This is a genomic window from Candidatus Methylomirabilota bacterium, assembly GCA_027293415.1.
GTDB lineage: Bacteria > Methylomirabilota > Methylomirabilia > Methylomirabilales > CSP1-5 > CSP1-5.
In genome coordinates this window covers 1-55,465 of the sequence record JAPUFX010000066.1, presented here as the reverse complement: position 1 = coordinate 55,465, position 55,465 = coordinate 1, and the positions used below count along the sequence as shown (strand labels likewise).

The 55,465-nt window shown below is 59.6% G+C and carries 67 protein-coding genes, 6 tRNA genes and 1 pseudogene (1 of these 74 cut by a window edge); 2 read left to right on the top strand and 72 right to left on the bottom strand.

What is annotated here, in order from left to right:
* From nusA to fusA (O6929_05150), 3 genes are all read right to left on the bottom strand, one after another.
* Positions 1-1,391: the 5' portion of a transcription termination factor NusA gene (nusA, locus tag O6929_05160; GenBank protein ID MCZ6479781.1), read on the bottom strand. It extends 16 nt beyond the left edge of the window; 1,391 of the gene's 1,407 nt are visible here — the first part of the coding sequence; its start codon is at positions 1,389-1,391; the stop codon falls past the left edge of the window.
* Between the two features lie 84 nt (positions 1,392-1,475).
* Positions 1,476-1,943 carry a ribosome maturation factor RimP gene (locus O6929_05155; GenBank protein MCZ6479780.1) on the bottom strand — a complete coding sequence of 156 codons (468 nt, stop codon included), beginning with the start codon at positions 1,941-1,943 and terminating at the stop codon, positions 1,476-1,478.
* Positions 1,944-2,038: 95 nt separating this feature from the next.
* Complete coding sequence (fusA, locus tag O6929_05150; GenBank protein ID MCZ6479779.1) at positions 2,039-4,126, bottom strand: elongation factor G; 2,088 nt, start codon at positions 4,124-4,126, stop codon at positions 2,039-2,041.
* Positions 4,127-4,353: 227 nt separating this feature from the next.
* On the opposite strand from fusA (O6929_05150), the gene O6929_05145 reads away from it, so the two are divergent.
* Positions 4,354-4,548: a hypothetical protein gene (locus O6929_05145; GenBank protein MCZ6479778.1), complete on the top strand. Its 195-nt coding sequence runs from the start codon at positions 4,354-4,356 to the stop codon at positions 4,546-4,548.
* The gene (locus tag O6929_05140) at positions 4,549-4,818 is read left to right on the top strand and encodes an OsmC family protein (protein MCZ6479777.1); all 270 of its coding nucleotides are present in this window, start codon (positions 4,549-4,551) and stop codon (positions 4,816-4,818) included.
* A gap of 147 nt (positions 4,819-4,965) precedes the next feature.
* Here O6929_05140 and rplQ read toward each other — a convergent pair.
* The 69 genes and pseudogenes from rplQ to yihA all read right to left on the bottom strand — a co-directional run bounded on the left by rplQ (position 4,966) and on the right by yihA (position 55,269).
* Positions 4,966-5,313, bottom strand: a pseudogene (gene rplQ, locus O6929_05135) (50S ribosomal protein L17).
* A gap of 33 nt (positions 5,314-5,346) precedes the next feature.
* Positions 5,347-6,336, bottom strand: coding sequence for a DNA-directed RNA polymerase subunit alpha (locus O6929_05130; GenBank protein MCZ6479776.1), 990 nt, complete (start codon positions 6,334-6,336; stop codon positions 5,347-5,349).
* A 53-nt stretch (positions 6,337-6,389) separates the two neighbouring features.
* Positions 6,390-7,019, bottom strand: coding sequence for a 30S ribosomal protein S4 (rpsD, locus tag O6929_05125; protein ID MCZ6479775.1), 630 nt, complete (start codon positions 7,017-7,019; stop codon positions 6,390-6,392).
* 18 nt (positions 7,020-7,037) lie between these two features.
* Positions 7,038-7,442: a 30S ribosomal protein S11 gene (rpsK, locus tag O6929_05120; GenBank protein MCZ6479774.1), complete on the bottom strand. Its 405-nt coding sequence runs from the start codon at positions 7,440-7,442 to the stop codon at positions 7,038-7,040.
* A 10-nt stretch (positions 7,443-7,452) separates the two neighbouring features.
* Complete coding sequence (gene rpsM / locus O6929_05115; GenBank protein MCZ6479773.1) at positions 7,453-7,824, bottom strand: 30S ribosomal protein S13; 372 nt, start codon at positions 7,822-7,824, stop codon at positions 7,453-7,455.
* A gap of 64 nt (positions 7,825-7,888) precedes the next feature.
* Entirely contained in the window at positions 7,889-8,002 is a 114-nt protein-coding gene (gene rpmJ / locus O6929_05110) for a 50S ribosomal protein L36 (GenBank protein MCZ6479772.1), read from the bottom strand.
* 83 nt (positions 8,003-8,085) lie between these two features.
* The gene (infA, locus tag O6929_05105; protein MCZ6479771.1) at positions 8,086-8,286 is read right to left on the bottom strand and encodes a translation initiation factor IF-1; all 201 of its coding nucleotides are present in this window, start codon (positions 8,284-8,286) and stop codon (positions 8,086-8,088) included.
* Between the two features lie 100 nt (positions 8,287-8,386).
* Positions 8,387-9,148 carry a type I methionyl aminopeptidase gene (gene map / locus O6929_05100; protein ID MCZ6479770.1) on the bottom strand — a complete coding sequence of 254 codons (762 nt, stop codon included), beginning with the start codon at positions 9,146-9,148 and terminating at the stop codon, positions 8,387-8,389.
* A gap of 28 nt (positions 9,149-9,176) precedes the next feature.
* A complete protein-coding gene (locus O6929_05095; protein MCZ6479769.1) occupies positions 9,177-9,821 on the bottom strand; it encodes an adenylate kinase in 645 nt (214 codons plus the stop codon).
* 43 nt (positions 9,822-9,864) lie between these two features.
* On the bottom strand, positions 9,865-11,172 hold the full coding sequence (gene secY, locus O6929_05090; GenBank protein MCZ6479768.1) for a preprotein translocase subunit SecY: 1,308 nt from the start codon (positions 11,170-11,172) through the stop codon (positions 9,865-9,867).
* Entirely contained in the window at positions 11,169-11,618 is a 450-nt protein-coding gene (gene rplO, locus O6929_05085; GenBank protein ID MCZ6479767.1) for a 50S ribosomal protein L15, read from the bottom strand. Before rplO ends, secY begins: the two co-directional genes overlap by 4 nt.
* Positions 11,599-12,138: a 30S ribosomal protein S5 gene (rpsE, locus tag O6929_05080; protein MCZ6479766.1), complete on the bottom strand. Its 540-nt coding sequence runs from the start codon at positions 12,136-12,138 to the stop codon at positions 11,599-11,601. The genes rplO and rpsE overlap by 20 nt, the downstream gene beginning before the upstream one ends.
* Before the next feature lie 12 nt (positions 12,139-12,150).
* The gene (rplR, locus tag O6929_05075; protein MCZ6479765.1) at positions 12,151-12,525 is read right to left on the bottom strand and encodes a 50S ribosomal protein L18; all 375 of its coding nucleotides are present in this window, start codon (positions 12,523-12,525) and stop codon (positions 12,151-12,153) included.
* A gap of 8 nt (positions 12,526-12,533) precedes the next feature.
* On the bottom strand, positions 12,534-13,073 hold the full coding sequence (rplF, locus tag O6929_05070; GenBank protein ID MCZ6479764.1) for a 50S ribosomal protein L6: 540 nt from the start codon (positions 13,071-13,073) through the stop codon (positions 12,534-12,536).
* 90 nt (positions 13,074-13,163) lie between these two features.
* The gene (gene rpsH, locus O6929_05065; protein ID MCZ6479763.1) at positions 13,164-13,559 is read right to left on the bottom strand and encodes a 30S ribosomal protein S8; all 396 of its coding nucleotides are present in this window, start codon (positions 13,557-13,559) and stop codon (positions 13,164-13,166) included.
* A gap of 105 nt (positions 13,560-13,664) precedes the next feature.
* Entirely contained in the window at positions 13,665-13,850 is a 186-nt protein-coding gene (locus O6929_05060; protein MCZ6479762.1) for a type Z 30S ribosomal protein S14, read from the bottom strand.
* 12 nt (positions 13,851-13,862) lie between these two features.
* Entirely contained in the window at positions 13,863-14,477 is a 615-nt protein-coding gene (gene rplE / locus O6929_05055) for a 50S ribosomal protein L5 (GenBank protein ID MCZ6479761.1), read from the bottom strand.
* Between the two features lie 10 nt (positions 14,478-14,487).
* Positions 14,488-14,817, bottom strand: a complete 330-nt coding sequence (gene rplX, locus O6929_05050; protein ID MCZ6479760.1) for a 50S ribosomal protein L24 — start codon at positions 14,815-14,817, stop codon at positions 14,488-14,490.
* A gap of 48 nt (positions 14,818-14,865) precedes the next feature.
* On the bottom strand, positions 14,866-15,234 hold the full coding sequence (rplN, locus tag O6929_05045) for a 50S ribosomal protein L14 (GenBank protein MCZ6479759.1): 369 nt from the start codon (positions 15,232-15,234) through the stop codon (positions 14,866-14,868).
* A 52-nt stretch (positions 15,235-15,286) separates the two neighbouring features.
* The gene (gene rpsQ, locus O6929_05040) at positions 15,287-15,547 is read right to left on the bottom strand and encodes a 30S ribosomal protein S17 (GenBank protein MCZ6479758.1); all 261 of its coding nucleotides are present in this window, start codon (positions 15,545-15,547) and stop codon (positions 15,287-15,289) included.
* Between the two features lies 1 nt (position 15,548).
* Positions 15,549-15,767 (bottom strand): 50S ribosomal protein L29, encoded by a 219-nt coding sequence (gene rpmC, locus O6929_05035; GenBank protein ID MCZ6479757.1) that lies wholly within the window; start codon positions 15,765-15,767, stop codon positions 15,549-15,551.
* Positions 15,764-16,189, bottom strand: coding sequence for a 50S ribosomal protein L16 (rplP, locus tag O6929_05030; GenBank protein ID MCZ6479756.1), 426 nt, complete (start codon positions 16,187-16,189; stop codon positions 15,764-15,766). Before rplP ends, rpmC begins: the two co-directional genes overlap by 4 nt.
* 9 nt (positions 16,190-16,198) lie before the next feature.
* Complete coding sequence (gene rpsC, locus O6929_05025; GenBank protein MCZ6479755.1) at positions 16,199-16,912, bottom strand: 30S ribosomal protein S3; 714 nt, start codon at positions 16,910-16,912, stop codon at positions 16,199-16,201.
* Between the two features lie 14 nt (positions 16,913-16,926).
* The gene (gene rplV, locus O6929_05020) at positions 16,927-17,271 is read right to left on the bottom strand and encodes a 50S ribosomal protein L22 (protein MCZ6479754.1); all 345 of its coding nucleotides are present in this window, start codon (positions 17,269-17,271) and stop codon (positions 16,927-16,929) included.
* A 77-nt stretch (positions 17,272-17,348) separates the two neighbouring features.
* Positions 17,349-17,633, bottom strand: coding sequence for a 30S ribosomal protein S19 (gene rpsS, locus O6929_05015; protein MCZ6479753.1), 285 nt, complete (start codon positions 17,631-17,633; stop codon positions 17,349-17,351).
* Positions 17,634-17,655: 22 nt separating this feature from the next.
* A complete protein-coding gene (gene rplB / locus O6929_05010) occupies positions 17,656-18,495 on the bottom strand; it encodes a 50S ribosomal protein L2 (protein MCZ6479752.1) in 840 nt (279 codons plus the stop codon).
* A 90-nt stretch (positions 18,496-18,585) separates the two neighbouring features.
* Positions 18,586-18,873, bottom strand: a complete 288-nt coding sequence (rplW, locus tag O6929_05005; protein MCZ6479751.1) for a 50S ribosomal protein L23 — start codon at positions 18,871-18,873, stop codon at positions 18,586-18,588.
* Positions 18,870-19,499 carry a 50S ribosomal protein L4 gene (gene rplD, locus O6929_05000; GenBank protein MCZ6479750.1) on the bottom strand — a complete coding sequence of 210 codons (630 nt, stop codon included), beginning with the start codon at positions 19,497-19,499 and terminating at the stop codon, positions 18,870-18,872. The genes rplW and rplD overlap by 4 nt, the downstream gene beginning before the upstream one ends.
* Before the next feature lie 40 nt (positions 19,500-19,539).
* Positions 19,540-20,223, bottom strand: coding sequence for a 50S ribosomal protein L3 (rplC, locus tag O6929_04995; GenBank protein ID MCZ6479749.1), 684 nt, complete (start codon positions 20,221-20,223; stop codon positions 19,540-19,542).
* A gap of 103 nt (positions 20,224-20,326) precedes the next feature.
* The gene (gene rpsJ, locus O6929_04990; GenBank protein MCZ6479748.1) at positions 20,327-20,635 is read right to left on the bottom strand and encodes a 30S ribosomal protein S10; all 309 of its coding nucleotides are present in this window, start codon (positions 20,633-20,635) and stop codon (positions 20,327-20,329) included.
* A 111-nt stretch (positions 20,636-20,746) separates the two neighbouring features.
* The gene (fusA, locus tag O6929_04985; GenBank protein MCZ6479747.1) at positions 20,747-22,825 is read right to left on the bottom strand and encodes an elongation factor G; all 2,079 of its coding nucleotides are present in this window, start codon (positions 22,823-22,825) and stop codon (positions 20,747-20,749) included.
* Between the two features lie 69 nt (positions 22,826-22,894).
* Positions 22,895-23,365, bottom strand: a complete 471-nt coding sequence (rpsG, locus tag O6929_04980; protein ID MCZ6479746.1) for a 30S ribosomal protein S7 — start codon at positions 23,363-23,365, stop codon at positions 22,895-22,897.
* A gap of 88 nt (positions 23,366-23,453) precedes the next feature.
* Positions 23,454-23,831, bottom strand: coding sequence for a 30S ribosomal protein S12 (rpsL, locus tag O6929_04975; GenBank protein MCZ6479745.1), 378 nt, complete (start codon positions 23,829-23,831; stop codon positions 23,454-23,456).
* 39 nt (positions 23,832-23,870) lie between these two features.
* Positions 23,871-27,998, bottom strand: coding sequence for a DNA-directed RNA polymerase subunit beta' (gene rpoC, locus O6929_04970; GenBank protein ID MCZ6479744.1), 4,128 nt, complete (start codon positions 27,996-27,998; stop codon positions 23,871-23,873).
* Between the two features lie 112 nt (positions 27,999-28,110).
* Positions 28,111-32,067: a DNA-directed RNA polymerase subunit beta gene (gene rpoB / locus O6929_04965; protein ID MCZ6479743.1), complete on the bottom strand. Its 3,957-nt coding sequence runs from the start codon at positions 32,065-32,067 to the stop codon at positions 28,111-28,113.
* Between the two features lie 101 nt (positions 32,068-32,168).
* Complete coding sequence (rplL, locus tag O6929_04960; protein MCZ6479742.1) at positions 32,169-32,567, bottom strand: 50S ribosomal protein L7/L12; 399 nt, start codon at positions 32,565-32,567, stop codon at positions 32,169-32,171.
* Between the two features lie 49 nt (positions 32,568-32,616).
* Positions 32,617-33,159 (bottom strand): 50S ribosomal protein L10, encoded by a 543-nt coding sequence (gene rplJ, locus O6929_04955; GenBank protein MCZ6479741.1) that lies wholly within the window; start codon positions 33,157-33,159, stop codon positions 32,617-32,619.
* Positions 33,160-33,210: 51 nt separating this feature from the next.
* The gene (rplA, locus tag O6929_04950) at positions 33,211-33,921 is read right to left on the bottom strand and encodes a 50S ribosomal protein L1 (protein ID MCZ6479740.1); all 711 of its coding nucleotides are present in this window, start codon (positions 33,919-33,921) and stop codon (positions 33,211-33,213) included.
* Between the two features lie 190 nt (positions 33,922-34,111).
* Positions 34,112-34,537 carry a 50S ribosomal protein L11 gene (gene rplK, locus O6929_04945; GenBank protein MCZ6479739.1) on the bottom strand — a complete coding sequence of 142 codons (426 nt, stop codon included), beginning with the start codon at positions 34,535-34,537 and terminating at the stop codon, positions 34,112-34,114.
* Positions 34,538-34,632: 95 nt separating this feature from the next.
* Positions 34,633-35,187 carry a transcription termination/antitermination protein NusG gene (nusG, locus tag O6929_04940; GenBank protein ID MCZ6479738.1) on the bottom strand — a complete coding sequence of 185 codons (555 nt, stop codon included), beginning with the start codon at positions 35,185-35,187 and terminating at the stop codon, positions 34,633-34,635.
* 1 nt (position 35,188) lies between these two features.
* On the bottom strand, positions 35,189-35,383 hold the full coding sequence (secE, locus tag O6929_04935; protein ID MCZ6479737.1) for a preprotein translocase subunit SecE: 195 nt from the start codon (positions 35,381-35,383) through the stop codon (positions 35,189-35,191).
* A gap of 97 nt (positions 35,384-35,480) precedes the next feature.
* A tRNA-Trp gene (locus O6929_04930) sits at positions 35,481-35,556 on the bottom strand.
* A gap of 170 nt (positions 35,557-35,726) precedes the next feature.
* Positions 35,727-35,876 (bottom strand): 50S ribosomal protein L33, encoded by a 150-nt coding sequence (gene rpmG / locus O6929_04925; GenBank protein ID MCZ6479736.1) that lies wholly within the window; start codon positions 35,874-35,876, stop codon positions 35,727-35,729.
* 89 nt (positions 35,877-35,965) lie between these two features.
* Entirely contained in the window at positions 35,966-37,147 is a 1,182-nt protein-coding gene (gene tuf / locus O6929_04920) for an elongation factor Tu (GenBank protein MCZ6479735.1), read from the bottom strand.
* 52 nt (positions 37,148-37,199) lie between these two features.
* Positions 37,200-37,275 (bottom strand) — tRNA-Thr (locus O6929_04915).
* A gap of 94 nt (positions 37,276-37,369) precedes the next feature.
* Positions 37,370-38,629 (bottom strand): tetratricopeptide repeat protein, encoded by a 1,260-nt coding sequence (locus O6929_04910; protein MCZ6479734.1) that lies wholly within the window; start codon positions 38,627-38,629, stop codon positions 37,370-37,372.
* Between the two features lie 74 nt (positions 38,630-38,703).
* Positions 38,704-38,778, bottom strand: a tRNA-Gly gene (locus O6929_04905).
* A 114-nt stretch (positions 38,779-38,892) separates the two neighbouring features.
* Positions 38,893-38,978 (bottom strand) — tRNA-Tyr (locus O6929_04900).
* A gap of 80 nt (positions 38,979-39,058) precedes the next feature.
* Positions 39,059-39,134, bottom strand: a tRNA-Thr gene (locus tag O6929_04895).
* Between the two features lie 132 nt (positions 39,135-39,266).
* The gene (gene rlmB, locus O6929_04890; GenBank protein MCZ6479733.1) at positions 39,267-40,046 is read right to left on the bottom strand and encodes a 23S rRNA (guanosine(2251)-2'-O)-methyltransferase RlmB; all 780 of its coding nucleotides are present in this window, start codon (positions 40,044-40,046) and stop codon (positions 39,267-39,269) included.
* Positions 40,021-41,508 (bottom strand): cysteine--tRNA ligase, encoded by a 1,488-nt coding sequence (gene cysS / locus O6929_04885; protein ID MCZ6479732.1) that lies wholly within the window; start codon positions 41,506-41,508, stop codon positions 40,021-40,023. Before cysS ends, rlmB begins: the two co-directional genes overlap by 26 nt.
* Positions 41,509-41,530: 22 nt before the next feature.
* Positions 41,531-42,007, bottom strand: coding sequence for a 2-C-methyl-D-erythritol 2,4-cyclodiphosphate synthase (ispF, locus tag O6929_04880; GenBank protein ID MCZ6479731.1), 477 nt, complete (start codon positions 42,005-42,007; stop codon positions 41,531-41,533).
* Positions 41,953-42,699 carry a 2-C-methyl-D-erythritol 4-phosphate cytidylyltransferase gene (ispD, locus tag O6929_04875; protein MCZ6479730.1) on the bottom strand — a complete coding sequence of 249 codons (747 nt, stop codon included), beginning with the start codon at positions 42,697-42,699 and terminating at the stop codon, positions 41,953-41,955. The genes ispF and ispD overlap by 55 nt, the downstream gene beginning before the upstream one ends.
* 79 nt (positions 42,700-42,778) lie before the next feature.
* On the bottom strand, positions 42,779-43,795 hold the full coding sequence (locus O6929_04870) for a PIN domain-containing protein (GenBank protein ID MCZ6479729.1): 1,017 nt from the start codon (positions 43,793-43,795) through the stop codon (positions 42,779-42,781).
* A 39-nt stretch (positions 43,796-43,834) separates the two neighbouring features.
* Positions 43,835-44,326 carry a CarD family transcriptional regulator gene (locus O6929_04865; protein ID MCZ6479728.1) on the bottom strand — a complete coding sequence of 164 codons (492 nt, stop codon included), beginning with the start codon at positions 44,324-44,326 and terminating at the stop codon, positions 43,835-43,837.
* A 63-nt stretch (positions 44,327-44,389) separates the two neighbouring features.
* Entirely contained in the window at positions 44,390-45,751 is a 1,362-nt protein-coding gene (gene radA, locus O6929_04860; GenBank protein ID MCZ6479727.1) for a DNA repair protein RadA, read from the bottom strand.
* Positions 45,752-45,804: 53 nt separating this feature from the next.
* On the bottom strand, positions 45,805-47,184 hold the full coding sequence (dnaB, locus tag O6929_04855; GenBank protein MCZ6479726.1) for a replicative DNA helicase: 1,380 nt from the start codon (positions 47,182-47,184) through the stop codon (positions 45,805-45,807).
* Positions 47,185-47,198: 14 nt separating this feature from the next.
* Positions 47,199-47,642: a 50S ribosomal protein L9 gene (gene rplI, locus O6929_04850; protein MCZ6479725.1), complete on the bottom strand. Its 444-nt coding sequence runs from the start codon at positions 47,640-47,642 to the stop codon at positions 47,199-47,201.
* Between the two features lie 10 nt (positions 47,643-47,652).
* Positions 47,653-47,895, bottom strand: coding sequence for a 30S ribosomal protein S18 (gene rpsR / locus O6929_04845; GenBank protein ID MCZ6479724.1), 243 nt, complete (start codon positions 47,893-47,895; stop codon positions 47,653-47,655).
* A 44-nt stretch (positions 47,896-47,939) separates the two neighbouring features.
* On the bottom strand, positions 47,940-48,326 hold the full coding sequence (locus O6929_04840; protein ID MCZ6479723.1) for a single-stranded DNA-binding protein: 387 nt from the start codon (positions 48,324-48,326) through the stop codon (positions 47,940-47,942).
* Positions 48,327-48,329: 3 nt separating this feature from the next.
* Positions 48,330-48,686, bottom strand: coding sequence for a 30S ribosomal protein S6 (gene rpsF / locus O6929_04835; GenBank protein MCZ6479722.1), 357 nt, complete (start codon positions 48,684-48,686; stop codon positions 48,330-48,332).
* A gap of 4 nt (positions 48,687-48,690) precedes the next feature.
* Positions 48,691-49,281, bottom strand: a complete 591-nt coding sequence (pth, locus tag O6929_04830) for an aminoacyl-tRNA hydrolase (protein ID MCZ6479721.1) — start codon at positions 49,279-49,281, stop codon at positions 48,691-48,693.
* Positions 49,282-49,290: 9 nt separating this feature from the next.
* Positions 49,291-49,980: a 50S ribosomal protein L25 gene (locus O6929_04825; protein MCZ6479720.1), complete on the bottom strand. Its 690-nt coding sequence runs from the start codon at positions 49,978-49,980 to the stop codon at positions 49,291-49,293.
* Positions 49,981-50,054: 74 nt separating this feature from the next.
* Positions 50,055-50,993, bottom strand: a complete 939-nt coding sequence (locus O6929_04820) for a ribose-phosphate pyrophosphokinase (protein ID MCZ6479719.1) — start codon at positions 50,991-50,993, stop codon at positions 50,055-50,057.
* A gap of 23 nt (positions 50,994-51,016) precedes the next feature.
* Positions 51,017-51,090, bottom strand: a tRNA-Gln gene (locus O6929_04815).
* Between the two features lie 85 nt (positions 51,091-51,175).
* Positions 51,176-52,075 (bottom strand): 4-(cytidine 5'-diphospho)-2-C-methyl-D-erythritol kinase, encoded by a 900-nt coding sequence (gene ispE, locus O6929_04810; protein ID MCZ6479718.1) that lies wholly within the window; start codon positions 52,073-52,075, stop codon positions 51,176-51,178.
* 7 nt (positions 52,076-52,082) lie between these two features.
* Positions 52,083-52,847: a hypothetical protein gene (locus O6929_04805; GenBank protein ID MCZ6479717.1), complete on the bottom strand. Its 765-nt coding sequence runs from the start codon at positions 52,845-52,847 to the stop codon at positions 52,083-52,085.
* A gap of 17 nt (positions 52,848-52,864) precedes the next feature.
* Complete coding sequence (locus O6929_04800) at positions 52,865-54,652, bottom strand: tetratricopeptide repeat protein (protein ID MCZ6479716.1); 1,788 nt, start codon at positions 54,650-54,652, stop codon at positions 52,865-52,867.
* A complete protein-coding gene (gene yihA, locus O6929_04795) occupies positions 54,649-55,269 on the bottom strand; it encodes a ribosome biogenesis GTP-binding protein YihA/YsxC (protein ID MCZ6479715.1) in 621 nt (206 codons plus the stop codon). Before yihA ends, O6929_04800 begins: the two co-directional genes overlap by 4 nt.
* Between the last annotated feature and the right edge of the window lie 196 nt (positions 55,270-55,465).

Sequence of the window (55,465 nt, the reverse complement as noted above, 5' to 3'; positions counted from 1 at the left end):
TCGACGGCCTGCTGCTGCTGGAGGATTTCCTCCTCCACGACGACCTTCTCCTCCTCGGTGGCTTCCCCTTCCCCGACGGTTTCCTCCTCAGGTAGGACTCCCTCGGTGATCGCGGCTGGCTCCTTCGCCGGCGCGGGACGGGACAAGAGTTCTTGAATGGCCGTGACGATCATGTCGGCCGTCCGAGGCCCGATGCCTTTGACGGCCATCAGGTCCTCCGCGGACGCCTGCACCAGTCGATCGAGCGTCTCAAAGCCGGCCTCAACCAATCGCCCCGCGATGCTGGGGCCAACCCCGGGGACTCTTGCCAGCTCATCAAGGGTGGCCCGAGCTTGCCTCGCTTTTTGCTCTGTCTCTCGAGCAAGCTCAGCACGACTCTTGATGTCCACCCTCCACCCCACCAGCTTGGCTGCCAGGCGGGCATTCTGCCCGCGTCTTCCGATGGCTAGGGACAGCTGCTCGTCCGCCACCAGCACATGCAGCGCGCGGCTTGACTCATCCGCCGTGACGGACTCCACCTGAGCGGGGGCCAGTGCATTCCGCACGAAATTCGCCGGACTTTCTTGCCAGGGGATGATATCGATCTTCTCGCCTCCCAACTCCCGGACGATCGCCTGGACTCGGGAACCCCGGTAGCCTACGCAAGCCCCCACCGGGTCGACGTTGCTGTCACGGGAGATGACGGCGATCTTAGCCCGCTCCCCCGGTTCCCGAGCCACCCCCTTGATCTCTACAATCCCTTCCTCGACCTCCGGAACCTCGATCTCGAAGAGCCTCAACAACATCCCCGGATGGCTGCGCGACAGGAGCACGGTAGCCCCCCGTGTTCCCTTCTTGACCTCTACGATGTAGGCTCGGATCCGGTCACCAGGGCGATAATCCTCTCGTGAAAGCTGCTCCCGAGGAGGAAGAATTGCTTCCGCCTTACCCACATTAACGATCACATTACTCTTTACCACCCGCTGGACGATTCCGGTAATCAGTTCTCCTTCGCGGTTCTTGAAGCTCTGGTAGATGCTGTCTCGTTCCGCCTCTCGGACCCGCTGAATGATCACCTGCTTTGCGGTTTGGGCGGCGATCCGGCCAAAGCCGGGAGGTTCGACCTCAGTCCGGAACTCACCCCCGAGTTCAAGATCTGGCTGATGCCGACGGGCCTCTTCAAGCGTCATCTCGGTCCGTGGATTCGTCACCTCTTCCACGATCTTCTTTACCTTGTACAGAATAAACCGCCCGGAGGCCTGATCAAAGTCAACCCGGTACTCCGACAAAGTCCCCAAGGTTTTCCGAGACGCGGACAAGATCGCCGCCCCAACGGCATCGATGAGCACCTCTCGTTCGATCCCTTTCTCTCGTCCGATCTGCTCGATAACCTGGATTAGATCTAGCGCCATTCGTCTCCCTCTCACGAAAGGTCCAACGTCTATGTTACATGGTGCCGTACCGTTGGACCTTGGACGTTGGACCTTAGACTGACACTATAGTTCGACCTCAAGCCGGGCCTTCACAATCGCCTCTAAGGGTAGAAGAAGCGTCGGTCCCTCGGCCTGTCGCAAGATCACCATGCCCTCCCGGTATCCCTCTAATCGGCCACGGAACCGTCGCTGCCCGCCGATAGGAGCCGCGGTCTCGAGCCGGGCCAACCGGCCAGCAAATCGCATGAAATCCTGCGGCGTCTTGAGAACGCGGTTCAATCCGGCTGAGGAAACTTCCAAGCTATAAGGATGCTCGATGAGCCCTTCCACGTCCAAGAGGTCAGAGAGCTGCGCACTGACCTCGCTGCAGTTCTCCAGTGTGACCCCCTCCGGCCGGTCCAGGTACAGTCGAAGCACCCAACCCCGTGCTTCCCGACGAAATTCCACGTCCACCAGCGTCATCCCCTGGCTTTCTATCAGGGGAAGGGCAACGGTTCGGACTCGCTCTACAACCAGATCGACCGTAGACATCTTTCCCGTCCCCAGAAAATAAGAAAGTGGGCTATTGCCCACTTTTCTCCCCCTGAATATAGTACAGCATCCAACCAGAGGCAAGGGGAATTTCGTTAGGCCCCTTTTTCTTCCTGCTTGGCCTCGGCCACCAGCTTTTCCTGGATGTGGGCCGGAACTTCCTCGTAATGCGAAAACTCCATGGTGTAGTCTCCCCGATCTGCGGTCAGGGAACGCAGCTGGGGGGCATACTCCAGCATTTCCGCGAGAGGGACGAGCGTCTTGATGACCTGGCCCTTGCTCCTGCCCTCTACCCCCATGACCCGCCCCCGCCGAGAATTGAGATCGCCGATCACATCCCCGATCGCATCGTCGGGGGCGCTCACCTCGACCGCCATAATCGGTTCGAGAAGGATGGGGGTGGCCTGTTGAACCCCCTTCTTCAAGGCCATGGAGCCGGCGATCTTAAAGGCCATCTCCGAAGAGTCCACTGAATGGAACGATCCATCATAGAGGCTCACCTTGACGCCGGTCACGGGATAGCCGGCCAAGACCCCTCGTTCCATCGCCTCCACGACCCCCTTCTCCACGGCCGGGATGTATTGTCTGGGGATCACCCCGCCGACGATCTGATTGGCAAATTCGTATTTCTCACCCCGCGGCATGGGCTCGAGCTTGATCCAGCAGTCGCCGTATTGTCCACGGCCCCCCGTTTGTTTTTTGTATTTCCCCTGCACGGAGGCGGTCCCCCGGATCGTCTCCTTGTACGGTACACGAGGGGTCTTCATGGCGACGTCTACGCCGAACCTCCGCTTGAGTCGTTCCACCGCCACCTCCAAGTGGACCTTCCCCATTCCGGAGATAATGGTCTCCTTGGTCTGCTGGTCCCGGCTCACCTTAAGGCTAGGGTCCTCTTCCAGGAGGCGGCTTAAGGCCCCAGACAGTTTTTCCTCATCTCCTTTGGACTTGGGAGCGATGGCGTAAGAAATCAGGGGTGTGGGCACAGGGAGGGGGTCGAGCAGGATGGAAGATTTTTCGTCGGCAAGCGTATCCCCTGTACTAGTCTCCTTCAGCTTTACCACAGCTCCGATGTCTCCCGGGCCCACTTCGTCGACGGGGACCTGGTGCTTTCCCCGAAGGAGCGATACCTGTCCGATCCGCTCTCTCGTCTCTTTGACGGCGTTATACACACTACTATCGGTACTCAGTCGGCCGGCATACACCCGGAAAACGCTGATCTTGCCGGCGTAAGGATCCCCAATGGTCTTAAAGATCAACGCCGTGAGCGGTGCATCTGGCCGCGCCTCCCGTGAAACCCGTTCCTTTGACTTCGTGTCTTTTCCCTCCACCAGCGGCCGATCCAAGGGAGAGGGGCAGATATCGATTAAGACATCGAGTAGAGGCTGGATGCCGATGTTCTTTAACGCCGACCCGCAAAGGACGGGGAAGAGTTTCCTGGCGGCGATAGCCCGTCGGATGCCGGTCCGCAGCTCTTCGGGGCTCAGCGTGCCACTCTCGAGATAGCGCTCAAGCAAGCTATCTTCCGACTCCGCCACCGCCTCAACGAGCGTATGCTGGAGCTCTCCCGCCCGGTCCTTGAGCTCGGCCGGTATCTCCTCCTCCTTGAACTTTCCCGATCCGTCGGTCTGGAAGGTGTACGCCTTCATCGCCAACAGATCCACCACCCCGCGGAAGCCAGCCTCGGCCCCTATGGGGATTTGCAAGGGGATGGCTGCGGGATGCAAGCCTTTTCGAATATCCTCGACCGTACGAAAAAGATCCGCCCGTTCCCGATCCATTTTGTTCGCAAAGAAGACACCCGGCAGGCCATACTCCTCCGCATATCCCCAGACCTTTTCTGTCTGGACCTTGATCCCGTCCACCGCACTGACCAGGATGAGGGCGATATCCGCCACGCGCAGGCACATCCGGGTGTCGGGAAGAAAGTTGGAGAAGCCGGGGGTATCGATGAGATTCACCTTGACCCCCTTCCACTCACAGAAGGCGACGGCCGAGCTGATACTGATCCCCCGCTTGATCTCACCCTCGTCAAAGTCGGTCGCGGTATTCCCTTCTTCTACTCGTCCAAGGCGGGTCAGCGCCCCGGTGTCAAAGAGGATTGCCTCCGTCAAGGAGGTCTTTCCCTCCTGTCCATGGGCAACGATCCCCACATTCCGGATCTGCGTGATTTCGTAAGCCTTCATGGAATCCCCCCCCATGATCAGCATCACCTGATGATGCAGGCAGGAAATCCCCGGGCTTCTAGGTAGCACACAGCCTGTCGTGGTGTAAAGGGAAAAATTAAAACCATGTTTGCCTTGACGCGGGTGACTCCTGCCTGGTACCTTGTCCACGCCCAACACGGTGGTAGAAATCCACCAGCAAAGCACCCCGCAGATCGTTTGACCCCCGCTGAAGACAGGAGGAGACCATGGGAGAACTGATCCACACCTCGAAGACCAAGATCTTCAAAGACAAAGGGCCGGTCCGGCGAGCCTACATCGAGTCATTCACGGAGCCGGTGCACTACGGGATCCACGGCGGGATCAAGAAATTTTACGGGGTGGAGCCGGAAGAGGATTTGCCGACCACGCTCGATCACGTGATTTCTGCTGTGGCGGGCTGAATGACGGGCACGCTAGCCGTGGCGCTAGCGGCGCGGAAGATTCCGACGCACCCGGATAAACTCTGGTCAGAGGTCGAGGGCTCTATTGAAAACGTCGATGGGCACCCGCTGATCACCAAGATCAGCGTGCGCTATCACGTGAAGGTTCCTCAGGGAAAACGTTCGGACGCTGAGCGGGCGATCGAAATCCATGAGAAGGGGTGTCCTGCCTCGCAGAGCGTACGGCGGGGGATCGCCATCGAGTACACTGGCACAATAGAGGAGGAGTAGCACAGGCCGGGCAAAAGAAAAGCCCTGAAACCGTAGTTGTTCCAGGGCTACTCGTGGCGAAAGGGGTTAGGGGGAAGCGGCTTGTTTCTCTTTCTTTTTCTCCTTCTTCCCGCGCTTGGCCGCCACCTCAGGGCTCACCTCAGCGCCCACCAGTTCGACCGCAGCCAGGGGGGCCCCATCCCCCACCCGATACTCGAGCTTGGTAATTCGGGTGTAGCCCCCGTTGCGCCCCCGGTACCGCTCGCCGATGGTCTCAAAGAGCTTCTTCAACACCCGCTCATTCTGGATTACGTCTGCCGCTTGTCGGCGGGCGTGCAGATCATTTCGTTTGGCCAGCGTGATCATCCGCTCCGCGATCTTGCGAAGCTCCTTGGCCTTAGCGACAGTCGTGATGATCTTCTCATAGAGAAGCAGAGAAGTCGTCAGGTTGCGCAGCAAGGCCTCTCGATGAGCCGAAGTCCGTCCGAGCTTCCTTCGAAGTTTCCGATGCCGCATCCGTTATCCCCTCAACCTTCGTCGGTCCTCCTCTTAGGCTGACCAGGGACCGCCGGGAATGTTGTCAAGGTTCATCCCGAAATGGAGGTCCATTCCGGATAAGATCTCTTTGATCTCGTTCAAGGATTTCCGCCCGAAGTTCTTGGTCTTGAGCATCTCGGCCTCGCTCTTTTGAACCAGCTGCCAGATATATTGAATATCGGAATTCTTGAGACAGTTGGCCGAGCGGACAGAGAGTTCCAACTCATCCACGCTTCGGGCCAGATATTCAACGAGGCGCTCTTTCTCCGCATCCGCCACCCGCTCCGGCTCCTCATCTCTCTCATCAAAGGTGCTGAAGATGTTGAGATGATCTTTGAGGATCCGGGCCGCAGAGACCACCGCCTCTTTCGGCAGTATACTTCCATCGGTCCAGACCTCGAGGGTCAGCTTGTTATAATCGGTGGCGTGACCCACCCGCGTATCTTCCACCTGGTAGTTGACCCGAACGATGGGAGAGAAGACTGAATCGACGGCGATAACATCCACAGGTTGATTCTCCCGCTTGTTCCGCTCTGCAGAAGCGTAACCCCGCCCCCTGCCCACCTCAATCTCCATCTGCAACTGCCCATCTTTGTCGAGAGTTGCAATATAAAAGTTGGGGTCCACAATCTCCACCTCGGCATCGGACACAATCTGGGAAGCCCGGACCTCTCCCGGGCCGGTGGCCTTCAGGTGTAGAGTCTTCGGCCCCTCCACTGCCATCTTGACGCGGAGGCCTTTGATATTCAGGATAAGATCGGTTACGTCTTCCTTCACACCAGGGATGGTGGAAAACTCATGGTGGACACTCGCGATCCGGACCGTGGTCACCGCCCCCCCCTCGATGGAGGAGAGGAGGATCCGGCGCAGGGAGTTCCCCAAGGTCTGGCCGAATCCCCGTTCCAATGGCTCGGCAATGAACTTCCCGTAAGTACTCGTCAAGGTCTCGAGCTCACACTCTAGCCCCTTCGGCTTGTGAAAACCTTTTACTTTTTGCAGCATCAACGACAACCTCCGTGTCCCCGCCCCAAGGGGGACTTGTGCGCTACGCGGCGCTATTTAGAATACAGGGCCACCACCAACTGCTCTTGGACCGGAATGACGATATCTTCCCGAGCAGGGAGGGCCCGGACCACACCCCGCATGGCCTGGGGATCCAACTCAAGCCAGGAGGGAAGTTCCCGCTTCTTGACCCCCTCCAAGGCCGCCTTGATCGCCAGCATTTCACGACTTTTGTCCGAGACCTGCACGTGGTCTCCAGGCCGAACCAGATAGGAAGGAATGTCTACCCTCCGGCCATTCACCAAGAGGTGACCATGTCTGACGATCTGGCGAGCCTCAACCCGAGACGAGGCAAAGCCTACACGGTAGACCACATTATCCAGCCGCCGCTCCAACAAGCGGAGAAGATTCTCCCCGGTCATTCCTTTCTGTCGCTCGGCCATATGGAAATAGTTGCGGAATTGCCGCTCCAAGATGCTGTAAACCCGCTTCATCTTTTGCTTTTCGCGCAGCTGAAGCCCATAGTCAGTTACCTTCTTCACACGCCGTTGTCCGTGCTCGCCCGGGGGGTAGTTGCGCTTCTCAATGGCACACTTGGGACTGAAGCACCGGTCCCCTTTCAGGAACAGTTTCAATCCTTCCCGTCGACACAGTTTACAAACAGAACCGGTATATCGTGCCACAGTTGAGACTCCTTCCCGTCATACCCTCCGACGCTTCGGCGGGCGGCAGCCATTGTGCGGAACGGGCGTCGCATCTTTGATCGTCGTAATCTCGAGTCCCGCTGCCTGCAGTGCTCGGATCGCCGCCTCCCGACCAGCCCCCGGGCCCTTCACATAGACCCTCACCTCTCTCATCCCATGCGACATGGCTTTCTGAGCCGCATTCTCCGCGGCAGTCTGAGCAGCAAAAGGAGTACTCTTTCGTGACCCCTTGAAGCCCACACTGCCGGCACTGGCCCAGGTCACCACATTCCCCTGCGGGTCGGTAATGGTCACGATGGTATTATTGAAGGTGGCCTGGACATGGGCGACTCCTTGTGTGATGTTCTTGGCCTCCCTCTTGGGAACGGCCCGGGCCCCTCCCCGTCGTCGCGTTGCCGCCATGGTTTCCCTCCTACCTCTTCCGCCGGGCACCTACCGTGCGGCGAGGGCCTTTCCGGGTCCGGGCATTCGTATGAGTCCGCTGGCCCCGGACCGGAAGCCCCCGTCGATGTCTGAGACCCCGGTAGCTGCCGATGTCCATAAGTCGCTTGATGTTCATGCCCACATCTCGACGGAGGTCTCCCTCGACCTTAAACTGTTCCTCGATCACCCGCCGAATGCGATTCACCTCATCTTCGGTCAAGTTCTTCACGCGCACATCAGTGCTGACATTGGCCTCACTCAGGATCCTGCGAGAAGACGAGCGACCGATCCCAAAGATGTAAGTGAGAGCCACCTCCAGCCGTTTCTCGCGCGGAAGATCCACGCCTGCGATTCGCGCCATTTGTCCTCCTCGTCATCCGTTGATCGACGACCCGGTTACGACGGTCATCGGTCTTCTGTCTGCGCTAGCCCTGTCGCTGTTTGTGTCGAGGGTTTTCGCAGACGATCCGGACAACCCCTTTCCGCTTGATTACCTTGCACTTCTCACAGATTCGTTTTACCGACGCCCGCACCTTCACTTCAGCCTCCTGCTGTCAACCATCAGCTGTCAGCAATTACTATCGCGGGTCAAAGCTGACTGCGGACTGCTGACAGCCGACAACTACTTATGGCGATAAATGATGCGACCTCGGCTCAGATCGTAGGGACTGAGCTCCACAATAACTTTATCCCCCGGGAGGATCCGGATAAAATGCATCCGCATCTTCCCCGATATGTGGGCCAGCACTTTGTGGCCCGTCTCGAACTCCACCCGAAACATGGCGTTCGGCAAGGGCTCGACCACGGTCCCTTCGACCTCGATCGCCTCTTCCTTCTTTTGGGTTTGTCCAGCGGACTTCTTTTTGCGCTGTCCAGCGGACCTCTTTCTGCGCTGTCCAGCGGACCTCTTGCGCATCGACCTCCTACCAAGTTTCTCCCGTTTCGGAACGGGTGAGAATTTCGGGGCCCTTTTCGGTGATGACAATCGTGTGCTCAAAGTGGGCAGACAGCGAACCATCCTGGGTCACCGCGGTCCATCGATCCTCGAGGATGGTCACCTCGTGGGTCCCGGCATTCACCATGGGTTCAATGGCCAGAACCATTCCAGGCTTCAGGAGTGGCCCACGACCCGGGGGGCCAAAGTTGGGGATTTGAGGCTCTTCGTGTAGGGCCCGCCCAATTCCATGCCCAACGAAGATCCGAACCACCGAGAAGCCATCAGCCTCCACGTGAGTCTGAATCGCATGGGAGATATCTGTCAGGTGCTGACCAGACACCGCTGCCGCGATCCCGCGGTGCAGTGCCTCGCGGGTGACCTCGAGGAGTCGCCTCGCTTCTGGAGAAATTTCCCCGACAGGAACGGTCAGCGCCGCATCTCCATAATACCCTTCCACAATCGCCCCAAGGTCTAAACTCACGATCTCTCCTTCCTGAAGCCTGCGCTCGGAGGGAAGACCGTGCACTACCTCTTCGTTTACCGAGGTGCACACGGTACACGGATAACCCCGGTATCCCTTGAAGGCAGCTTGCGCTCCCCGTTCGAGGAGAAAGGCCTCGGCAAAACGATCGAGTTCTGCCGTCTTCACCCCGGGTTGGCTCTCCTCCCGGAGGGCCAACAACGCCTCGGCAACGAGCCGGCTGGCCTGACCTATACGATCCACCTCCCACAGTGCTTTGTACTCTATGGGACTGCGGAGCGGCAGTTTGACCGTCTCACCCTTCAAGGACCCTCGATATCCGTGCAAAGATGTCTCCCGTGTCTCCCAGCCCCTTGACCGTCTTCAACCGTCCCTGCCTCTGATAATACCCGATCAGCGGCTCGGTCTGCTCGCGATAGACCTGGAGGCGCCGACGGACCGTCTCTTCCTGATCATCGTCCCGTTGGATGAGATTCCCGCTGCACTTGTCACAAATGCCGCCAACCCGAGGAGGATGAAATTCCACATGAAAGGGTTCTCCACAGGCCTGGCACGTTCGCCGTCCGGCGAGGCGGCGGATCAATTCCTCTTCTGTTACGTCGAGGCTCACTACGGTGGGGAGTGACGTCCCCAACTCTTTCAGCATGCGCGTCAGCGCCTCCGCTTGCGCCACGGTCCGGGGAAAACCGTCGAGAAGATACCCTGCCTGACAGTCAGACTCGGTCAGGCGGTCGCGGACGATACCGATCACGACCTCGTCCGGGACCAACGCCCCCCGGTCCATGTACGTCTTGGCCTCTTTCCCGAGAGGAGTCCCCGCAGTCACAGCGGCCCGCAGGATATCCCCGGTGGAGATCTGGGGAACCCCATATTGCTCGGTCAGCATCTTGGCTTGGGTCCCCTTGCCCGCCCCGGGAGGGCCGAGGAGGATGACTTGCATGCCTAAACTCTTAGCATATCGAAAAAACCACCGCCTTCAAGTTTCAGAAGGTTCGCCCCTTCATCTTTCCCTTCTTGAGGAACCCTTCATAGTGGCGCATCACGAGATGGGCCTCGATCTGCTGCGCGGTATCCAAAGCGACGCCGACCACGATGAGCAGGGAGGTCCCGCCGAAGAAGAAGGGGACATTCGCCCACATGATCAGGACTTCCGGAAAAATGGAGATCAGCGCCAGGTAGATGGCCCCGACGAAGGTGACCCGGTCGAGCACCTTTTCAACATACTCCGCCGTCCTCGCGCCCGGGCGGATACCTGGGACGAAGCCCCCGTATTTTTTCAAGTTTTCCGCGACATCGGCGGGGTTAAAGATGATAGCGGTATAGAAGTAGGTGAAGAAAATGATACTCCCGCCGTAGAGCGCAAAGTAACTGATCGACCCCGGCGAGAGTACCTGCGCCACCGACTGCATCCAGGGATGCGCGATAAACTGGGCCACCGTCGCCGGCAACACGATGATTGAAGCGGCGAAAATGACAGGGATCACGCCGGCCGTGTTCACCCGTAAGGGGATATGTGTTGCCTGTCCTCCGTATACCCTCCTGCCAACGACCCGTTTGGCATACTGGACTGGAATAGGCCGCTGGCCTAACGTCATAATGACCACCCCGGCCACCACTACGACCATAACGACTATGATAAAGAGGAAAACGTAGGCCTTCATCTCACCGGTCCGGATGAGTTGGAAGGAAAGGTAAATTGCCGAGGGAAGGTTCACGATGATTCCGGCAAAGATGAGAAGTGAGATCCCATTGCCGATCCCCCGCTCTGAAATCTGCTCTCCCAACCACATCAGAAGGATGCTGCCGGCGGTCAGGGTCAGGGTGGTCATGATGCGAAAGCCCCAGCCGGGATTGGGCACGACCAGCGCCCCCGATTCCGCGGTGATCCCCTCCAGCCCGATGGCAATGCCCATCCCCTGGATCACGGCGATGAGGACCGTCCCGTACCGGGTATACATGGTAATCTTTTTCCGCCCCTCGGCCCCCTCTTTTTGGAGCCGCTCGATATACGGAACGACCACCGCCAAGAGCTGAAGAATGATCGAGGCATCGATATAGGGCATGATCCCGAGGGCGAAGATACTGGCGCGCCGTAATGCCCCACCGGAGAAGAGATCGAAGAAGCCAAAGAGCGTGCCGCCAGCCCTGGCGAAGATATCACCCAATGCCGCCGCATCGATACCAGGGGTAGGGATGTGCGCCCCGATGCGGTAGACGATAAGGATCAGGCCGGTGAAGAGGAGGCGCTTCCTGAGTTCGGGGACTTTGAAGATATTGGCGAAGTCGCTCATGGCTCCTCGATTACCTTGACCGCCCCTCCTGCGGCGTCGATCTTACGGAGGGCAGCCTCAGAAAAGCGGTGCGCCTCCACCGTGACGGGATGCGAAAGATTTCCATCTCCCAGAACCTTGACCCCGTCCTTTACCCCCTTGATGAGACCTCGTTCCAGGAGGAGAAGAGGAGTGACCGTCGTCCCGGCTTCGATCCGATCCAGATCCCGGAGATTGACGATGGCAAACTCCTTTCGAAAGCGATTCCGAAAGCCCCGCTTTGGAAGGCGCCGGGTGAGCGGCATCTGGCCTCCTTCAAACCAGGGTGGGATACTCACCCCCGACCGGGCCTTCTGCCCCTTGTCCCCCCGGCCCGAAGTCTGCCCGTGTCCTGATCCCGGGCCCCGCCCCACCCGCTTTCGCTTCTTTCGCGAGCCAGGAGCCGGGCTAAGCTCGTGAAGTCTCATCGGACACTCCCAGTCCCTCCTCAGCCTCTTCCCCTTTCTTTCCCCGGAGCAAGCCGATCTCATCGGGAGAACGAAGAGCCTGGAGACCGGCCATGGTCGCCTTGGCCACATTGTGGGGATTGGCGCTGCCTAAAGACTTCGCCCGAATGTTCTGAACACCAGCCGCCTCGAAGACCGCTCGCGCGGCACCACCCGCCACAATCCCGGTCCCCTCCGAGGCCGGCTTCATCAGGACGAGCCCTGCCCCGTACTTCCCGAGGATCCTGTGAGGAATTGTCCGCCCCTTGAGTCGAACCTTGATCAGGCGTTTCTTGGCTGCCTCGATCCCCTTCCGAATCGCTTCCGGAACTTCGTGGGCCTTTCCCAGTCCGAGCCCTACGTGCCCCGCCTGGTCCCCTACCGTGACCAAGGCGCTGAAGCTGAAGCGGCGGCCACCCTTGACCACCTTTCCCACGCGGTTAATGTGGATGACGCGTTCGACCAGGTTCAAGGCTTGGCTATTGATTTGTTCGGTCGCCACAAACCTCCTCCATCAGAAGGTCAATCCCTTTTCCCGGGCCCCGGTCGCCAAGGCCTTGACCCGTCCATGGAATTTGTACCCGCCCCGGTCGAAGACCACTCGCCGGATCTCGTGCTTGAGGGCCTTGTCCGCCAGGATCTCCCCTACGACCTTGGCGGCATCGGCCTTTGTCCGATTTCCCCCCTTGCCCTTGAATTCCGGTGAGACGGTGGAAGCGGCCGCTAGCGTCCGCCCCTCCAAATCGTTGATGATCTGTGCGTAGATATGGCGGCGAGACTTGAAAATCGACAGGCGAGGCTGATCAGGCACGCCAACGACCCTTTTCCGCACTCGCCGATGCCGTCTCCGCCGGGCAAGCCGCTTCTTCGTCCAATCAATCGTGCTCACAACTCCCTCTACTTCGCCCCGGCCTTTCCGGCTTTGCGACGGATCCGCTCACCCACATACTTGACCCCCTTCCCCTTATACGGTTCCGGGGGCCGCAAGCCCCGGATCTTGGCGGCGACTTCCCCCACACGTTGCTTGTCAATCCCGGAGACCGTGATCAGCGTCGTGCCCTCCACGGTTGCCTTGATATCGGGAGGCACCATGTATACCACGGGGTTCGTATACCCGAGGCTCAACGTAAGCGTCTGACCCTGGACCTGAGCGCGATAACCGACGCCGGCCAGCTCCAGCTTCTTCTCAAATCCTTGGGTCACCCCTCGGATCATATTCGCGATCAGCGCCCGCGTAAGCCCGTGGAGGGCCCGGTGGGGTTTTTGATCAGTCGAACGGTCGCAGAGAACTTTTCCATCTTCTACACGGACACGGATGACCGGGTGCACATCTAGCACGAGCTGCCCATTTGGCCCCTGCACTTCAACGGAACCGTTGAGCACGGAGACCTGAACATCACTCGGGATGGAAATGGGCAGCCGGCCAACCCGCGACATCGTAATCACCCTAAAGGGTCCGAAGTCCAAAGTCACAGGACCTTTCCCATTACCGACGTTGGACCTTGGACTGTGGACGTCGGACTGTCGTTACCAGACGTGGCAGAGAACCTCGCCTCCTACTCCTTGGTTCCGCGCCTCCCGATCGGTCATGATCCCCTTGGAGGTAGAGATGATCGCAATCCCCATGCCGCTCAGGACTCGGGGAATCTTGCGGGACCGGGCGTAGACCCGGAGCCCCGGCTTACTGGTCCGGGTAATCCCGCGGAGGACCCGCTCGTTGCCGGAACCGTACTTCAGATAGACCCGAAGAATATCTTGTATGTCTTGATCGATGACCTTATAGCCTTTGACGAAACCCTCTTTCTTCAGGATCCGCGCAATCTCCACCTTGAGCCGCGACAACGGGATATCCACTTTCTCGTGCCCTGCCGCGTTTGCGTTCCGCAGGCGAGTAAGCATATCGGCAATCGGATCGGTCAACATTGAGCTACTCCGTTCAGGGTTTACGGTGCATGATTCAGGGACTTGTACAAGGTCATCGTGCTCACCCGACCCTGAACTGTGAACCATGAACTCTGAACTGGCAAGTTACCAACTGGCCTTGACAACACCGGGAACCTCTCCCCGGAGGGCCAAGTGCCGGAAGCAGACCCGGCACATGGCGAACCGTCTGAGATAGCCCCGGGGGCGGCCACAGATCCGACACCGGTGATACTGCCGCACCCGAAACTTTGGCGCCCGCTGCGCCTTCACCACGAGGGCTTTTTTTGCCACACTCCCCCTCCCTCAGGACCGAAAAGGAAATCCAAGTTGCTCCAGCAGGGCGCGGGCCTCCTCATCGTTTTGGGCAGTGGTGTGGATGCAGACATCCATCCCCCGGACCATATCGACCTTGTCGTACTTAATCTCGGGGAAGATGACCTGCTCTTTGACTCCCAACGCATAATTGCCGCGTCCGTCAAATGAATGAGGGGAGACGCCCCGAAAGTCCCGGATCCTCGGCAGAGCAATATTCAGAAACCGGTCCAAGAACTCGTACATCCGATCCCCCCGGAGAGTCACCTTACAGCCGATGGGCATCCCGGTTCGGAGCTTGAAGCCCGCCTCTGATTTCTTGGCCCGGGTCACCACGGGCCGCTGCCCGGTGATGGTCGCCAGCTCCCCGACGGCACTATCAATGACCTTGATATTCCCCACCGCTTCGCCCAGCCCCATGTTGATGATCACCTTCACAGGGCGGGGAACTTGAAAGAGGTTCTTGAATCCGAACCGCTTCATGAGGGCGGGAACCATCTCTCGATGATACCGCTCTCGAAGCCGGGACGGAGACTTGGGGGCAGCCGGAGACTTTGCCTCAGGTTTCGGCGCCTTTTCGCCCTTCTTTTTCGCCGTTTCCGCCATCGCCTTCTCCCTAATCCACGGCCTCGCCACACTGTTTACAGACCCGAACCTTTTTCCCATCGGCGAGGAAGCTGTGCCCGGTTCGAACTGGTCGGTCACAATGGGAACAGATGACCATGACGTTGGAGACGTGAAGGGGAGACTCCTTCTCGATAATCCCTCCCTGCTGGCTCACCCCTCCGGGACGGGTGTGTCGCTTCACGACATTGATCCGTTCGACCACCACCGTTCCAGCTTTCGGATTGACTCTCAAAACTTTCCCCCTCTTCCCCCTATCCTTTCCAGCCATGACCATGATCAGATCATTCTTCCGAATCGGAAGCACCGTCCGCACCGCCATGTTGTCCCCTGACCTTTTCCTGTTCCCAGCCGTTAAATCTGAGCCCCCTCAGACCACCTCTGGGGCCAACGAGATGATTTTCATAAACTGCTTCTCTCGAAGCTCGCGAGCGACGGGGCCGAAGATCCGGGTCCCAAGGGGATTGTTTTGCTCGTTGATCAGGACCGCCGCATTCCGGTCGAACTTAATGTGAGACCCGTCGGTACGCCTGACTTCCTTCGCCGTCCGGACCACCACCGCCCGGACCACATCTCCCTTCTTCACCGATCCCTCAGGGAGGGCCTCCTTGACGTTCGCCACGATGACATCCCCGATTCGCCCATACCGTTTCGCGGAACCTCCGAGGACCTTGATGACGGAGATCCGCTTGGCCCCCGAGTTGTCTGCCACATCCAGAATTGTCCTGAGCCCAACCATGATCGATTCCTGCCGTCGCGCCTCTCAGTGCGCGATGCGCACCACACATATCTCATACGGCCTTTTGGACGACCTCGATGATACGCCATCGTTTGTCTCGGCTCAGGGGACGGGTCTCCATGATCCTGACCTTGTCCCCAACCCGGCATTTCTGCTCTTCGTCGTGGGCCTTCAGCTTGGTCCGACGGCGCAACAGCTTGTTATACTTGGGGTGCCGGAAAGACCGCTCAACAGACACCACCACCGTTTTCTGCATCCGGTCGCTGACCACGGTCCCCGTGAACACCTTCCGCCGGCTGCGCTGCTGCATCATTCTACCCCGACTCCTCGGGACCCCGGTCCTGGCCCCGTTCCCGCTCTCGCAGGAGGGTCTCGATCCGAGCAACATCTCGTCGGAGCTGGCGAAGGCGTATGGGATTCTCCAACTGCGCCACGGCCTTCCGCATCCTCAGACGGAAGAGATCCTCTCTGACATCACCCCGCTTTTGGTGGAGTTCCTCAGTGGTCATCTCCCGGAGATCCCTGACTTTCATTCGCCCAGTGTCCCCTTGGACCGCGTGACGAACTTCGTGGCAATAGGTAACTTGTGAGCCGCCAGACGCAGCGCCTCCCGAGCCTCGGCTTCACTAACCCCCTTCATCTCGTAAAGAATCCGACCTGGCTTCACGACCGCAACCCAGCCCTCCACTGCACCCTTCCCCTTTCCCATCCGAGTCTCCGCCGGCTTGGCCGTGAGCGGTTTGTCTGGGAAGATCCGAATCCACAACTTGCCGCCTCTTTTCACATACCTGGTAATGGACCGCCGGGCTGCCTCAATCTGGCGGTTGGTCACCCAGGCTGGCTCCAGGGCCTTCAGGCCGTACTCACCAAAGGCAAGCGCGGTGCCCCCTTTCGCTTTCCCTTTTGTCCGCCCTCGCTGCTGTTTCCGATACTTGGTCCGCTTGGGCATCAACATCGACGGCTCCTACTTCTCAGCGACACCCTTTCTTCGGCGCCGCTGCCTCTCCTCACGGACGTCTGGGACCGTGGGCCTTTCCCCTTCCGCCACGGCCTCGGGTATGACCTCCCCGTGAAAGATCCATGTCTTGACTCCAATCCTTCCATAGCTCGTCCTCGCCTCGGCAAAGCCGTAATCGATGTCGGCCCGAAGGGTATGGAGGGGAACCCGCCCCTCCCGGTACCATTCGGTCCGGGCAATCTCCGCCCCCCCCAGCCGCCCCGAGACCATGATCTTCACCCCCTGCGCCCCCAACCGGATGGCGGACTGGACCGCCCTTTTCATGGCTCGACGGAAGGCCACCCGCCTCTCCAGCTGGGCCGCCGTGGCCTCCGCTACCAACTGCGCGTTGGTCTCCGCCTTCCGGACTTCGGTGATGTCGAGTTGAAGCTCCTTATCGGTCATGGCCGCAAGCTCTTGGCGAATCTTGTCGACCTCGGAACCTTTTCTGCCGATGATGATGCCGGGGCGCGCGGCTCGAACGATGATGCGGAGCTGATTTGCTTTGCGCTCAAACTCGATGCGGGAGACGCCGGCGTGGTACAGTCTCTCCTTGAGGTGCCGACGGATCTTGAGGTCTTCGTGGAGCTGATCTGCATACGCCCTGGTCGCGAACCACCGCGATTTCCAGGTCTTGATGTACCCCAATCGAAATCCCTCGGGATGGACTTTTTGTCCCATGTCTCGCCCCCAATCTATGAAGCCGGACGTTCCTCTAGCACAATGGTAATATGACTGGTCCGTTTTTGTATCGGAGTTGCCCTTCCCATCGCCCTGGGTACCCACCGCTTCCCCCGAGGGCCCTCGTCAACCGTGGCGGCCTTTACAAACAGGCGCTCCACATCCCGCACGCCATGGTTATGTTGCGCATTGGCCATGGCGGACCTCAACAGCTTCTCGACGATTCGGGCCGCCCGCTTCGGGGTATAGCGGACAATGGTCAGGGCCTGCCCCACATCCTGACCCCGGATGAGATCGACGACCAGTCGAGCCTTCCGGGGTGGCACTCTCACAAATTTGAGGACCGCCCGCGTCTCCATGCTCGCTCCCGCCGTCCGTTGTCCACCCCGCGACACATCTCAGCCATATTCGCCTCGCCGGTGAAGGCCTTCCCTCCTCACTTTAAGGCGGTCGTCTTGGCCGTGCGCCCGCTGTGTGCTCGGAAGGTCCGGGTGGGGGAGAACTCACCCAGCTTGTGGCCTACCATGTTCTCGGTCACATAGATTGGAATGAACTTCTTCCCGTTATGCACCGCCAGCGTATGGCCCACGAACTCCGGGGTGATAGTCGATCGGCGGGACCAGGTCTTGATGACACGGTGGTCCCGCGTCCGATTCATGTCTTCAATCTTTTTCAGCAGCTTGGGATCGATGTACGGTCCCTTCTTTAACGATCGCCCCATCGAAACTACCTCCGGCGGTGAATCACTTCCGCTTACGGCGAGTACGCCGAGTGACAATCTCGCGGTCAGACCATTTTCTCTTCTGGCGTGTTTTGTAGCCCTTGGTCGGCTTTCCCCAAGGGGTGCATGGATGTCGGCCCCCTGCACTCTTGCCCTCACCCCCTCCTAACGGGTGATCGTGCGGGTTCATCGCCACCCCCCGCACCGATGGCCGGATGCCGAGCCAACGAGCGCGCCCCGCCTTACCCAAGGTGACATTCTCGTGCTCGATGTTGCCCACCTGGCCGAGGGTGGCTAGGCAATCCACGTGAACCTTCCGGACCTCCCCCGACGGGAGCTTGAGGAGGGCTCGATTTTCCTCCCTCGCCATCAGTTGCGCCGAGGCTCCCGCGCTCCGACAGAGTTGTCCCCCTTTGCCCTGCGAAAGCTCGATATTGTGAACCACCGACCCGAGTGGAATGACCCTGAGCGGCAGGGCATTCCCCACGCTGATCTCAGCTTGGGGGCCGGACATGACCTGCGCGCCGACCTCGAGTCCACCGGGAGCCAAGATGTAACGCTTCTCACCATCCGCGTAATGCAAAAGAGCAATTCGCGCTGAGCGATTCGGGTCGTACTCGACGCTGGCGACCTTCGCCGGAATACCAACCTTATCTCGCCTGAAATCGACAAGACGGTACCTTCGCTTATGCCCTCCCCCCTGGTGGCGTACCGTCATCCGGCCCTGGTCATTGCGCCCACCCCTCCTGCGGAGGGAAGCCACGAGACCCTTGACTGGCCGCTTCCTCGTGAGCTCATCAAATGTGGCCACCGACTGGAATCGACGGCCGGATGAAGTCGGCTTGTAATTTTTAATTCCCATATCTTCCGCTCTTCAGCTGCCAGCTGTCAGCCATCAGCAGTCAACATTTCCTTGAGAAGAGCTAGATAGCAGACAGCAGATTGCCAGTTGCTAAACGCCTTCAAAGAGCTCGATGCTGTGCCCCTCGCTGAGGGTTACAATGGCTTTCTTCCAATCTGAGGTGCGTCCCACAAATCGCCCGAGGCGTTTCACTCTCCCTCGCATGGCCACGGTATGGACGGCGGCAACCTTTACGTTAAAGAGGGCCTCCACCGCCTGTCTGATCTGGACCTTGTTGGCCCGCCGATCCACCTCAAAGAGGTACTTGTTATGCTCTTTCAGGGCCGTCCCCTTCTCGGTCACAACAGGTCGACGGACGATCTGGTGCGGCTCCCTCATGGAGTCAGGGCCTCCTCGACCTTGACGAGCGCCTCGCGGGTGAACAGGATAGCGTCAGCGTTCAACACATCGGAGACGTTCACTCCCTGGGCAAGGAGAACCTTGACCCGCGGGAGGTTCCGGGCAGACTTCTCCACTGCCTCCTCCCTCTGAGAAGTCACCACCAATACCTTGCCGGTAATGCCGAGACCCTTTAGCAGACTCTGGAAGGTCTTCGTACTAGGCCGATCCATGGTTAAGTCTTCTAGGATCCGAACCTCTCGCGCCGCGATCTTGGTGGAGAGAGCGGTGCGCAGGGCGTCCCGTCTGAGTGCCTTCGGGAAGCGAAAACTCCAATCCCTTGGTTTCGGGCCATGGCTGATACCCCCGTGTCGCCACAGGGGTGAACGGTTGCTCCCCGCTCGCGCTCGACCGGTCCCCTTCTGACGCCATGGCTTCCTCCCACCTCCCGAGACCTCGGAACGCCCTTTCGTCGAGGCAGTTCCCCGCCGCTGTCTTGCCCGCTGCCACCGGACGGCCTCGTGAAGGAGGTGCCCTTTGACCGGAACTCCAAACACGGCCTCAGACAGGACGACCTCGTCCACCTTCTCGTTTTGTGGGTTTACCACGTCAAGAACCCGAGTCATCGTTACTCTCTCAGCGCTGAGGCATCCACGTCCCGCCGGGTTATGCTTTCGACCCGGCAGTTCTCTCCGGGGGCGTCGTCGGTTCGCTGCCAAGGGCCGCCTTGCCCGTCTTGCGAACAGTAAGTAGACCGCCCTGAGGTCCGGGGAGCGCTCCACGAATTAGCAGGAGGTTTCGATCAGAATCCCGCCGGACCACATGGAGTCCCCGGATCGTCACCCGCTCTCCCCCCATGCGCCCGGGCATATGGTGGCCCTTAAACACTCGCGAGGGATAGGAAGAAGCACCGATCGACCCCACCGCCCTGTGGAACATGGATCCGTGACTCTTCGCGCCACCCCGGTAGCCCCAGCGTTTCACGCCGCCCTGGAAACCCCGCCCCTTCGACGTCCCGGTCACCACGACCTCTTCCCCTTCTGCAAAGAGGCCGACCGTCAGGGTCTGGCCCACCTGATACTCGGCTGCCGAATGAAGTCGCATCTCCTGAAGATGCCGCAAGGGGGGTACCTTGCCTTTACCGAAGTGACCGCTCATCGGTTTGCGGACGCGCTTTGGCTTTTCCGGAAGGTAGCCGAGCTGGACCGCCTCGTAGCCATCCTTTTCCAGACCCTTCTTTTGGACGACGGTACAGGGGCCGGCCTCCACCACGGTGACGGGAACGGCCCGTCCCCCTTGATCAAAGATCTGGGTCATCCCTACTTTCCTACCGAGCAATCCAATACCCATCTGCATGACGAAATGTCCAACGTCTGTCTGATGCCCAATGTCCAACGTCCAAAGTCACCAGGTGTTTTGCTCTTTTTCGACCTTGGACTTTGGACTGTGGACACTAGAGTTTGATTTCAACATCAACCCCCGCCGGCAAGTCCAACCGCATGAGGGCATCCACCGTCTGAGGCGTGGGCCGCAGGATATCCAAAAGGCGGACATGAATGCGGATCTCAAACTGTTCCCGCGACTTCTTATCCACGTGCGGGGAGCGGAGGACCGTGTACCGGCTGATCTTCGTCGGAAGGGGAATAGGTCCCGAAACCCCTGCCCCTGTTCGCTCGGCCGTGCTTACGATCTCCTTCGCGGACTGATCCAAAATCCGGTGGTCGTAAGCCTTCAGCCGTATCCGAATCCGTTCCGCTTCCATCCCTGGGCTCTCCGTCCTCCGCCGTCAGCTACAAGCAGTCAACTTCATGGGCTGGGCTGCTGAAATCGCAATGGAAATTACTGTGGTCGCCATCTGAGAAAAAGGGGGCGTTCAACTGGCCACCCGCCCCATGATCTCCTCGGCAAGACTTCCAGGGAGCGGCTCGTAGCGAGCGAACTGCATGGTGTAGGTTGCCCGGCCCTGGGTTGCCGACCTCATATCGGTTGCGTAACCAAACATGGTAGCCAGGGGAACCTCCGCCCGCACAACCCGAGCCGCCGGCCGCGTCTCGATCCCCACAACCCGACCCCGCCGAGAGTTCAAATCCCTGATCACCTCGCCGAGAAACTCCTCCGGCACCACAACGTCCACCTGCACCACCGGCTCGAGGAGGATCGGGTGGCCCTGCTTTACCGCGTCCTTGAAAGCCATGGAGCCGGCAATCTTGAACGCCAGATCGGAGGAGTCTACCTCATGGTAGGATCCGTCGGTCAGCGTCACCGTGATGTCGACCACCGGATAGCCGGCCAGCATCCCGCTCTCGGCTGCCTCCCGGACCCCCTTCTCTACTGCCGGGATGAACTCCCGGGGGATCGCCCCTCCCACAATCTTCTTCTCAAACCGAAAGCCACTCCCAGCCTGCTGGGGCTCCACGTGAAGGTAGACATGGGCGTACTGCCCCCGGCCTCCGGTCTGCCGGACGAACTTCTTTTCCACCTCGACTGGACGCGTGATGGTCTCGCGGTAAGCCACCTGAGGCCGCCCGACGTTGGCTTCCACCTTGAACTCCCGGAGGAGGCGATCCACGATGATCTCGAGGTGAAGTTCTCCCATGCCAGAAATGATGGTCTGGCCGGTCTCCTCGTCCCCCCGGGTCTGGAACGTGGGATCCTCATTGGCCAAGGCCTGAAGTGCGAGGGAAAGTCTTTCGGCCCCCTCTTTGGTCTTGGGCTCGATGGCCACCGAAAGGACCGGCGTCGGAAACTCAATGGCCTCAAGCAAGATCTGGTGACCTTCATTGCACAGGGTATCACCCGTCTTGGCACTTTTCAGGCCGACGGCAGCGGCGATGTTCCCCGCCTGAACGCTCTTCACCTCTTCGCGCTTGTTGGCGTGCATTCGGAGGAGGCGGCCGATCCGTTCTCGAACCCGCCTGGTGGGATTATAGACGGAGGTGCCGGACTCCATGGTTCCGGAATACACCCGAAAATAACAGAGCTGACCGACGTAGGGGTCAGCCACGAGCTTGAAGGCCAAAGCGGCCAGTGGTTCCTCATCGACCGGCGATCGTTTCTCTTCCTCACCCGTCTTGGGATTCACCCCGGTGACCGGAGGGAGATCCACGGGCGAGGGTAGATAATCCACAACCGCGTCCAGCAAGGGTTGAACTCCCTTATTTCTGAAAGAGGCCCCACAGATGACCGGTGTGATTTTCAGGGCCAATGTTGCCTTACGGATCGCCGCCCGAATTTCCTGTTCCGAGATCTCCCGCCCCTCGACATACTTGCGAAGCAAGGACTCGTCCTGTTCCGCGACCGCCTCCAGGAGCTTTTCGCGGTACTGCAGGGCCTGATCCGTACACTCCGAAGGAATCTCTCTCATCTGAAACTCGGCCCCTAAGGACTCCTCCTCCCAGACGATGGCTTGCATCCGGATCAAATCGATGACGCCAGCATAGCTCGCCTCCTGTCCTAGTGGGAGCTGCATCGGCACTGGATGCGCCCCGAGCCGCTCGGCGATGGACCCCACCGACATGAAGAAGTCAGCCCCAACCCGGTCCATTTTGTTGACGAACGCGACGCGAGGCACGTGATACTTGTCCGCCTGCCGCCAGACCGTCTCTGACTGCGGTTCCACCCCAGCAACCGCATCGAAGATCATCACAGCCCCGTCCAGGACCCGGAGCGACCGCTCGACCTCTACAGTGAAGTCGACGTGCCCTGGGGTATCGATAATATTGATTTGATAATCGCGCCAGAAGCAGGTGGTGGAGGCGGACGTGATAGTGATCCCTCGCTCTTTCTCCTGCTCCATCCAATCCATCTCTGCGGATCCGCTATCCACCTCGCCCATTCGGTGCGTCCTCCCGGTATAGTAAAGGACGCGTTCGGTGGTGGTCGTCTTCCCCGCATCGATGTGGGCCATAATCCCGATATTTCGAATGCGATCCTTGGCTACCTTAACCGTCACCCTGTCTCACTCCCTCTGCTTACACATCGAAGGCCCCTCTCCCAATGCTCAGACGGGATGGGGGCCTTTTTACCACCGGTAGTGCGCAAAGGCCTTGTTGGCCTCCGCCATCCGATGCGTGTCTTCCTTTTTCTTGACTGCCGCCCCTCGATTGTTGGCCGCCTCGATCAACTCAGCAGCCAACCGTTCCTCCATCGTCTTCTCCGACCGCTGTCGAGTATACGTGAGAAGCCAGCGGAAGGCTAACGAAACCCGACGCTCCGCACGGACCTCCACCGGAACCTGGTAGGTTGCTCCCCCTACCCTTCGGGACTTGACCTCCAGGACCGGTCTCACATTATCCACCGCTTGCCGAAAGACCGCCAAGGGGTCTGTCTTCATTCTCCCCTCAATGATCCCCATGGACCGGTAGAAAATTTGCTCCGACAGCGATTTCTTCCCTCCCCACATCATACAGTTGACAAACTTCGCAACCAGCCGGTTGTGATACACCGGATCGGGCAGGATCTCTCGCTTTTCCGCGACACGTCGCCTGGGCATTCACTCACCTTCAATTCACCAATTGCCGCCAAAAACGAAAAGCGGCACCGAGGGGTCGAGGAGAGGAGCCTCTCAGTGCCGCATCCGATCAACTCGACTTGGGCCTTTTTGCCCCGTAAAGGGACCGCCCTTGCCGGCGATCCTGGACCCCGGCGGTGTCCTGGGTCCCACGGATCACATGATACCGGACGCCAGGTAGGTCTTTCACCCGTCCTCCGCGGATCAGAACGATGGAGTGTTCCTGCAGGTTATGTCCAATCCCCGGAATGTAAGTGGTTACCTCAATCCCATTGGTCAAGCGTACCCGAGCCACCTTTCGGAGGGCCGAGTTCGGCTTCTTGGGGGTACTCGTGTAGACACGGATGCAGACCCCCCGTTTCTGAGGCGAGCCCTGGAGGGCGGGGGCCTTTTCCTTCTTCCGTATCGGCTCTCGTCCCTTGCGAACTAGCTGGTTAATCGTCGGCACTGCCAAACCTCGACTAAATTCTCCCTAAACCTCCACAAATTAAACGTCATCTCTCCCATTGTCAAGCGATTTTTCCGCATCGATCTTCATGAGTTCCGTCGCCGCGATCACTCCGCCGGAAGGATGCTGACCTTCCTCGACCTCTGTTGAAGTCTCCGGAGCACTAACGGTCGTTTCACGGTACCACGACATCCCCGTGCCCGCTGGAATCAGGCGGCCCATGATGACGTTTTCCTTGAGGCCGCGCAGCTCGTCCCAGGCGCCATTGATGGCGGCTTCGGTGAGGATCTTGGTGGTCTCCTGGAAAGATGCAGCGGACATGAAACTATCCGTGGACAGGGAAGCCTTGGTGATGCCCAAGAGGAGCGGTTTGGCGGTGGCGGGGGCTCCCCCGGCAGCCAAGACCCTCTGGTTTTCTTCAAGGAATAGGTGCTTGTCCACGTGTTCTCCCACGAGGAAGTTGGTGTCACCAACCGTCTCGATGCGCACCCGCTTCAGCATCTGGCGCACGATGACCTCAATGTGCTTATCGTTAATGTTGACCCCCTGAAGGCGATACACCTCCTGAACCTCGTTGACCAGGTAGCGCTGCAGCTCCTGATCTCCGAGGACGTCCAAGATATCGTGGGGATTGATGGGTCCATCCATCAGAGCCTCCCCAGCCTTGATCTCATCCCCCTCGAGCACGTTGATATGCTTACCCCGAGGGATGAGATACTCCCGGGTCTCACCGCCCTCGGTGTGGATGACGATCTTCCGCATCCCTTTCGCCATGCCGGCAAAGCCCACCCGGCCGTCGACCTCCGAGATAACGGCCGCCTCGCGGGGCCGCCGGGCCTCAAAGAGCTCCGCGACCCGTGGGAGACCCCCGGTAATGTCCTTGGTCTTGGCCGTCTCCCGAGGGATCTTGACGACGGCATCGCCAGCGGAGATCGCTTGAGCATCTTGCACCATGAGGTGGGCGCCGACCGGCAGGAGCGTCCGGAAGAGCGTGGCCCCTTTCTTGTCTTTCACCGAGACCCGGGGCTGGAGGTCTTCCTTGCCGTGCTCCACAATCACCCGTTGAGCCAGCCCGGTGACCTCATCCACCTCTTCGTTCATCGTCACCCCCTCGATGACATCCTTGACCACCACCCGGCCAGAGGCCTCCGAGAGAATCACCGAGGCGAAGGGATCCCATTCTGCCAACGTCGTGCCCGAGGCCACCTGTTTGCCGTCCTGCACCTTCAATCGGGCCCCGTAGACGACCTGATAGACCTCCTTTTTGCGCCCCTTTTCGTCCACGATAGACATGGAGCCATTCCTGTTCATGACGACCAGATCCCCGGCAGCGTTTCGGACCGTCCGGACAGTGTGAAACTGTACAGTCCCCGCAAACTTATTTTCCAGGGTGGTCTGCTCCGCCAGACGGGTTGCGGTACCGCCGATGTGGAACGTCCGCATGGTGAGCTGCGTCCCCGGCTCGCCAATAGACTGGGCGGCCAACACCCCCACGGCCTCTCCGAGCTCGACCAACCGACCGGTTGCCAGGTTCCGGCCATAGCACATGATACACGTCCCTCGCCTGGCCTCACACGTGAGGACCGATCGAATCTTCACTCTGTCGATGCCGGCCTCTTCGATCCGAGCCGCCAGCGGTTCCGTCATCTCCAAATTGGCCTCGAGGATGGTCTCACCGGTGAACGGATCGGTCACATCATCCAGCGCAACCCGACCCAGGATCCGATCCCGGAGCGGCTGGATGATCTCTCCTGCCTCCACCAGGGCGGTCACCCAGATTCCGTTGGGGCTGCCACAATCCCGCACGTTGACGAGAACATCCTGGGCCACATCCACCAACCGCCGCGTGAGATAGCCAGAGTCGGCGGTCTTGAGCGCCGTATCGGCCAACCCTTTCCGGGCCCCGTGGGTCGAGATGAAGTACTGGAGCACCGTCAGGCCCTCCCGGAAGTTACTCGTGATCGGGGTCTCGATGATCTCCCCTGAGGGCTTCGCCATGAGGCCCCGCATCCCGGCCAGTTGCCGAATCTGCTGCTTGCTCCCCCGTGCGCCGGAATCGGCCATCATGAAGACCGGGTTGAACTCTCCATCCTTCATCCCTTCGATCTCCCGGAAGAGCTCCTCGGAGACCCGCTCTGACACCTGGGTCCAGATGTCGATAATCTTGTTGTAGCGTTCCCCTTTGGTGATCAGACCGTCCAGGTACTCCTGCTCGATCTTGATAACCTCCTTCCGGGCCATCTCGATGATCTCCTCTTTCCGCGAGGGGATGTGCAGATCATCGATCCCAATAGAGATGCCGGCTAACGTGGCATACCGGAAGCCCAGGTCCTTCAGGTTATCCAAGAGCTCCACCGTCTCGGCGTTGCCCAGGATGTAAAAACACTGCGAGATCAACCGGGCGAGTTCTCGCTTACTCATCTCCTGGTTGATAAACCGGAGCTGCCGGGGGAGGATCTCGTTGAAGAGAACACACCCCACCGTGGTATCGATCATCTCCCCATCCCACCGCAGCTTGACCCGGGCATGGAGCCCCACCTCCTCAGCATCGTAGACAGCGCGGGCCTCCTCCATCGAGCCAAAGACTTTCCCTTCCCCCTTTTCATCGTTCCGGGCTTTGGTGAGATAGTAGAGGCCGAGCACGATATCCTGGGTCGGCGCGGCCAACGGGGTGCCATTGGCCGGAGAAAAGATATTGTGAGGCGCCCATATCAGGACCCGAGCCTCCAATTGTGCCTCGAACGACAGCGGCACATGGACCGCCATCTGGTCTCCGTCGAAGTCGGCGTTGAAGGCGGCGCAGACGAGGGGATGGATCTTGATGGCCTCTCCCTCCACCAGCATGGGCTCGAAGGCCTGGATCCCTAGGCGATGCAGTGTCGGGGCCCGGTTCAGCAGGACGGGATGCTCGCGGATCACCTCCTCCAGGGCGTCCCACACTTCTGGACGACCCTTCTCGACCAGCTTCTTGACGCTCTTGATAGTGGTGACGGTTTCATGCTGTTGGAGCAGCTTCCGAAAAACAAACGGCTTGAACAGCTCCAGGGCCATCTTCTTTGGCAAACCGCACTGGTGGAGTTTGAGTTCCGGCCCCACCACGATGACCGAGCGGCCGGAATAATCCACACGCTTCCCCAAGAGGTTCTGGCGAAACCGGCCCTGCTTCCCCTTCAGCATATCGGAGAGGGACTTGAGCGGACGATTGTTCTGACCCTTCAAGGCCCGCCCTCGCCTCCCGTTGTCGAAAAGGGCGTCCACTGCCTCTTGGAGCATCCGCTTTTCATTGCGGATGATGATATCGGGGGCCCGAAGCTCCATGAGTCGCTTCAACCGATTATTCCGGTTGATGACCCGACGGTAGAGGTCGTTCAGATCGGATGTGGCAAAACGGCCCCCATCCAGCGGAACCAAAGGCCTGAGTTCCGGAGGGAGCACTGGGATCACCTCGAGGATCATCCACTCGGCCTTGTTCCCCGATGTCAGGAAGGCATCCATGATCCGGAGACGCTTCACGATTTTCTTCCGGGCCTGCTGGGAGGTCTCCTGCTGCATCTTGGCCCGCAACTCCTCTGCCAGCTTCCGAATGTCCAACCGCCTCATGATGGTCCGAATGGCCTCGGCCCCCAATCCCACCTTAAAACCATCCCCGTACTCTTCCTGGAGCTTCCGATACCGGTCCTCGTTCAGGAGTTCATTGAGCTTGAGGGGGGTGTTCCCCGGATCCATAACCACATACTCCTCGAAGTAGAGGACCTTCTCCAGATCTCGAAGGGACATGTTCAGGAGATAGCCGATCCGTGAGGGAATCGATTTAAAGAACCAAATATGGACGACGGGGGAGGCCAGCTCGATATGTCCCAGGCGCTGGCGCCGCACCTTGGACCGGATGACCTCTACCCCGCACTTATCACAGACGACGTTTCGATGCTTGATCCCCTTAAACTTGCCACAGTTACACTCCCAGTCCTTGGTGGGGCCGAAGATCTTGGCGCAGAAGAGCCCGTCCCGCTCCGGCTTGAAAGTCCGGTAGTTGATCGTCTCCGGCTTCTTTACCTCGCCATGGGACCAGGAACGGATCTTCTCTGGCGAAGCCAGCCCAATCCGGATGCCCTTGAAACTCGTAGGGTCGATGGGCTTTTCGTCGAAAAACCCGAAAAACTTATCCACTCGCTTCTCCTCCCTTTATCGTGCGTAGCACTTACGGATCAGGCGTCGGGAACCGAGCAGGAGCAGCCGAGCCCTGACCTGATCCTGTGCGACCCCACTTAAAGCCCCCCGTTCAACTCTTGTCCGTGACCAGATCCACATCCAGGCAAAGGCTCTGCAGTTCCTTGACCAAGACATTAAAGGACTCTGGCAGTCCTGGTTCCAATGTGCAGTCCCCCTTGACGATCGATTCGTACATCTTCGTCCGCCCCACCACGTCATCGGACTTGACGGTCAAGACTTCTTGCAGCGTATGGGCCGCCCCATACGCCTCCAGCGCCCAGACCTCCATTTCCCCAAAGCGCTGACCGCCGAACTGCGCCTTGCCTCCCAACGGCTGCTGAGTGACGAGGGAATAGGGACCGATGGAACGGGCATGGATCTTATCCTCCACCAAATGGGCCAGCTTCATCAGGTACAAGTATCCAGCGGTGACCGGTTGATGAAACGGTTTGCCCGTCCGCCCATCGTAAAGGACGGTCTTCCCAGATTCGGGCAGGCCCGCTTTCTTCAAAAGGTCCTTAATCTGCTTCTCCGACGGGCCGTCGAAGACGGGGGAGTCCACAGTGAGGCCCAGCGCTTTCGCGGCCCAGCCCACGTGGGTCTCCAGGATCTGCCCAACGTTCATGCGGGAAGGCACGCCTAACGGATTGAGGACCACCTCTATCGGGGTCCCGTCGGGGAGATAGGGCATGTCCTCTTCGGGGAGAATTTTGGAGATGACCCCTTTATTGCCATGACGGCCGGCCATCTTGTCCCCGACCGAGAGCTTCCGTTTCATCGCCACATAAATCTTCACCATTTTGAAGACGCCCGGGGCGAGTTCATCCCCCTTCCGGAGACGGGCAATCCGATTATCCAACAGGGTCTGCAGCACGTGAATCTGATTATCGGCCGTGGTAACCACCTGCTCCACCTCTCGGGCCATCTCTTCGGGTAAGACATTGGCGATTTCCTGGAGTTCCCACACACCAAAGCTATCGAGCAGTTCTGCTGTCAGCTTCTTGCGCTTCGGAACTAGAACCTTCCGGCTTCCTCTCGCCTTCACATCCTTCCCCACGATCCGGCCGGTGAGGAGACCCCGAACCTGCCGGTCGCGCTCGTTACCGATAATGGTGATCTCGTCGTCGAAGTCTTTCTGCAGTCGGCCGATCTCCTCATCTTCGATCGACTTGGCGCGCTCGTCCTTGTCCACCCCCTTTCGACAGAAGACTTTCACCTCCACCACGGTGCCATGGATCCCCGGTGGGACATAGAGCGAGGCGTCCCGGACATCCTCAGCCTTTTCACCGAAGATGGCGCGAAGCAGGCGCTCTTCCGGCGTTAGCATCGTCTCCCCCTTCGGGGTGACCTTCCCTATCAGGATATCTCCAGGCCTCACCTCGGCCCCGATCCGGACGATTCCACTCTCGTCCAGATCTTTCAACGCCTCCTCGCCGACATTGGGGATATCCCGGGTAATGTCCTCCTTCCCCAGCTTCGTATCCCTGGCCTCGATTTCAAACTCTTCGATATGGATGGAGGTGTACCGGTCATCTTTTAGCAAGCGCTCGCTGATCAGGATGGCGTCCTCGAAGTTATAGCCACCCCAGGGCATGAAGGCAACCAGCACATTCTGCCCCAACGCGAGCTCACCGTTCTGGGTCGCGGGACCGTCCGCAATGACCTGCCCCTTCTTCACCCGTTGGCCCACCTTCACGACAGGATTCTGGTTGATACAGGTATTCTGATTGCTCCGCTCGAACTTCAGCAGGGCGTAGATGTCGATATTGGAAACCACAAGCTTTTCCTGCCGATCCCCGTCTACGCGGATGATAACCCGATTCGCCGAGACGGATTCCACCACCCCTGACCGCCGGGCCATCACCACCGCTCCTGAGTCCTGCGCCGCCACCGACTCCATCCCCGTGCCTACGATCGGAGCGGTGGGCCGGAGGAGGGGGACCGCCTGCCGCTGCATATTTGCCCCCATGAGGGCCCGATTGGCATCGTCATGCTCGAGGAAGGGGATGAGGGCGCTAGAGACCCCCACCAACTGCTTGGGGGAAACGTCCATGAAGGCAACCTTCTCGCGTGGAGCCATGATGAAGTTGCCACCGATACGAGCCTGCACTCGTTCATTCGTTAACCGGCCGCGGGCATCGGTTTGGGCATTGGCCTGGGCGATGATGGACCGCTCATCGACATCGGCCGTCAGATACTCGATCTCGTCCGTGACCCGGCCATCGCGGACTTTCCGGTACGGCGTTTCGATGAAGCCGAATTCATTGACCCGGCCATACGTGGAGAGGGAGGAAATCAACCCGACGTTCGGCCCCTCCGGGGTTTCGATAGGACACATCCGTCCGTAATGGGTGGGATGGACGTCTCGTACCTCGAACCCGGCCCGCTCCCGGGAGAGCCCACCCGGCCCGAGGGCGGACAGCCGCCGCTTGTGCGTGAGCTCGGCTAACGGATTGGTCTGGTCCATAAACTGGGAGAGCTGCGAGGAACCGAAAAACTCCTTCAGGGCAGCCGAGACCGGCTTGGCATTTACCAGATCGTGGGGCATGAGCGTTTCTACGTCTTGGGTGCTCATGCGTTCCCGCACTGCTCGCTCCATCCGCGAAAGGCCAATGCGGAACTGTTCCTCCAAGAGTTCCCCCGCTGACCGGACACGGCGGTTGCCCAAATGGTCGATGTCGTCCACATGGCCCTCACCGTGCCTCAAGTTGAGCAAGTACTGGACCACCGCGACGATATCCCCTTTCTGGAGGACCCGGACGTCGAGCGGCGTCTCCATGCCAAGCTTGCTATTCAGTTTAAATCGCCCCACCTTCGAGAGATCGTATCGGCGTGGGTTGAAAAACATATTGTGAAGCAACGTCCGGGCACTCTCCAGCGTTGGTGGATCGCCCGGACGCATCCGCCGGTAGATCTCCACCAGGGCGTCTTCCGCCGACCTCGTGGGGTCCCGGAGGATCGTCTCGCGCATCTCAAAGACCTCGCGCTCACCGCCGCCGCGAAGGAGATGAATCTTCCGCACCCCTCGGTCAGCAAATTTGCCCAATGTCTTTTCGTCGATCTTGTCCTTGGCCTCCGCGAGTACCTCTCCTGTCTGCTGATCGACGACATCAACGGCCAAGATCCGACCGACGAGATCCTCCCGGTAGATCGGGACCTCTTTCACCCGGGCCGTCTGAAGCTCCTTGAGGGCCGCCGCGCTGATCCGTTTCCCCCGGTGTAAGACGACCTCTTTCCCCTTGGGATCTGTGAGATCTTTGGCGGTCCGCCACCCAGGGCTTAGTCCCTCCAAGACCTGGTTGCGGCTCCCGTCGAAGCGAACCGTATCCCGTTCATAGAAGAGGGAGAAGATCTCTTCGTTCGATCCATAACCGATAGCCCGGAGGAGAATAGTGACGAAAAACTTCCGCCGCCGATCTACCCGGACATGGAGGATGTCATTGGCATCGAACTCGAATTCGAGCCACGAGCCCCGGTACGGGATCAGCCGCGCGTGATGGAGGATCTTCCCACTACTATGCGTCTTACCCGCGTCGTGATCGAAGAAGGCTCCGGGAGATCGGTGCAGCTGGCTCACCACCACGCGCTCTGTCCCGTTGATGGTGAAGGTGCCATGCTGGCTCATCAGGGGCATTTCCCCCAGGTAGACCTCCTGCTCCTTGACATCCCGGATTCCACGGGACCCGTTACCCGATTTTTCCCAGACGACCAAGCGCAGGGTAACTTTCAGGGGGACCGAAAAGGTCATCCCCTTTTCCCGACACTCCTCCGGCGTGTACTTCGGTTCCCCGAAATCGTATTTGACGAACTCAAGGGAAGCCGAATCGTCGTAATCGCTGATGGGAAAAACGCTGCGAAAGACCCCTTGAAGTCCGGTCTCGTCCCGCCGCTCTGACGGTTCCTCCATCTGCAGAAACTGCAGAAAGGAGCGGCGTTGAATATCGATCAGATTGGGAATGGCAATAATCTCTGGAAACTTGGCGAAGCTGGTCCGCTGCTCAACCCCCTTGGTCTTTGCAACCGCCATGCTATATCCACCTCATTAGTGTGAAAGGTCCCACGACTGTCCCCAGACGAGAACATTGTTCGCCGGGGATCGGCTCCACGGGAAATTTGGGATGCCCAACGCTACTTGACCTCGATTGTGGCACCCGCCCCTTCCAACTTGGCCTTGATCTCTTCTGCTTCCTGCTTCGAGACGCCCTCCCTCACCGGCTTGGGGGCACCATCGACCAAGTCCTTGGCCTCCTTCAAACCCAGGTTAGTGATGGCCCGAACCTCCTTGATCACCTGGATCTTCTTCTCGCCGATACTGGCCAGGATAACCGCAAACTCGGTTTGCTCCTCAGCAGGCGCTACCGCGCCGGGAGCAGCAGCCCCCGGGGCCATCGCCGCCGGCGCAGCCACAGCGGCGGCAGATATGCCGTACTTCTCCTCGAGGGCCTTGACCGCCTCATGAAGATCCCGGATCGTCCACGTGTCGATGGATTCAAGAAAATCTTGGACCGTTACTTTTCCCTGTGCCATAAGTCCCTCCTGTCGGCGTTTCCCACGGATCGTTCCATGTTGCTCTGATTCATCCTTCGATCCCCTCTCTTTTCTGCCGGACCTGATCCAAGCCGACCACAAGCCCCCGGAGAGAGCCGGACAGCACGGTGACGAGACCGCTGAGCGGGGCCGCCATGACCCCCAAGAGACGGGCCAGCATCACCTCGCGAGGTGGAAGCTCTGTCATGGCCAGAACCTCTTCCCGTGGTAGGAGCTGGCCATCCACGACTCCCACCTTTACTTGAAGGACCGGAGCCTTCTTGGAAAAGGCAGTCAGGATTTTGGCCGTCGCCACCAGATCCCCTGAGCCGAAGGCCACGGCTGTCGGTCCCTTCAAGTACCGCTCAAGCTCTTCGATCCCCAACTCTTGAGCGGCGAGTTGAGCCAGGCTATTCTTCACGACTCGGTATTCAGCAGAGGCCTCACGCAGCGCACGCCGGAGCGCCGTGATTTCGGCGACCGTCAGGCCCCGATAATCGGTCAGGACCATACTCTTAGCGTCCCGAAACCTCTCCTTCAGTCGCTCGACTTCTTCTACCCGTGCCTGGCGCCTTGCTGATACCCGAACCATCACTTCTCTCCCTACTCGTTCGAGGCCTCCGCGGCTCTCCGCTGCGACCGCCTACTTGGCTCCCCCGGAAATGGTGCCTACGTCGACCTGAACCGACGGCCCCATCGTCGAAGAGATGGAAATTGCTTTGAGGAACTTCCCCTTGCTCGTCGGGGGCTTTGCCCGGACCAGGGCCTCGAGGAGGACGGCGGCGTTCTCCGTCAGTTGATCCTCCGAGAAAGAGACCTTCCCAAAAGGGGCATGGATAATGCCGGCCTTATCCACCCGGTACTCGATTTTGCCCGCCTTAAACTCCTTGACCGCTCGGCCGACATCAAAGGTGACCGTCCCTGTTTTGGGGTTGGGCATGAGCCCCCGGGGACCCAGGATCTTTCCCAACTTCCCCACTTGGCCCATGACATCAGGCGTGGCAATGGCCCGGTCAAATTCCAACCACCCCTGCTGAATCCTCTCCATCAGATCCTCGCAACCCACGAGGTCGGCCCCTGCCTCCTGCGCCTCTTTTTCCTTTTCTCCCTTGGCAAAGACCAGAACCCGGACTGATTTGCCGGTCCCGTGCGGAAGGACTACCGTCCCCCGGATCATCTGATCGGCCTTCCGCGGGTCCACGCCGAGACGCACCGCTACCTCCATGGTCTCGTTGAACTTGGCCGAGTCCACCGCTTTGAGCACAGAGATGGCTGTCTTGAGGTCGACGGGCTGCGGCGCCCGTTCCGCCACCGTCGTCACCGCCTTGGCAAATCGCTTCGAGTGCTGCGCCACCCCTTTCCTCCAGCAAAGCTGCCAGCTATCAGTAGTCCGTAATAAACTGCTGGGATGCTAGAACGCTCGTAAGCTGGAAAGCACGAACCCAAACAAGGAATTCGGCATCCACCCGTTCTCGTGTTCTAGCGTCCCAGCCTCCTGGCCTTCCAGCTGTTCTCTGCGGACAGTGGACAGCTGATAGCTGTATTCATGGAACGACTTCGATTCCCATGCTCCGGGCCGTTCCCTCCACGATCCGGACAGCCGCATCGAGGGAATTAGCATTGAGGTCCGGGAGCTTGGTCTTGGCAATCTCTTGTGCCTGGGCCCGAGTCACCTTTCCTACCTTGACCCGGTTCGGCTCCTTAGAGGCCTGCGCGATCCCCGCAGCTTGCTTCAGCAGGATAGAGGTGGGCGGGGTCTTGGTGATAAAGGTAAAAGAACGATCGGCATAGACGGTGATCACCGCCGGGATGATCAGCCCCTCTTGCTGTTGGGTCTTTGCGTTAAAGGCCTTGCAGAACTCCATGATGTTCACACCGTGCTGCCCGAGGGCCGGACCTACCGGCGGAGAAGGATTCGCCTTGCCTGCCGGGACTTGCAGCTTCACCATTGCCACGACTTTCTTCGCCATTGTCGCCCTGCTCCAGCCATCAGCAGTCCGCTGTCAGCACTGAATTTCCTCTTGATCTTGCTGGTCGCTGACGGCTGATTGCTGACTGCTTTTCTTTATACTTTCTCCACTTGCAAAAACTCTAAATCCACCGGCGTGGGTCGACCAAAGATGCTTACCATAACTTTGAGCCGTCCCTTCTCGGGTCTAATCTCGTCAACGATGCCGGTGAAGTTGGTAAAGGGACCATCAATGACCCGGACCGCCTCGCCCCGTACAAACTGGACCTTATGCTTGGGCTTCTCCGCGCCTTCCTCCACCTGCTGGCGGATGTGAGCAACTTCCTCCTCGGGGATGGGGATGGGCCGGGTCCCGGGTCCGACAAACCCGGTCACCTTTGGGGTGCTGCGGACCAGGTACCACAAATCATCTGACATCTCCATCCGGATAAGGACGTAACCGGGAAAGAACTTGCGGGACGCGATTCGCTTCTTCCCCTTCTTGAGTTCAACCACATCCTCGGTGGGGATCAGGATTTCCGAGATTTTTTCTCGGAGGCCCAGGGTAGTCGCCCTCTGCTCGATGCTCGACTTGACCTTGCTCTCGAACCCCGAGTAGGTGTGAACCACGTACCACCGTTGTTCTTTCTGTTCTAACGTATGCACACTCATATCAACGAAGGACGGTCGCCATGACCGTTCGAACAATGACGTCGACTAGTCCCAAGAATAAAGACACAATGAACACCGAGACGATGACGACGGCGGTCGAGCCGATGACCTGCTTGCGCGGAGGCCAACTCACCTTCCCCATCTCAGTCCGAACTTCCTTCAGAAACCGGGTGGTCTTCCCGATCCAGTCCCGCACCGACTTCCCTCCGGGGTTCACAGTTCACGGTTCATGGTTCAGAGCAGAACCGAAGCTCCCAAGCTCTGAACGCTGAACTCTCAACCCTGAACTCATCTGGCAGGCCAGGAGGGACTTGAACCCCCAACCGCCGGTTTTGGAGACCGGTGCTCTGCCAATTGAGCTACTGGCCTACCTTCCTCGGAGGGGGCAGGACCCCCTTCCGACACCCCTCAGCGAAGCTCCCTTTTCACCCTTCGGCGAAAGGCTTCGGGGGCTGCCTCCCCCGTAACCGGCGACGCCCTCCCGGTCGCCTCCATAAAAGCCCTCCGCACGCAAGGACGAAACCATTTCCCCATCACCGCTACCTGACTTCTTTGTGGGTGGTGTGCTTCCGACACCACCGACAATATTTCTTCCGCTCCAGCCGGTCCGGTGTATTTTTCTTATTTTTCGTCGTCGAATAGTTGCGACGCTTGCAATCCGTGCAGCCTAAGGCGATGATCTCTCGCATGTTCTTCTCACTGGCAGCTGTCCGCCATCAGCTTTCGGCAGTCAGCTTTTGGATCCCCAAGCTGGCTACTGGCTGCAGACCCCTGGTTGCTACCCGACCATCTCACTCACGACGCCCGCGCCTACGGTCTTGCCCCCCTCCCGGATGGCAAACCGCAGCTCCTTCTCGAGGGCGATCGGCTGGATCAGCTCTATGCTGAGGCGCACGTTGTCTCCCGGCATCACCATCTCAACGCCTTCTGGCAGGCTGGCGACCCCCGTCACGTCCGTGGTCCGGAAATAAAACTGGGGCCGGTACCCCGAGAAGAAGGGAGTGTGCCGTCCCCCCTCCTCCTTGGTCAGGACGTAGCACTCCGCCTGGAACTTGATGTGGGGGGTGATCGAGCCGGGCTTGGCCACTACTTGCCCCCGCTCCACCTCCTCCCGCTTGGTCCCCCGCAAAAGCAGACCCACGTTATCACCCGCTTGCCCCTGGTCCAGGGTCTTCCGGAACATCTCCACCCCGGTCACCACGGTCTTCTCGGTCTCCCGGATGCCCACGATCTGGACCTCTTCTCCCACCTTGATGACCCCCCGCTCTATCCGACCGGTCACCACAGTCCCTCGGCCCGAGATGGTGAAGACATCCTCGATCGGCATCTGGAAGGGCTTATCGATCGGTCGCGCGGGGAGCGGGATGTAGCTATCCACTGCCTCCATGAGCTCGAGGATGCTCTGACATTCACCCGTCTCCAACGCCTTGAGCGCGCTTCCCCTGACGATCGGGATCTGGTCCCCCAGAAAGCCATAATGACTCAGCAGCTCTTGGAGCTCCAGCTCGACGAGTTCGAGGAGTTCCGGGTCATCTACCATGTCCACCTTGTTCAGGAAGACCACCAGGCTCGGGACGTTCACCTGCCGCGCCAGCAGGATGTGTTCCCGCGTCTGGGGCATCGGTCCGTCATTGGCCGCCACCACGAGGATCGCCCCGTCCATCTGTGCCGCCCCCGTGATCATGTTCTTGATGTAGTCCACGTGCCCTGGACAGTCGACATGAGCGTAGTGCCGCTTCGCCGTCTCGTACTCCACATGGGCTATGGCGATGGTGATTCCTCGCTCCTTCTCCTCCGGGGCCTTGTCGATCTGGTCGAAGGGGACGAACTGAACCTGGGGATTCTGCGCATGCAGACATTTCGTGATGGCCGCCGTCAGCGTTGTCTTGCCGTGGTCAATGTGCCCAATGGTTCCAACGTTCACATGCTCTTTGGTCCGCGCGAATTTTTGCTTCGCCATGGGTGATGCCCCCCTTTCCCCGCTGCATCCACATCCGAATGAATGAAGGTTGTGGAGCCCACGACCAGAATCGAACTGGTGACCTCGTCCTTACCAAGGACGCGCTCTGCCGACTGAGCTACGTGGGCCCCGGAACGATCCGGGATGATCCGTTTCCTACAGACGGACTGCCGGCCCCTTATCTCTCTCTCTGACTCTCCTCCTGAAGCATTACCACCTTAATCAATATCCCCTAACGAGCCATTCGCGCCATTCTTGCTCGAACTCCGGTAGCGTCAGTCGAGTGGTCTCCTCCAGCGCTTCTTCAAAGGGCAACCCCTCGCCGAGCTGTCGAAGGAGTCGCTGCGCGTCCCAGCGGCTCCACCGCTCGATGAGAAATTTGGCGGCCGTATAACTGACGGCGTAGGCAACACTCGCCTCCGGCCCTGTGAGTTTCACAAAGGAGCCATTCAGGGCACCCAACGAGGGGAGTTTCTTCTCGTCCGCCAGTTGCCGGACCGTCCCGACCGCGCCATCCAAAGGAGTCCGCTGCTCTATCAGGGCCAATCCCTCATTCAACCAGGTGGGGACCTTCCCACCCGTAACGTCCCGAATGACCACATGGGTGTATTCATGGTACAACAGCGCTCGAAGATCTGTGCCCTGCCTGATCCCCCGGATGGGAATGCGGATCCGACTCCCCCGTTCTTCAAATGCCGCAGAAACCCATCCCGGCAGATGAGTGACCCGTTGAAAGTCGGCATCGGAATAGATAATGACCTCAACCGTGTCCTGGGGATAGTGGTTCAGGTCGTACCCCACCTCGTCGTACGCCTGTTCCAGTAGCTCGAGGATCTCCCCACCCAGCTCTTCGGGAACCTCACCCACGTACCGGAGGGCAAAGTGGTGCCCGGTCTGGTGCTCGTACCTTTCGTGAACCTGCCGTTCCCCTTCGACTTGGGCGATACGCCGTTCGAGCTCCTGATCCCCAGGGCGGATTCTCAGCCCTTCTTCCCAGGTCCTCACTGCCTCCTTGGGATCCCCCTGTCGGTAATAGGTCTCCCCCAGATACCGATAGACTTCTACATTCTGTGGGTCGAGATCGCGGGCCTGCCTGAAAACCTCCACGGCCTGGGGCATCTCCCGGAGGGCGAGAAAAGCCACCCCGAGCCCCACGTAAAATCGTTGCTCCTTTGGTGACAGCTCAATCGCCGCCTGGTACTGATCCGCCGCCTCCTGGAAGGCCTGCTCCCGAAGCAGCAGGGCGGCACGATTTCCGTGCGCATGAGCCAGATTCCGCCGGACCACCGGATGGGATGGGGCGAGGCTTAAGGCTCTTTCAAACTCGGCAATCGCCTCGCGATGCTCCCCCTTGGCACTGAGTTCCACCCCTCGTTGATTATGCGTGGCGACATCCCGAGTGGCCAGCGGAACCGCCTGGGCGGCCAACGGAACCCCCGTGCAGAGGAACCCGACGCTGATAACCACACACCAAGGACGCACCCTCCTCGAGGTGCCTCGGTGAGGCCCGTGCGCCCCCGCCGTCCGTGAGTCGTTTTTCCGGGATGGAAACGGGCTGGAGCGGGAAACGGGATTCGAACCCGCGACCCCGAGCTTGGAAGGCTCGCGCTCTACCACTGAGCTATTCCCGCATCCCAAGGCGTATAACCCCGAACGAAACAGCGCTCTCAAGCCTCCAAATGGCCCTTCCCGTTTGGGTGCTCTCGTCCTGAGAACCTCGGGCTGCCTCTTAATCATTCATATGGTGGTGGGGAGAGGAGGATTCGAACCCCCGTAGGCGTGCGCCAGCAGATTTACAGTCTGCCCCCGTTGGCCGCTTGGGTATCTCCCCGCATTCGGCCAGCGCACTGAGCGGAGAGCGAATGGGCAAGCCTTCGCTCTCCGTGCTCATTTCTCGACTCCCATCCTCCGTGGAGCTGGCGAGAGGATTCGAACCCCCGACCCGCTGATTACAAATCAGCTGCTCTACCTGCTGAGCTACGCCAGCCGCAATCCCCTATAGTGATACACTTATAGCGAAAAGTAAAGGGTAATTTTCACCACTCAACACGGGAAGGTTTGAAATAAAACGTCTTACAGCTGGCGGAGCACGGCTTAGCAATACTCATGCCAATATTCGCTACTTTTCTTGAATTTTCGCTTGAAGCATCCGTTGTCGGAGCACCTCGTACATCAGGACTGCACCGGCAACACTCACATTCAGCGACTCGACACGCCCTTGCATCGGAATGCTGGCGCTATCGTCACATTTGTCCAGCACGCCGGGCCGAATGCCTTTGCCTTCGCCTCCTAAAACCAACGCGATAGGACCAGTGAGGTCCAGCGCCGTGTATGGCTTTGAAGCACGGTGATCCAGCGCAAAGATCCAAAGCCCCTCAGCCCTTAGACTCTCGATCACACGCGAGAGATTGGGTGTCCGGGCGACCCGAACGTGCTCCAGGGCCCCGGCTGACGCTTTGGCTACGGTCCCCGTGAGGCCGACGGCGCGCCGTTCGGGGAGAACCACGCCGTGCACCCCCACGGCCTCGGCGGTCCGAATCACTGCACCGAGATTGTGCGGATCCTCCACCCCGTCCAGGATGACGAGAAACGGCGGCTCGCCGCGTCGATGCGCGTACCGCACGATGTCCAGGGGATCGGCATACCGCTTGGCTGCCACGACCCCGATAACACCTTGATGTTTGCCTCCCGGTACGAGCCGATCTAGTACCTGCTTTGGCTCGATGTGGACGGGGATCCGCGCGGTTCGAGCCAGCCGGGCGAGATCCGCAAATTGACGATCCTGTCGCAAGACCAGAATCCGCAAAAGCGGTCGGGTCCCTGCTCGAAGCGCTTCCCGTACAGCACGGAGGCCATATATGACCTCGCGTGCGTCATCGTTTCCACCGGCTGGTACCATCTGGCCGATCCTCTATCGTAATCCCGAACGAGGCGAGCTCTGCCCGAATATCATCCGCCTTCTTGAAATCTTTTCTTCTCCGCGCTTCGTTTCGTTCGGCAACCTGCCGCTCGATCTCTTCATCGGTCAGAGACTCCTTACTTAGCCTCAGCTCCACTTCCTCTCCCACGACGACAACATCAGCCGTGTGCGGTCGGACCACGATCCCAAACTCCCATTCTCGGAACGACAACTGAAGTAGACCAAGCACCCGACCGAATGATCGAAACTCCTCGCGCGCGCTTTCGCATGCCTCCTTGGACAATCCGGTCTCCAACAAACGGTTCATCTCGCCGCGCAGAACCTGGAGCTGTGCAATAGCTGCTGGGGTGTTGAAGTCATCATCCATTGCCTGGCGAAACGCTCCGCCGAACTGCTCAAGCAACGATAGTAACAGCCTATCCCCTGGTCCTTTCGCTGCGGACGACTCGTCAAGACGTACAAACAGGTCGTAGAACCTGTCCAGCGCACGTTTGGCCTCCCACAAGCCGTCATCGGAAAAATCCAGCGGGCTTCGATAATGGGTGCCGACAAGAAAATACCGGAGCGCCTCGGCCGTGACGGGAGCCCCATACGGCGATTTTTCAAAAATCTCGCGGACCGTAAAAAAATTACCGAGGGACTTGGACATCTTCTCTTGGTTGATCTGGACGAACCCATTATGGATCCAGTAACGGACGAAGGGCTTGTCCGTCACGGCCTCGGACTGCGCGATCTCGCAATCGTGGTGCGGGAATATTAGGTCTTCGCCGCCGCCATGGATGTCAAAGGACTCGCCGAGGTGCTCCATCGACATGGCCGAACATTCGATGTGCCAGCCCGGCCGTCCTGGACCCCATGGGCTCTCCCACGATGGCTCGCCCGGTTTTGCCGATTTCCAGAGCGCGAAGTCGTGCGGATCCCGCTTGCGCTCGTCTACCTCCACACGCGCGCCGGCCAGCAGTTCGTCAAGGTTCTTCCCCGACAGGCGTCCGTACGGAGGGAACCGCCTGACCTCAAAATAGACATCGCCGTCGACGATGTAGGCGAAGCCCCGGGCAACAAGTCGCTCGATCAGCGCGATCATTTGGGGAATGTACTCCGTGGCCTTGGGCTCGACCGTGGCGGGAAGGATCCCGAGCCTCTCCATATCCTTCTGGTACTCGGCGATGTACTCTTCGGATATTTCCCCTGCCGAAGCACCCCTCTGTTCCGCCTTTTTGATAATTTTGTCATCCACATCCGTGAAGTTGTGGATGAATCTAACCTCGTACCCCTTGAATTCTAAGTACCGGCGGATCACATCGAAGACGAGCGCGGACCGGGCATGGCCGATGTGGCTGAGGTCGTACGCCGTAATCCCGCAGACATACATGCGGACCTGCCCGGGTGTCAGCGGCTTGAAAAGCTCCTTTTGTCGGCTTTGGGTGTTATAGATTCGCATCCCACTCGCTCACGCGCGCCCTTTAACCCTCCTCCACCAGGAGGACAACAGCGAGGCAGGCGATCCCCTCACCGGATCCGAGTGGGCCCAGACCTTTAGCCGTGGTCGGCTTAATGTTGATTCGGGCTGTCTCTACTTCTAATGCCTGGGACACGTTGGCCGCCATGCCTGCCAGATGCGGGGCCAAACGGGGTGCTTCGGCCACCACCGTCACATCAACGTTGCCAATGCGGAAGCCTTTCGCTTTCACCCGGTGCCAGCTCTCCTCGAGGAGATGAAGACTGCGTACGTCGCGGTATTGAGGATCACTCACCCCAAAGTGGTGACCGATATCCCCTTCGCCCGCAGCCCCGAGCACCGCATCGATCACGGAATGCGTCAGGACGTCGGCGTCTGAGTGGCCGTCGAGCCCCTTTTCGTACAGGATCTCGACCCCCCCCAAAATCAGAGGGCGTCCGGAGACGAGGGGATGGATGTCGTAACCGATGCCGATCCGCACCCCGCATCCTCCCAGCGGCTGAGGATCTGTTCCGCCCGCTCTAGGTCCTCGGTGGTCGTAATTTTGATGTTCTCAGGATAGCTCACCACGACCTTGACTGGGACCCCGAGCCGTTCTACCAGCATGGCGTCATCGGTCCCATGAATCCCATCAGCCACGGCTCGGCGCACCCCCTCCTGGATGAGATCTCGCTGAAAGATTTGAGGGGTCTGGGCGATCCAGAGGTGGTCTCGGAACGGGGTCTGCTGAATGAAGCCGCTCTCCACCACTTTGACCGTCTCTGTGGCCCGAACCGCCGCCACGGCTGCCCGAAAGCTCCGGGCTGCTTCGATGGTCCGACGAAGGAGATCGGATGAAATAAACGGGCGAACGGCGTCATGGATCGCCACGAGTTCCGTACCCACCGTCGCCCTCTGCAGACCCAGGAAGACCGACTCCTGCCGCTCGGCTCCTCCGGGGATAATTTCGATGACGGGAGGAAGGGAATAGGGGGTGATAATTTCTTTCTGGCACCAGTCCTCGGTCCCAGGCGGCACCACCAAGATCAGCCTGTCTACGAGGCCCGAGGTGGTCAGGTTCAGCAGGGTCCGAGTCAGGATGGGCATCCCTCTGAGGAGGCGGAACTGCTTGGGGACGTCTCCTCCCACTCGACGGCCAAGGCCCGCGGCCGGCACGATCGCCGTCACGCTCATAAGCTGCTCTGCGACCTACCTTTAAATAAAACCCCGTCCCGTGCCGATCACTCACGCCGGATACCAGGGGACTCCAACGTCACGCAGCTTCGGCCTCTTCCTTGAGCCGGGAAAAAATCATCCGCCCCGCCGTTGTTTGGAGCACCGAGGTGACACACACATCGATGGTCTGACCGATGTGCCGGCGGCCGTTGTCGATGACGACCATGGTTCCATCATCCAGATATGCCACCCCTTGGTTGTACTCCTTCCCCTCCTTGAGCACGTAGATGCGGATCTCCTCGCCGGGAAGGACCACTGGTCGGAGGGCATTCGTCAGTTCATTGATATTCAGCACCGGCACTCCATGGAGTTCGGCTACCTTATTCAAATTGAAATCGTTGGTTACGACCTTCGCCGTGAGGGCTTTGGCCATAGCCACCAACTTGCCATCGACCTCCCGGATGTCCGGGAAGTCCATGTCGTGGATCCTTACCTGAACATCGGTATTCTTCTGGATTTTTTGCAGGATGTCTAATCCTCGCCGTCCCCGATTCCGCTTGATCGGGTCCGAAGAGTCCGCGATGTGCTGGAGCTCACGGAGGACAAACTGAGGGATGATAAGCGTCCCCTCCATGAAGCCCGTCTCGCAGATGTCGGCGATCCGGCCGTCGATGATGACCGAGGTGTCCAGGATCTTGTTTCGTTCGAAACGAGGCTGCTCTTTCACCGCACGGAGCAGGTCATGGATGCCGAGTCCCCCTCCCTTCTCCACTGCCACTGCAGCAGCGACGTAGCCTACGGCAACCATGAAGAGCAACTCGAGGAAGCTCCGGACCGGCTGGGCCAAGGGGTCCAAGAGGACCGCCAGAGTGTCGAGGAGCCACCGGGCGAGAAAGAGTCCGATAAAGAGACCAATAATACCGCTGATGAGGGCTTTGATCTGGACTCGTCTCAGGACCCACTCTACGAGGAGTGCGCCCACGCCCGCGGCCACCCCGCCGCCGAGACCGAAGAGCAGATACGGGTTCTCGGACTTGAAAACCGATCCCGCCGCCAAGCCGACAAGGCCGCAGAGGACCACGAAGAGTCCCCTGACAACTTGTGCTGATATCACTATTCACCTCCCGCGAAGCTACCACCCCCTCACCCGACCTCACGCCGTCGCGATGGTTTTCTCGACCATCCCGTCCGCCTCTCCATGGTCTATCCCCGCGGCGTGGGCGATCTCGCTGACGATGAGCCGGCGGACGTTCTCGAGCATCTTCTTCTCGCCGAAGGAAAGATGCCGCTCCTTCTGGAGAACGACCAGCTTTCGGAAAACTAATGCCATCTCGTAGAGGGATCCGGACTTGATCCGCTCCAAGTTATCCTTAAAACGTCGATTCCAGTTGGGGCAGATCTCGATATCCTTCCGTCGGAGAATTTCCATGACCTGTGGGATCTCCGAACGACCGATCACCTCTCGGAGGCCGACCCGCTTCGCATTATGGGTCGGGATCATGATGGTGGTATCGTTACCCAACATTCGTAATATATAAAAAGACTGCCTACAGCCCGAGACTTCCTTTTCGTCGATGGCCTCAATCAGGGCGACCCCGTGCGTGGGATACACGACCTTCTTCCCGACAGAGAACATTTCCCGCATCGTGATCTCCTCTGTGGCTACGATACCAAAAATCCATCAATCAGTCAAAATTTTCTTTGCTATTCACGGGAAGAGAACGGTCATCATGGTGTCCACCGTACCTAAGCCAATGACCTCTATCTCTCCTCCCTCCCCCTGTCGACCATCGTTCGTTTCGGGGACAAGGCATCGGGTAAACCCGAGCTGCCGGGCCTCATGGAGTCTCTTTGCCGCGTGCCGGACAGCCCGAATCTCTCCGGTCAGTCCGACCTCACCGAAGCAGACCATGTGAGCATCTAGAGGAATGTTTCGGAAGCTACTGGCCACGGCCGCCACGATACCCAGGTCTGCAGCCGGCTCGGTGATCCGCACCCCTCCGGCGACATTGACGAACACATCACAGGTGGAGAGTGGCATCCCTAGCCGCTTTTCCAGGACTGCCAACAGAATTGCCACCCGGTGAAGATCGGCGCCCGTCACCACCCGCCGCGGAACGCTGGCATGGGTTGGGGCGACCAGGGCTTGGATGTCCACCAGAAGCGGGCGTGTTCCCCCCATGGTCGCCACGACCACGGAGCCGATCACTCCTTGGGATCGTTCGGCCAGAAAGGCCCGGGAAGGATTGCCAACCTCCGTGAGTCCGGCCTCGGTCATCTCGAACACTCCGATTTCGTTGGTGGAGCCGAAGCGGTTCTTGGTAACCCGAAGAATCCGATAGGTGTATTGCCGCTCGCCTTCAAAATAAATCACCGTGTCGACGATGTGCTCCAAAGCCTTGGGGCCGGCGAAGGATCCCTCCTTGGTGACGTGACCGATAAGACACGTACTGATCCCCCGCTCCTTGCTCAAGGTGAGGAGGCCGGTTGCGATCTCGCGCACCTGACTGATGCTGCCCGGCGGTGACTCGAGCGCCGCGGAACAGGTCGTCTGAATGGAATCCACCACCAAGAAGTCCGGCCGGATCCGTTCCCCGTGATCGAGGATCGCTTCGAGGCCCGTCTCGGCGGCGAGATAGAGCTGGGAGGCCATGGCACCGATCCGCTCCGCTCGGACCCGGATCTGCTCGGTCGACTCTTCCCCCGAGACGTAGAGGGCTTTGCGGCCCTGACTCGCTATGCGGGCCGCGACTTGAAGCAGGAGGGTGGACTTGCCGATGCCGGGGTCGCCGCCGACGAGAATCACCGAGCCCGGGATCACCCCGCCCCCCAAGGTTCGGTCCACCTCCGCAAATCCAGTGGGGATTCGACTGAGCGCGGGACCTTGCACCTCGGTGATCGGAAGCGGAGTGCTGGACGCATGGCGGACTCCTCCCGCCCGCGGCCCGTCTCCCACGGGACGCTCCTCCACGAGAGTGCCCCATCTCCCGCACTCCGGGCACCGGCCCAACCATCGGGGGGTCTGATATCCGCACTGCTGACATTCGAAGTAGGTTTTGGCCTTCGCCACCAAACCTCCTGCAGCATCTGGAGAAGGAAAAATGAGGAAGGAAATGTGGAGGACTACGCGAACTCCCGCCGGGGATCCAGGGGCTCAAACCGGGTATACTCGCGGAGGAATGCCAGCTTCACGGTCCCGGTGGGTCCATTCCGCTGCTTGCCAATGATCACCTCGGCTGTCACATCCTCCTGTTCGTCCCCCCCGCCCAAGCCAGCCTCACCACCCCGCTTGTAGACCCCGGGCCGGTAGATGAACACCACCACGTCGGCATCCTGCTCGATGGAGCCCGACTCCCTGAGGTCCGAGAGCTGTGGCCTGCGCTCTTCCCGTCGCTCCACCGCACGGGAGAGCTGTGACAAGGCCATCACGGGAAGCTCGAGCTCCTTGGCCATGGCTTTCAGGGACCGGGTGATCTCCGAGACTTCCTGGACTCGGTTCTCAATCCGCCCTCGGCCGCGGATCAGCTGGAGGTAGTCAACGATGGCAAGGCCAAGACCACCCTGCTCTGCCTTAAGGCGGCGCGTCTTCGCCCGCATCTCGAGGACGGAGATGCCGGCGCTGTCATCGATGAAGATGGGGGCCTCTGAGAGGCGGCCGGCAGCGGTGGTGAGCCTCGGCCAGTCACTGTCCCTGAGATACCCGGTACGAAGTCGATGAGAATCCACTCTGGCGTCAGCACAGAGCAGCCGTTGCACCACCTGTTCTTTGGACATCTCCAAGGAGAACAACGCGACCGGGATTCTCTCTTCCACTGCCACGTGTTGCGCGATATTCAAGGCAAAGCTGGTCTTCCCCATCGAGGGGCGACCGGCCACGACGATCAGATCGGCGGGCTGGAGCCCCGAGGTGAGCGTGTCGAAGCCAGCGAACCCGGTCGGAACCCCGGTTACCTGCGCCTTCCGGTCGTAGAGCCGCTCGATCGCCTCAAAGGTTCCTTTGAGGACGGCCCGAATTGGGAGGAAGGCACGGCTCACCCGGTCTTGGGATATCTCAAAGATTCGGCGTTCCGCCCGATCCAGGACTTCGTCCACCTCCTCCTGGTCCGCGAAGCTTTCTCCAACAATCTCACTGCCAGCCGCGATGAGCTCGCGGAGCAGGGCCTTGTCCCGGACGATCCGGGCATGGTATGCCACGTTTGCGGCAGTCGGGACGGACTCTACGAGGGAGACGAGATAGCTCGCCCCTCCCACCTCTTCCAGCGCGTTCTTCCGGCTCAGCTCATTCCCGAGCGTGACCAGGTCAACGGGTTCGTTCCGCTGGAACAGGTCCTGACAGGCAGCGAAAATCTTTTGGTGAGCCCCGCGGTAAAAGTACTGACCGCGGAGAACCTCGAGGGCCTTCATGAAGGCCTCGTGTTCTATCAGAATGGCTCCCAGAACCGCGACTTCCGCTTCTGGGGCCTGAGGTGGGATCTTCTCGACGACCGTGGACGGGACGCGCATCTCGGTCCTTCCCGCTACTCCCTCACGACCTCAACCTGGATCTCGGCAACGATGTCCCGGTACAGATGGATAGGCACGGCGTGGGTCCCTAAGGCCTTGATCGGACCCTCCAGCGTAATCTTTCTCCGGTCAAGATCGATTCCCTTGGCTGCTAACGCCTCGGCGACGTCGCTCTTTGTGACGGATCCGAAAAGACGATCCTGTTCCCCAGCTGGTCGGACAAGGGTCAGGGTCAGGTCCCGGAGTCGCCCAGCGGTGGATTCTGCCTCCTCCTTCAGACGCTCCTCCCGCTGTCTGGCGTGTGCCTTGAGCTGTTCCAGGGATCGGAGGTTCGAGGGAGTCGCCTCCACCGCCAGTCTTTGCGGGATAAGAAAGTTTCGGGCATAGCCTCTGGCCACATCCACTTGATCGCCAACTCGGCCAAGATGGGGGACCTCTTGAATCAGAATCACCTTCATGAGATCTCCACTAGCTGACGTCGGCGACGAAGGGCAGCAGCGCGATGTTCCGAGCCCGTTTGATGGCCATTCCGAGCTGCCGCTGGTGTGGGGGACAGGTACCGGATATCCGACGGGGGACGATTTTCCCCCGGTCCGTCACAAAGCTTCGAAGGCGCCGGACATCCTTGTAGTCTACCTGCTCCACCTTGTCCACACAGAATTTGCAGACTTTTTTTCGACTATAGCTCTTCCGTCGCTTGAAATCCGCCATTGGTATCTCTCCCGTTCGGCCCCGTGGGGGATTCAGGGCCCGACCTAAAAGGGTGGTTCCTCCTCTCCCGGCACCGAGGGGGTCTCTTCCTCAGCACCTTTGCGACCCCCAATGAACTGGACCCGCTCCGCCACGACCTCGTGCTTCGACCGTTTCTGCCCCTCGGGAGTCTCCCAGGACCGTTGGGAGAGGCGCCCCTCGACTAAGGCGGCTCTTCCTTTACTTAAAAATTCCGCACAGGTCTCGGCCTGCTTCCCCCAGGCGACGACGGTGATGAAGCAGACCTCATCCCGACGTTCCCCCGCCTGGGTCGTATAACTGCGATTTACAGCCAGATCAAAATTGCAGACCTGTGCACCACTCGGGGTATATCTGAGTTCCGGATCCCGGGTGAGATTCCCCAGCAGGATGACCTTGTTGAAATTGGCCATAATTTACGACCCCTCTCCTCCCGCTTCAGTGGGTGCTGCTGCCGTGGTTGCCTTCTCCTCGCGCGAGCGAGCTGCCGACTTGACCCTCACTGGGACCCAGCGCAGGACGACCTCCACAAACCTGAGTTGTCGGTCCAACGCCTGTGGCAGCGAGGGCTTGCCCTTGACCCGGAAGAAGATGTAGAACCCCTCCCGCTTCTTCTTGATCTCCCAGGCCAGGCGTCGCTTCCCCCACTTTTGAACCTCAAGAAGCTCCGCCCCCTCCCGGGCGAGGAATCCCTTGACCGACTCCACCTGCGCTTCGACAGCCTCCTCGGATAGTCCCGCCTCGTAAATGACAATGATCTCGTATTCTGGCACTCTCTCACCTCCTCGGGTGATGGTCCGGCAGGGCGGACCGGACATTAAACCGATTCATGGCCGATACTACACCGTGGACAACGATTTCCTCCACCGCGTCGGCTGCACGGCCCAAGACCTCGGGGAGGCAGCGAGCTTCGGCCTCGTCAAAAGGGGCCAGGACGAATTCCACCTCGTCCCCCTTGTCCGGTCGGCCGATGCCGACTCGCACCCGCGGAAAGGCAAAGGTCTCGATCGCCTCTTGAATAGAAAGGACCCCCTGGTGCCCACCGTGTCCCCTCCTGGCCACGACCCTTATTCGCCCAAAGGTGAGATCGAGATCGTCGTGAATTATCATGAGCCTTCCCGGGAGGATTGACCTCTTTTCCAGCCAGGCCTTGATCGGCCTGCCGCTCTGATTCATGAAGGAGAGAGGCTTGATGAGGATGATCCGCTCCCCTGCCAGGGTCCCCTCAGCGTACAGACACTCCCAGCGGCGGCGGCGGAACCGCTGGCTCCACCGACGCGCGAGCTCCTCCACGACCAAGAAGCCCACGTTGTGGCGGCTTTTGGCGTATTCGGATCCCGGGTTCCCCAGACCCGCGATGAGCCACAATGGCTCCCCTCACTCCTTCGCCTTGGTGCCCGGCTTGGCGGCTCTTTCCGCCTCGGCAGCAGGTTCTTCCGACGGTTCCTCCTCGCCGGCGGGGACAGCGGCAGCCTCCTCCCCCACCGGAGCGGCGACCTCCTCTACCGCGGGGGCGGCCACCATCACCACCGCCTGTTCCCGGTCGGTCAATAACTCCACCCCCTCGGGAATGGGAAGATCGCTGACATGGAGGACATCTCCGATGTCCAGGGAGGAAACGTCCAGCCCGATCCTATCGGGGATGGCCACCGGCAGGCACCGCACCCTGATCTCCCGGAGGATCTGATCCAGTATTCCGCCTTTCTCCTTCACTCCTTCCGGCACGCCCGCCACCTCCACGGGCACCTCGACCTCAATCGGCCGTTCCATAGAGATCGCCAGAAAGTCCGCGTGCAGTGGCTTTCCCGTCACCGGGTCGACCTGCACCTCCTTTACCATAGCCTTTCGGGTGAAATCCTTCCCGTCGACAATAGTAAGGTTGAGGATAACGTTTTCACCCGCTTCCGTCCCGAGCACTCGAAGAAGAACCTTCGGATCTGCCGTCAAGGGGATCGGCTCGCCCTCCCCGTAAAGAATGGCGGGGATCTGACCCCGTCGGCGAAGCTCCCGTGCTACGCCCTTTCCTGTCCCAGTCCGGCGCTCGACCCTCAGATCCACAAACTCCATTCACAACCCCCTACGCGTTCATGGTGAATAGTTCAGGGTGTATAGCAGTCGCAATCCGGCCACGAATGATGAACTTAGACGAAGAGCGAGCTGACCGAGGTTTCCCGATGGATCCGGTCGATAGCCTCTCCCAGCAAGGAGGCTACCGAAAGGATGGTCAGTTTCTTCGAGGAACGCCGCTCATCCAGGGAAATCGTATTCGTGACTACGACCTCTTCGAGGGTCGAACTCTCGATCCGCTCAATGGCTGAGCCCGACAGGACTGGGTGGGTACAGCTGGCGTAAATCCGCTGGGCCCCTTGTTCGCGAAGGGCCGTCACCGCCTGCACGATGGTTCCCGCGGTGTCGATCATGTCATCTACGATGATGACATTTCGATCTTTGACATCCCCCACGATGTGCATGACTTTGGCATCGTTTGGACCCTCGCGCCGCTTGTCGATAAAGGCCAACGAGGTGTCCAACCGCTTGGCAAACGCCCTCGCCCGTTCCACTCCGCCGGAATCCGGGGCCACCACCACTCCATCATCCCAATCCATCTCCTGGAAGTGCTGGAGCAGGACGGGGGTGGCAAACAGGTGATCCACCGGGATATTGAAAAATCCCTGGATTTGCCCGGCGTGCAGATCCATGGTGAGCACGCGATTGGCTCCGGAGACCGAAATAAGGTCTGCCACGAGCTTAGACGAAATAGGGACCCTTGGTTGAACCTTCCGATCTTGCCTGCTATAGCCGTAATAGGGAATCACCGCGGTGATTCGAGCCGCAGAGGCACGGCGCAGGGCATCCATCATGATCAGAAGCTCCATCAGGTGGTGATCGACGGGAGGACAGGTGGGTTGGATTACAAAGACATCGGCCCCCCGCACATTTTCAGAGATCTGCACAAAGGTCTCTCCATCCGAGAATTGAGTAACCTCGGCCAGACCGAGGGGGGTCCCGAGATACTCACAAATTTCCTGTGCCAATTTCCGATTAGCATTCCCGGAAAAGAGGATCATTCGGGTCACGATGTTCTCCCTCTACTTCACCTGCATGGCTGCGGGGCCAGGATTCGAACCTGGACAGCCAGATCCAAAGTCTGGCGGCCTACCATTAGCCGACCCCGCATCCTGCACCCGAACAGAGGTGCCACTCACAAAAAAACTGGGGGATGAGCTTCGAACCGTGCGAGAAGCTCATCCCCTCACCTGCTTCAGCAGGAGGATCCTCCTGGTCCCGTCTCCCCAAACCCTCCGGGACCCAACGGGGGGCGAGAGAGGGTCCGAACCACAAAAACCGCGCACCCCTTCTCCCTGAGTCGGCCCGCCCATCCCTCCGCATCCTCTCGCGTTCGAGCCCGACCAAAGACTGCCGAGCCAGTACCGGTCATGAGGGCCGGCCGGGCACCACAGGCCTCCAGGTACTCTTTCAGCTGCCTGACAACAGGGTAGCGGCGGAACACAATCTCTTCGAAACGATTCCAGGACGACGTGAGAAGGGATTCATAGTTGCCATCCTCCGCCGCGGTTCTTACCCTAATGCTTCTATCGCCGCCTGTCAATTCCAAATTGGTATACGCCCACGTAGTGGAGACCGGAAAACCGGGAAAAACGATCAGCAACCAGGAGACAGGAAAGGGAGGAAGGGCATAGAGTTCCTCACCCCGACCAGATGCCCACGCCGTGGGTCCGCCGAAAAAAAAGGGGACGTCCGATCCTAATTGAGCGCCCAGCCGGTAGAGTCCCTCTGCGGTGAGGTCTGTTCGGAAAAGCTGATTGAGCCCCCAGAGCGTGGTGGCGGCGTCACTGCTCCCCCCGCCCATCCCTGCCCCGAGCGGGATATGCTTGATAATCTGGATCCGGACACCTGTTCGGATGCTGCACGTGTGAAAGAAAAGGTCTGCGGCCCGGTAAGCAAGATTCTCTTCTCCCTCCGGGCTCGGAAGCCCACGCGATTCCACGAGAATTCCCTGCCCTCCCTCGACAATCCGGATTTCATCGCACAGGTCGACATGCTGCAGGATGGTCCGCACCTCATGATAGCCGTCGGGCCTCCTCCCCAGGACCTCCAAAAACAGATTAACTTTGGCCGGTGCCCACAGAGTCAGCGCCATCAGTGAATCAGCAGCCCCTATCACTTGCCGGGACGGATTGGGGAAAGGAGAAGAGACGATCTGCAAGGACCGGGTTGAGCTCAATTGCCTGGTAGGTTACTAAGGTCTTCACAGGTCTCCTGGCGTGGGTGAGGGTAATGCTCATGGGGAAGAGGATCCCCTGCACCTCCCGGACTGCACTGAACGCAAACCGGAGGCCGTCGCGCCCTTCCCAGACCTCCCCTCCGAGGAGAGCCCCGGAGGAATCCACGTAGAGGCGCTGCACTAAATCGCCCTCCTCCCCTTCGAGCAGATACACCCGGCGCTCCGGGAGATACGAAACAAAGGGGGACGGCACGACCGGTCGGGGGGAAAGGCCGGCAAGAAGACGGACAAAGGCAGCAGGGGGCAACTCGAGACCGAGGAGACGGTTGAGGTACTCACACCCATCCGGGGACTTACCCGCAGGATCCCGCGGGTTGTGTGCAACCACTTGACTTCCGTCGGAAGCGATGATCAGGGTCGGCAGGCCGAGTGCACCCAAGGTCTCCAAGCGGAAGCGGCCATCGCTCCGGAGGGCCACCGCTTCCCTGAACCTGAAGATCTTCTGGTCCCAGGTGACCTCGACCGCTGCGATCCCTCGGAGGGACCGGATTTGTCCTTCGCGGCTCTGAACCCGGGCGACAATCTCATCCCGCAGTGCGTGGGAAACTGGCTGGCCGGCCTCTCGTGGCGGTGGGAGGCTAGCGCACCCGGCTAGCAAAATCATCCCCACCAGAGCCCACTCCCGCACCCTTCGACCGGGAGGCATCATTCCTTGCCATGAAGCAGCAAGCTCCGGGCCCGCTGCAGCTTCTCCTTCAGCTTGACATTGGTGTCGTCGAGGTCGAGGGAGCGCTCCCATTCCTCGGCTGCCTGAGGGATCATTCCCTTCTCGAAATAGACATCTCCGAGGTGCTCGCGGATGGTTGGGTCCTCTTTCTCCACCAGCGCGACCGCCCGCTGGAGCTCGAGAAGGGCCTCGTCCAACCTTCCCAGCTTGTAGTAGGCCCACCCCAGGCTATCCACGAAGGCTCCATTGTCTGGGTCGAGCTCAAGCGCCCTCTGGATCAAGGATACGGACTCCTCTAGATGGATCCCTTCCTCGGCGAACATGTACCCGAGGTAGTTGTAGGCATCGGCATACTCAGGATTCATTTTCAAGGTCCGGCGGAAAGCCTGTTCGGCTTTATCCAGCTGTCGGTTCCGCTCGTAGGCCGCCCCCAGCTGGTAATGATAGCTGCTGTTGTCTGGTTTCAAGAGGACTGCCTCCCCTAAGGCCTTGACCGCTTGGGGATACTCCTTCCGACGGAGGTAGGTTACGCCTAGGAGGTAGCGCACATTCCCATCCCGTGGTTTGAGACGCTCGGCCTCCTGAAAAGCGGCCAGCGCCTCGTCCAAGCGATCGAGGTGTCCCAAGACAAATCCCTTGTGGATCAGGACGTCGACATATCTCTCCCCCCCGGAAGGAATCTTTATAAGCTCCGCTAGGGCTTCTTCGTAGCGATCCTGCTCCTCAAGGCTGATCGCTAAGTAGAGCCGAGCCTCCCGGTTGTCCTGGTCGAGGGCGAGCACCTCCTCAAGGGCCTTCTGCGCCTCCTCGTACTGTTCCAACTCGATCAAGAGGAGGCTGATCCGATTCCGCAAGCCAAGATCCCCGGGTCGTTGGGAGGCCATCTGCCGAAGCTGTGCTAGGGCGGCGGCCCGGTCCCCCGTCCGAAGATACGTTAAGGCCAGTCGCTCCCGGTAGCTTCGGTTGGTGGGATCTTCACGTAAGCCCATCTCGTACGCCTCCCGTGCCTGCTCCCACCGGCCCTGTCCCTCATGGGTCAGGCCGAGGAGGAGCCGTGCCCGGCCAAAGCTCGGGCGGAGCTGCAGGAGCGTTTCCAGCTCGGAAATCGCCTCTTCTACCTTTTTGGCGTCCAGGAGAACCCGAGCCAGATTGAATCTGGCCTGGTAGAGGTTCGGGTCAATGGCCAAAGCCTGCCGGTATGCTTCTATGGCCTCCGCGTACTTCTTCGTCCTCGTGTAAAGGTTCCCCAGCTGGAGATAGACATCCGCCCTTTCCGGTTCAAGACGCAACACCTCCCGATAGTACCGATCGGCCATTCGGGCGTTCCGGATATTCAGGTAGGCTGAGGCTAGAAGCAGGAGGGCCTGGACATTCTCTGGGTCGATGGTGAGGGTCTCTTCGGCACCGTTGATTGCCTTCTCAAACATGCCGCTCCGCATATGCAGGTGTGCGATGGCCAAGCGAACGCTGAGGGAGTCCGGATCCAAGACCAAGGCCCCTTCGTAGTGCTGAAGAGCGCCGCCCAAATCCCCCTGCCTTTCCGCCAAGCTCCCGAGCAGATATTGATAGTACGCCGCTCCTTCCTCCCTCCGGCCGCTGACAGAACGGGCGCGCGCCTGGTGGCTGCGCGGCGCAACTTTTTGTGGCTTGACAGCGACGGCAGAGGAGGAGGCGACGAGTGAAGAACATCCCTGCCCCAGGAAAGAGACGATGGCCACGAGCATTATCGGCCGTAAGGTTTTCCTGATCGACCGCTGTTTAGTCACGCATTTCTCCCTTGAGCGAGCGTTCCCGAATGCTGCAGATACTGTGCCAGATGCTGCCACAATTCCCGCTCCCCCTCTCCGGTCACTGCGGAAAAGAAGAGAACCTGTTCTGGGTCTCGCATCTTGAGGGCCGCCGCTGCGATCTCTCGACTCCGACGTCGGCCCCCCCGGCTCACCTTATCTGCCTTTGTCAATACGGCCAGATGGGGGATGCGCGCGGCATCAAGCCATGCGCGCAGCTCTTGATCGAGGGGGGTGGGCGGATGGCGAGCATCCACAATCATCACCACAGCCCGGAGCATTTCTCGATCTCGCAGGTATCCTTCCACCATGGGTGCCCAGGACCGCCGTATTCGCTCGGAGACCTTGGCATACCCATACCCGGGAAGGTCTACAAAATAGAAAGCCCCTCCGTTGATCCGGAAAAAATTTATCGTTTGGGTCCGTCCGGGAGTCTTGGAGACCCTGGCGAGCTTTCGCCGGCCCAGGAGCCGATTGAGCACGGAGGATTTCCCCACGTTCGAGCGACCAGCAAAGGCGATCTCTGGCCGTCGGTCCTTGGGAAAGTCCCGTGGACCTGTCGCGCTGCCTACGAATTCGGCAGAGGTTACTTTCATCCTCCAGGTGGTAAATTTTGTTTAGAATACCAGAGGTAAAGATCCAGGGCAAGGGGAAATGGCGAGTTGTCCCCCTAACCTACCCACTTAGTCTTCATCTCGTTCAGCTCCTCCTCGGAGAGGTAGCCGGTTCGGCGCATAAGCTCTGCCCAGACCCAAAGCATGAATACCCCACAGACAGCCCCGATCGCGAGGC

What these genes read in the sequence shown, in the direction of transcription:
- rpsQ (MCZ6479758.1), bottom strand. Translation starts at nt 15,547, where the DNA reads ATGATGCAGCAGCGCAGCCGGCGGAAGGTGTTCACGGGGACCGTGGTC.
- rpsM (MCZ6479773.1), bottom strand. Translation starts at nt 7,824, where the DNA reads ATGGCGCGAATCGCAGGCGTGGATCTTCCGCGCGAGAAACGGCTGGAG.
- rplC (MCZ6479749.1), bottom strand. Translation starts at nt 20,223, where the DNA reads ATGGGTATTGGATTGCTCGGTAGGAAAGTAGGGATGACCCAGATCTTT.
- rplJ (MCZ6479741.1), bottom strand. Translation starts at nt 33,159, where the DNA reads ATGGTTCGGGTATCAGCAAGGCGCCAGGCACGGGTAGAAGAAGTCGAG.
- rplB (MCZ6479752.1), bottom strand. Translation starts at nt 18,495, where the DNA reads ATGGGAATTAAAAATTACAAGCCGACTTCATCCGGCCGTCGATTCCAG.
- rpsG (MCZ6479746.1), bottom strand. Translation starts at nt 23,365, where the DNA reads ATGCCCAGGCGACGTGTCGCGGAAAAGCGAGAGATCCTGCCCGATCCG.
- ispE (MCZ6479718.1), bottom strand. Translation starts at nt 52,075, where the DNA reads ATGGCGCTGACTCTGTGGGCACCGGCCAAAGTTAATCTGTTTTTGGAG.
- O6929_04840 (MCZ6479723.1), bottom strand. Translation starts at nt 48,326, where the DNA reads ATGGCCAATTTCAACAAGGTCATCCTGCTGGGGAATCTCACCCGGGAT.
- rplK (MCZ6479739.1), bottom strand. Translation starts at nt 34,537, where the DNA reads ATGGCGAAGAAAGTCGTGGCAATGGTGAAGCTGCAAGTCCCGGCAGGC.
- O6929_05140 (MCZ6479777.1), top strand. Translation starts at nt 4,549, where the DNA reads ATGACGGGCACGCTAGCCGTGGCGCTAGCGGCGCGGAAGATTCCGACG.
- rplO (MCZ6479767.1), bottom strand. Translation starts at nt 11,618, where the DNA reads ATGAGACTTCACGAGCTTAGCCCGGCTCCTGGCTCGCGAAAGAAGCGA.
- rpsS (MCZ6479753.1), bottom strand. Translation starts at nt 17,633, where the DNA reads ATGGGGCGATCGTTAAAGAAGGGACCGTACATCGATCCCAAGCTGCTG.
- rplI (MCZ6479725.1), bottom strand. Translation starts at nt 47,642, where the DNA reads ATGAAGGTGATTCTGATTCAAGAGGTCCCCCATCTTGGCCGAGTTGGC.
- O6929_05155 (MCZ6479780.1), bottom strand. Translation starts at nt 1,943, where the DNA reads ATGTCTACGGTCGATCTGGTTGTAGAGCGAGTCCGAACCGTTGCCCTT.
- cysS (MCZ6479732.1), bottom strand. Translation starts at nt 41,508, where the DNA reads ATGCGAATCTATAACACCCAAAGCCGACAAAAGGAGCTTTTCAAGCCG.
- rlmB (MCZ6479733.1), bottom strand. Translation starts at nt 40,046, where the DNA reads ATGGTACCAGCCGGTGGAAACGATGACGCACGCGAGGTCATATATGGC.
- secY (MCZ6479768.1), bottom strand. Translation starts at nt 11,172, where the DNA reads ATGAGCGACTTCGCCAATATCTTCAAAGTCCCCGAACTCAGGAAGCGC.
- rplP (MCZ6479756.1), bottom strand. Translation starts at nt 16,189, where the DNA reads ATGTTGATGCCCAAGCGGACCAAGTATCGGAAACAGCAGCGAGGGCGG.
- rplE (MCZ6479761.1), bottom strand. Translation starts at nt 14,477, where the DNA reads ATGGCGGAAACGGCGAAAAAGAAGGGCGAAAAGGCGCCGAAACCTGAG.
- O6929_05130 (MCZ6479776.1), bottom strand. Translation starts at nt 6,336, where the DNA reads ATGCTGCAAAAAGTAAAAGGTTTTCACAAGCCGAAGGGGCTAGAGTGT.
- rpsR (MCZ6479724.1), bottom strand. Translation starts at nt 47,895, where the DNA reads ATGGCGGATTTCAAGCGACGGAAGAGCTATAGTCGAAAAAAAGTCTGC.
- rpsC (MCZ6479755.1), bottom strand. Translation starts at nt 16,912, where the DNA reads ATGGGACAAAAAGTCCATCCCGAGGGATTTCGATTGGGGTACATCAAG.
- rpoB (MCZ6479743.1), bottom strand. Translation starts at nt 32,067, where the DNA reads ATGGCGGTTGCAAAGACCAAGGGGGTTGAGCAGCGGACCAGCTTCGCC.
- O6929_05145 (MCZ6479778.1), top strand. Translation starts at nt 4,354, where the DNA reads ATGGGAGAACTGATCCACACCTCGAAGACCAAGATCTTCAAAGACAAA.
- rplD (MCZ6479750.1), bottom strand. Translation starts at nt 19,499, where the DNA reads ATGACTCGGGTTCTTGACGTGGTAAACCCACAAAACGAGAAGGTGGAC.
- tuf (MCZ6479735.1), bottom strand. Translation starts at nt 37,147, where the DNA reads ATGGCGAAGCAAAAATTCGCGCGGACCAAAGAGCATGTGAACGTTGGA.
- rpmC (MCZ6479757.1), bottom strand. Translation starts at nt 15,767, where the DNA reads ATGAAAGTCAGGGATCTCCGGGAGATGACCACTGAGGAACTCCACCAA.
- fusA (MCZ6479779.1), bottom strand. Translation starts at nt 4,126, where the DNA reads ATGAAGGCTTACGAAATCACGCAGATCCGGAATGTGGGGATCGTTGCC.
- rplX (MCZ6479760.1), bottom strand. Translation starts at nt 14,817, where the DNA reads ATGGCGGTGCGGACGGTGCTTCCGATTCGGAAGAATGATCTGATCATG.
- O6929_05095 (MCZ6479769.1), bottom strand. Translation starts at nt 9,821, where the DNA reads ATGCAAGTCATCCTCCTCGGCCCTCCCGGGGCGGGCAAGGGGACCCAA.
- rplL (MCZ6479742.1), bottom strand. Translation starts at nt 32,567, where the DNA reads ATGGCACAGGGAAAAGTAACGGTCCAAGATTTTCTTGAATCCATCGAC.
- nusG (MCZ6479738.1), bottom strand. Translation starts at nt 35,187, where the DNA reads ATGAGTGTGCATACGTTAGAACAGAAAGAACAACGGTGGTACGTGGTT.
- rpmG (MCZ6479736.1), bottom strand. Translation starts at nt 35,876, where the DNA reads ATGCGAGAGATCATCGCCTTAGGCTGCACGGATTGCAAGCGTCGCAAC.
- rpsH (MCZ6479763.1), bottom strand. Translation starts at nt 13,559, where the DNA reads ATGTTGACCGATCCGATTGCCGATATGCTTACTCGCCTGCGGAACGCA.
- rpsK (MCZ6479774.1), bottom strand. Translation starts at nt 7,442, where the DNA reads ATGGCGGCAACGCGACGACGGGGAGGGGCCCGGGCCGTTCCCAAGAGG.
- rplF (MCZ6479764.1), bottom strand. Translation starts at nt 13,073, where the DNA reads ATGTCGCGGGTTGGCCGGCTGCCCATTTCCATCCCGAGTGATGTTCAG.
- rplN (MCZ6479759.1), bottom strand. Translation starts at nt 15,234, where the DNA reads ATGGTTGGGCTCAGGACAATTCTGGATGTGGCAGACAACTCGGGGGCC.
- rpsJ (MCZ6479748.1), bottom strand. Translation starts at nt 20,635, where the DNA reads ATGGAAGCGGAACGGATTCGGATACGGCTGAAGGCTTACGACCACCGG.
- rplW (MCZ6479751.1), bottom strand. Translation starts at nt 18,873, where the DNA reads ATGAGGGAGCCGCACCAGATCGTCCGTCGACCTGTTGTGACCGAGAAG.
- dnaB (MCZ6479726.1), bottom strand. Translation starts at nt 47,184, where the DNA reads ATGCGCGTCCCGTCCACGGTCGTCGAGAAGATCCCACCTCAGGCCCCA.
- O6929_04825 (MCZ6479720.1), bottom strand. Translation starts at nt 49,980, where the DNA reads ATGGAGTTTGTGGATCTGAGGGTCGAGCGCCGGACTGGGACAGGAAAG.
- yihA (MCZ6479715.1), bottom strand. Translation starts at nt 55,269, where the DNA reads ATGAAAGTAACCTCTGCCGAATTCGTAGGCAGCGCGACAGGTCCACGG.
- ispD (MCZ6479730.1), bottom strand. Translation starts at nt 42,699, where the DNA reads ATGAGCGTGACGGCGATCGTGCCGGCCGCGGGCCTTGGCCGTCGAGTG.
- rplV (MCZ6479754.1), bottom strand. Translation starts at nt 17,271, where the DNA reads ATGGAGACGCGGGCGGTCCTCAAATTTGTGAGAGTGCCACCCCGGAAG.
- O6929_04865 (MCZ6479728.1), bottom strand. Translation starts at nt 44,326, where the DNA reads ATGCGGGAAATGTTCTCTGTCGGGAAGAAGGTCGTGTATCCCACGCAC.